Origin of the sequence: Modestobacter sp. NPDC049651 (genome assembly GCF_040659695.1) — a bacterium.
Lineage (GTDB): Bacteria > Actinomycetota > Actinomycetes > Mycobacteriales > Geodermatophilaceae > Modestobacter.
The window spans coordinates 222,913-278,043 of sequence record NZ_JBFAOG010000001.1 but is presented as its reverse complement, the minus strand read 5'-3'; the positions used below and the strand labels follow the sequence as shown (position 1 = coordinate 278,043).

General features: G+C 74.7%; 55 protein-coding genes and 1 tRNA gene (2 of these 56 cut by a window edge). 27 read left to right on the top strand and 29 right to left on the bottom strand.

Annotation, left to right across the window (positions count from 1 at the left end; translation table 11 throughout):
• Both AB0J00_RS01435 and AB0J00_RS01430 read right to left on the bottom strand, forming a co-directional pair.
• Positions 1-737 carry the 5' portion of a ribokinase gene (locus AB0J00_RS01435; RefSeq protein ID WP_357739061.1) on the bottom strand. Its footprint begins 184 nt before the window's first position, so only the first 737 of its 921 coding nucleotides appear in the window; the start codon lies at positions 735-737; its stop codon lies beyond the left edge, outside the window.
• Positions 738-760: 23 nt separating this feature from the next.
• Entirely contained in the window at positions 761-1,264 is a 504-nt protein-coding gene (locus tag AB0J00_RS01430; RefSeq protein ID WP_357739058.1) for a DUF6328 family protein, read from the bottom strand.
• Between the two features lie 49 nt (positions 1,265-1,313).
• Here AB0J00_RS01430 and AB0J00_RS01425 point away from each other — a divergent pair, with 49 nt between their 5' ends.
• From AB0J00_RS01425 to AB0J00_RS01415, 3 genes are all read left to right on the top strand, one after another.
• Complete coding sequence (locus tag AB0J00_RS01425) at positions 1,314-1,652, top strand: DUF3140 domain-containing protein (protein ID WP_357739056.1); 339 nt, start codon at positions 1,314-1,316, stop codon at positions 1,650-1,652.
• Positions 1,649-2,347 carry a methyltransferase domain-containing protein gene (locus AB0J00_RS01420; RefSeq protein ID WP_357739053.1) on the top strand — a complete coding sequence of 233 codons (699 nt, stop codon included), beginning with the start codon at positions 1,649-1,651 and terminating at the stop codon, positions 2,345-2,347. Before AB0J00_RS01425 ends, AB0J00_RS01420 begins: the two co-directional genes overlap by 4 nt.
• Positions 2,348-2,417: 70 nt before the next feature.
• On the top strand, positions 2,418-3,446 hold the full coding sequence (locus tag AB0J00_RS01415) for a 3-oxoacyl-[acyl-carrier-protein] synthase III C-terminal domain-containing protein (protein WP_357739050.1): 1,029 nt from the start codon (positions 2,418-2,420) through the stop codon (positions 3,444-3,446).
• 1,208 nt (positions 3,447-4,654) lie between these two features.
• On the opposite strand, the gene dhaM is transcribed toward AB0J00_RS01415, so the two are convergent.
• The 4 genes from dhaM to AB0J00_RS01395 are packed head-to-tail and all read right to left on the bottom strand — an operon-like array spanning position 4,655 to position 7,658.
• Positions 4,655-5,065: a dihydroxyacetone kinase phosphoryl donor subunit DhaM gene (gene dhaM, locus AB0J00_RS01410; protein WP_357739047.1), complete on the bottom strand. Its 411-nt coding sequence runs from the start codon at positions 5,063-5,065 to the stop codon at positions 4,655-4,657.
• Positions 5,066-5,080: 15 nt separating this feature from the next.
• Complete coding sequence (gene dhaL, locus AB0J00_RS01405) at positions 5,081-5,713, bottom strand: dihydroxyacetone kinase subunit DhaL (protein WP_357740118.1); 633 nt, start codon at positions 5,711-5,713, stop codon at positions 5,081-5,083.
• Between the two features lie 2 nt (positions 5,714-5,715).
• On the bottom strand, positions 5,716-6,717 hold the full coding sequence (gene dhaK / locus AB0J00_RS01400) for a dihydroxyacetone kinase subunit DhaK (protein ID WP_357739044.1): 1,002 nt from the start codon (positions 6,715-6,717) through the stop codon (positions 5,716-5,718).
• Between the two features lie 2 nt (positions 6,718-6,719).
• Positions 6,720-7,658: an MIP/aquaporin family protein gene (locus tag AB0J00_RS01395; protein ID WP_357739041.1), complete on the bottom strand. Its 939-nt coding sequence runs from the start codon at positions 7,656-7,658 to the stop codon at positions 6,720-6,722.
• A 168-nt stretch (positions 7,659-7,826) separates the two neighbouring features.
• Between AB0J00_RS01395 and fdhA the strand changes: the two genes are divergently transcribed.
• Positions 7,827-9,056 (top strand): formaldehyde dehydrogenase, glutathione-independent, encoded by a 1,230-nt coding sequence (gene fdhA / locus AB0J00_RS01390; RefSeq protein ID WP_357739038.1) that lies wholly within the window; start codon positions 7,827-7,829, stop codon positions 9,054-9,056.
• A gap of 12 nt (positions 9,057-9,068) precedes the next feature.
• Here the strand turns inward: fdhA and AB0J00_RS01385 are convergent, their stop codons facing one another.
• From AB0J00_RS01385 to AB0J00_RS01365, 5 genes are all read right to left on the bottom strand, one after another.
• Positions 9,069-9,602 carry a GNAT family N-acetyltransferase gene (locus tag AB0J00_RS01385; protein WP_357739035.1) on the bottom strand — a complete coding sequence of 178 codons (534 nt, stop codon included), beginning with the start codon at positions 9,600-9,602 and terminating at the stop codon, positions 9,069-9,071.
• A gap of 139 nt (positions 9,603-9,741) precedes the next feature.
• A tRNA-Gly gene (locus tag AB0J00_RS01380) sits at positions 9,742-9,812 on the bottom strand.
• A 112-nt stretch (positions 9,813-9,924) separates the two neighbouring features.
• On the bottom strand, positions 9,925-12,759 hold the full coding sequence (locus AB0J00_RS01375) for a S8 family serine peptidase (RefSeq protein WP_357739032.1): 2,835 nt from the start codon (positions 12,757-12,759) through the stop codon (positions 9,925-9,927).
• A gap of 109 nt (positions 12,760-12,868) precedes the next feature.
• Positions 12,869-13,828, bottom strand: coding sequence for a methyl-accepting chemotaxis protein (locus tag AB0J00_RS01370; RefSeq protein WP_357739029.1), 960 nt, complete (start codon positions 13,826-13,828; stop codon positions 12,869-12,871).
• A complete protein-coding gene (locus AB0J00_RS01365) occupies positions 13,825-14,397 on the bottom strand; it encodes a PAS domain-containing protein (protein WP_357740115.1) in 573 nt (190 codons plus the stop codon). Before AB0J00_RS01365 ends, AB0J00_RS01370 begins: the two co-directional genes overlap by 4 nt.
• Before the next feature lie 132 nt (positions 14,398-14,529).
• Between AB0J00_RS01365 and dcd the strand changes: the two genes are divergently transcribed.
• Both dcd and AB0J00_RS01355 read left to right on the top strand, forming a co-directional pair.
• A complete protein-coding gene (gene dcd / locus AB0J00_RS01360) occupies positions 14,530-15,135 on the top strand; it encodes a dCTP deaminase (RefSeq protein ID WP_357739026.1) in 606 nt (201 codons plus the stop codon).
• 83 nt (positions 15,136-15,218) lie between these two features.
• Positions 15,219-16,001: a methyltransferase gene (locus AB0J00_RS01355; RefSeq protein ID WP_357739023.1), complete on the top strand. Its 783-nt coding sequence runs from the start codon at positions 15,219-15,221 to the stop codon at positions 15,999-16,001.
• Between the two features lie 12 nt (positions 16,002-16,013).
• Here the strand turns inward: AB0J00_RS01355 and AB0J00_RS01350 are convergent, their stop codons facing one another.
• The 4 genes from AB0J00_RS01350 to AB0J00_RS01335 all read right to left on the bottom strand — a co-directional run bounded on the left by AB0J00_RS01350 (position 16,014) and on the right by AB0J00_RS01335 (position 21,329).
• Positions 16,014-17,315 (bottom strand): MFS transporter, encoded by a 1,302-nt coding sequence (locus AB0J00_RS01350; protein WP_357739021.1) that lies wholly within the window; start codon positions 17,313-17,315, stop codon positions 16,014-16,016.
• A 48-nt stretch (positions 17,316-17,363) separates the two neighbouring features.
• The gene (locus AB0J00_RS01345; protein ID WP_357739019.1) at positions 17,364-18,329 is read right to left on the bottom strand and encodes a DUF389 domain-containing protein; all 966 of its coding nucleotides are present in this window, start codon (positions 18,327-18,329) and stop codon (positions 17,364-17,366) included.
• Positions 18,330-18,361: 32 nt separating this feature from the next.
• On the bottom strand, positions 18,362-18,922 hold the full coding sequence (locus tag AB0J00_RS01340; protein WP_357739017.1) for a hypothetical protein: 561 nt from the start codon (positions 18,920-18,922) through the stop codon (positions 18,362-18,364).
• 118 nt (positions 18,923-19,040) lie between these two features.
• Positions 19,041-21,329 carry a (Fe-S)-binding protein gene (locus tag AB0J00_RS01335; RefSeq protein ID WP_357739016.1) on the bottom strand — a complete coding sequence of 763 codons (2,289 nt, stop codon included), beginning with the start codon at positions 21,327-21,329 and terminating at the stop codon, positions 19,041-19,043.
• Between the two features lie 265 nt (positions 21,330-21,594).
• Here AB0J00_RS01335 and dnaK point away from each other — a divergent pair, with 265 nt between their 5' ends.
• From dnaK to AB0J00_RS01310, 5 genes are all read left to right on the top strand, one after another.
• Complete coding sequence (gene dnaK / locus AB0J00_RS01330; protein ID WP_357739014.1) at positions 21,595-23,460, top strand: molecular chaperone DnaK; 1,866 nt, start codon at positions 21,595-21,597, stop codon at positions 23,458-23,460.
• A gap of 68 nt (positions 23,461-23,528) precedes the next feature.
• The gene (gene grpE / locus AB0J00_RS01325; protein ID WP_357739012.1) at positions 23,529-24,221 is read left to right on the top strand and encodes a nucleotide exchange factor GrpE; all 693 of its coding nucleotides are present in this window, start codon (positions 23,529-23,531) and stop codon (positions 24,219-24,221) included.
• Positions 24,222-24,311: 90 nt separating this feature from the next.
• Positions 24,312-25,541 (top strand): molecular chaperone DnaJ, encoded by a 1,230-nt coding sequence (dnaJ, locus tag AB0J00_RS01320; protein ID WP_357739010.1) that lies wholly within the window; start codon positions 24,312-24,314, stop codon positions 25,539-25,541.
• Positions 25,538-25,969 (top strand): helix-turn-helix transcriptional regulator, encoded by a 432-nt coding sequence (locus tag AB0J00_RS01315; protein WP_357739009.1) that lies wholly within the window; start codon positions 25,538-25,540, stop codon positions 25,967-25,969. The genes dnaJ and AB0J00_RS01315 overlap by 4 nt, the downstream gene beginning before the upstream one ends.
• Before the next feature lie 74 nt (positions 25,970-26,043).
• Complete coding sequence (locus AB0J00_RS01310) at positions 26,044-26,523, top strand: MarR family transcriptional regulator (RefSeq protein ID WP_357739007.1); 480 nt, start codon at positions 26,044-26,046, stop codon at positions 26,521-26,523.
• Between the two features lie 63 nt (positions 26,524-26,586).
• Here the strand turns inward: AB0J00_RS01310 and AB0J00_RS01305 are convergent, their stop codons facing one another.
• Both AB0J00_RS01305 and AB0J00_RS01300 read right to left on the bottom strand, forming a co-directional pair.
• Positions 26,587-27,024, bottom strand: a complete 438-nt coding sequence (locus AB0J00_RS01305; RefSeq protein WP_357739004.1) for an OsmC family protein — start codon at positions 27,022-27,024, stop codon at positions 26,587-26,589.
• 137 nt (positions 27,025-27,161) lie between these two features.
• The gene (locus AB0J00_RS01300) at positions 27,162-27,617 is read right to left on the bottom strand and encodes a MarR family transcriptional regulator (RefSeq protein ID WP_357739001.1); all 456 of its coding nucleotides are present in this window, start codon (positions 27,615-27,617) and stop codon (positions 27,162-27,164) included.
• 155 nt (positions 27,618-27,772) lie between these two features.
• On the opposite strand from AB0J00_RS01300, the gene clpB reads away from it, so the two are divergent.
• Both clpB and AB0J00_RS01290 read left to right on the top strand, forming a co-directional pair.
• The gene (gene clpB, locus AB0J00_RS01295; RefSeq protein WP_357738999.1) at positions 27,773-30,352 is read left to right on the top strand and encodes an ATP-dependent chaperone ClpB; all 2,580 of its coding nucleotides are present in this window, start codon (positions 27,773-27,775) and stop codon (positions 30,350-30,352) included.
• Between the two features lie 101 nt (positions 30,353-30,453).
• Complete coding sequence (locus AB0J00_RS01290; protein WP_357738996.1) at positions 30,454-31,029, top strand: hypothetical protein; 576 nt, start codon at positions 30,454-30,456, stop codon at positions 31,027-31,029.
• A gap of 6 nt (positions 31,030-31,035) precedes the next feature.
• Here the strand turns inward: AB0J00_RS01290 and AB0J00_RS01285 are convergent, their stop codons facing one another.
• The gene (locus AB0J00_RS01285) at positions 31,036-31,773 is read right to left on the bottom strand and encodes a DUF4190 domain-containing protein (RefSeq protein ID WP_357738994.1); all 738 of its coding nucleotides are present in this window, start codon (positions 31,771-31,773) and stop codon (positions 31,036-31,038) included.
• A 186-nt stretch (positions 31,774-31,959) separates the two neighbouring features.
• Here AB0J00_RS01285 and AB0J00_RS01280 point away from each other — a divergent pair, with 186 nt between their 5' ends.
• Together AB0J00_RS01280 and pyrE are read left to right on the top strand one after the other, a co-directional pair.
• Entirely contained in the window at positions 31,960-32,625 is a 666-nt protein-coding gene (locus tag AB0J00_RS01280) for a fasciclin domain-containing protein (protein WP_357738991.1), read from the top strand.
• A 20-nt stretch (positions 32,626-32,645) separates the two neighbouring features.
• Positions 32,646-33,251 carry an orotate phosphoribosyltransferase gene (pyrE, locus tag AB0J00_RS01275; protein ID WP_357738988.1) on the top strand — a complete coding sequence of 202 codons (606 nt, stop codon included), beginning with the start codon at positions 32,646-32,648 and terminating at the stop codon, positions 33,249-33,251.
• Here the strand turns inward: pyrE and AB0J00_RS01270 are convergent.
• Entirely contained in the window at positions 33,244-33,888 is a 645-nt protein-coding gene (locus tag AB0J00_RS01270; protein WP_357738985.1) for a VTT domain-containing protein, read from the bottom strand. The two genes, pyrE and AB0J00_RS01270, sit on opposite strands and share 8 nt — an antisense overlap.
• A gap of 80 nt (positions 33,889-33,968) precedes the next feature.
• Here AB0J00_RS01270 and AB0J00_RS01265 point away from each other — a divergent pair, with 80 nt between their 5' ends.
• The 4 genes from AB0J00_RS01265 (at position 33,969) to AB0J00_RS01250 (ending at position 37,100) form a co-directional block, all read left to right on the top strand.
• Positions 33,969-35,318 (top strand): FAD-dependent oxidoreductase, encoded by a 1,350-nt coding sequence (locus tag AB0J00_RS01265; RefSeq protein ID WP_357738982.1) that lies wholly within the window; start codon positions 33,969-33,971, stop codon positions 35,316-35,318.
• 108 nt (positions 35,319-35,426) lie between these two features.
• Positions 35,427-36,455, top strand: a complete 1,029-nt coding sequence (fbaA, locus tag AB0J00_RS01260) for a class II fructose-bisphosphate aldolase (RefSeq protein WP_357738979.1) — start codon at positions 35,427-35,429, stop codon at positions 36,453-36,455.
• A 2-nt stretch (positions 36,456-36,457) separates the two neighbouring features.
• The gene (locus tag AB0J00_RS01255) at positions 36,458-36,862 is read left to right on the top strand and encodes a DUF3151 domain-containing protein (RefSeq protein ID WP_357738977.1); all 405 of its coding nucleotides are present in this window, start codon (positions 36,458-36,460) and stop codon (positions 36,860-36,862) included.
• Positions 36,863-36,956: 94 nt separating this feature from the next.
• Positions 36,957-37,100, top strand: a complete 144-nt coding sequence (locus AB0J00_RS01250) for a GPGG-motif small membrane protein (RefSeq protein ID WP_357738974.1) — start codon at positions 36,957-36,959, stop codon at positions 37,098-37,100.
• A gap of 52 nt (positions 37,101-37,152) precedes the next feature.
• On the opposite strand, the gene AB0J00_RS01245 is transcribed toward AB0J00_RS01250, so the two are convergent.
• From AB0J00_RS01245 to AB0J00_RS01235, 3 genes are read right to left on the bottom strand one after another with little or no spacing between them, the layout of a single operon-like run.
• Positions 37,153-38,181 carry an NAD(P)-dependent alcohol dehydrogenase gene (locus AB0J00_RS01245; RefSeq protein ID WP_357738972.1) on the bottom strand — a complete coding sequence of 343 codons (1,029 nt, stop codon included), beginning with the start codon at positions 38,179-38,181 and terminating at the stop codon, positions 37,153-37,155.
• Complete coding sequence (locus AB0J00_RS01240; protein WP_357738970.1) at positions 38,178-38,966, bottom strand: iron-sulfur cluster assembly protein; 789 nt, start codon at positions 38,964-38,966, stop codon at positions 38,178-38,180. Before AB0J00_RS01240 ends, AB0J00_RS01245 begins: the two co-directional genes overlap by 4 nt.
• Positions 38,966-40,009 (bottom strand): amidohydrolase family protein, encoded by a 1,044-nt coding sequence (locus AB0J00_RS01235; RefSeq protein WP_357738968.1) that lies wholly within the window; start codon positions 40,007-40,009, stop codon positions 38,966-38,968. Before AB0J00_RS01235 ends, AB0J00_RS01240 begins: the two co-directional genes overlap by 1 nt.
• A 210-nt stretch (positions 40,010-40,219) precedes the next feature.
• Here AB0J00_RS01235 and AB0J00_RS01230 point away from each other — a divergent pair, with 210 nt between their 5' ends.
• Complete coding sequence (locus AB0J00_RS01230; protein ID WP_357738965.1) at positions 40,220-41,686, top strand: helix-turn-helix domain-containing protein; 1,467 nt, start codon at positions 40,220-40,222, stop codon at positions 41,684-41,686.
• 16 nt (positions 41,687-41,702) lie between these two features.
• On the opposite strand, the gene AB0J00_RS01225 is transcribed toward AB0J00_RS01230, so the two are convergent.
• From AB0J00_RS01225 to AB0J00_RS01215, 3 genes are all read right to left on the bottom strand, one after another.
• Positions 41,703-42,482, bottom strand: coding sequence for an ATP-binding cassette domain-containing protein (locus tag AB0J00_RS01225; RefSeq protein ID WP_357738962.1), 780 nt, complete (start codon positions 42,480-42,482; stop codon positions 41,703-41,705).
• On the bottom strand, positions 42,479-43,540 hold the full coding sequence (locus AB0J00_RS01220; protein ID WP_357738959.1) for an ABC transporter permease: 1,062 nt from the start codon (positions 43,538-43,540) through the stop codon (positions 42,479-42,481). The genes AB0J00_RS01225 and AB0J00_RS01220 overlap by 4 nt, the downstream gene beginning before the upstream one ends.
• 121 nt (positions 43,541-43,661) lie before the next feature.
• On the bottom strand, positions 43,662-44,264 hold the full coding sequence (locus AB0J00_RS01215; RefSeq protein ID WP_357738956.1) for a hypothetical protein: 603 nt from the start codon (positions 44,262-44,264) through the stop codon (positions 43,662-43,664).
• Between the two features lie 66 nt (positions 44,265-44,330).
• Between AB0J00_RS01215 and AB0J00_RS01210 the strand changes: the two genes are divergently transcribed.
• Positions 44,331-45,620 carry an adenylosuccinate synthase gene (locus AB0J00_RS01210; RefSeq protein WP_357738953.1) on the top strand — a complete coding sequence of 430 codons (1,290 nt, stop codon included), beginning with the start codon at positions 44,331-44,333 and terminating at the stop codon, positions 45,618-45,620.
• Between the two features lie 43 nt (positions 45,621-45,663).
• Here the strand turns inward: AB0J00_RS01210 and AB0J00_RS01205 are convergent, their stop codons facing one another.
• Positions 45,664-46,710, bottom strand: a complete 1,047-nt coding sequence (locus tag AB0J00_RS01205; protein WP_357738950.1) for a glycerophosphodiester phosphodiesterase family protein — start codon at positions 46,708-46,710, stop codon at positions 45,664-45,666.
• A 128-nt stretch (positions 46,711-46,838) separates the two neighbouring features.
• Here AB0J00_RS01205 and rsgA point away from each other — a divergent pair, with 128 nt between their 5' ends.
• On the top strand, positions 46,839-47,849 hold the full coding sequence (gene rsgA / locus AB0J00_RS01200) for a ribosome small subunit-dependent GTPase A (protein ID WP_357738947.1): 1,011 nt from the start codon (positions 46,839-46,841) through the stop codon (positions 47,847-47,849).
• Between the two features lie 13 nt (positions 47,850-47,862).
• Entirely contained in the window at positions 47,863-49,134 is a 1,272-nt protein-coding gene (gene purD / locus AB0J00_RS01195; protein ID WP_357738944.1) for a phosphoribosylamine--glycine ligase, read from the top strand.
• 28 nt (positions 49,135-49,162) lie between these two features.
• Here the strand turns inward: purD and AB0J00_RS01190 are convergent, their stop codons facing one another.
• Entirely contained in the window at positions 49,163-49,729 is a 567-nt protein-coding gene (locus AB0J00_RS01190) for a TetR family transcriptional regulator (RefSeq protein WP_357738941.1), read from the bottom strand.
• Positions 49,730-49,809: 80 nt separating this feature from the next.
• Here AB0J00_RS01190 and AB0J00_RS01185 point away from each other — a divergent pair, with 80 nt between their 5' ends.
• The gene (locus AB0J00_RS01185) at positions 49,810-50,709 is read left to right on the top strand and encodes an SDR family oxidoreductase (protein ID WP_357738938.1); all 900 of its coding nucleotides are present in this window, start codon (positions 49,810-49,812) and stop codon (positions 50,707-50,709) included.
• 53 nt (positions 50,710-50,762) lie between these two features.
• Here AB0J00_RS01185 and AB0J00_RS01180 read toward each other — a convergent pair whose 3' ends face one another.
• Positions 50,763-52,229 (bottom strand): AI-2E family transporter, encoded by a 1,467-nt coding sequence (locus AB0J00_RS01180; protein WP_357738935.1) that lies wholly within the window; start codon positions 52,227-52,229, stop codon positions 50,763-50,765.
• Between the two features lie 106 nt (positions 52,230-52,335).
• Between AB0J00_RS01180 and purB the strand changes: the two genes are divergently transcribed.
• A complete protein-coding gene (purB, locus tag AB0J00_RS01175; RefSeq protein ID WP_357738932.1) occupies positions 52,336-53,643 on the top strand; it encodes an adenylosuccinate lyase in 1,308 nt (435 codons plus the stop codon).
• Positions 53,643-54,509 carry a phosphoribosylaminoimidazolesuccinocarboxamide synthase gene (locus tag AB0J00_RS01170; RefSeq protein ID WP_357738929.1) on the top strand — a complete coding sequence of 289 codons (867 nt, stop codon included), beginning with the start codon at positions 53,643-53,645 and terminating at the stop codon, positions 54,507-54,509. The genes purB and AB0J00_RS01170 overlap by 1 nt, the downstream gene beginning before the upstream one ends.
• Before the next feature lie 80 nt (positions 54,510-54,589).
• Here the strand turns inward: AB0J00_RS01170 and AB0J00_RS01165 are convergent, their stop codons facing one another.
• A complete protein-coding gene (locus tag AB0J00_RS01165; RefSeq protein ID WP_357740112.1) occupies positions 54,590-54,964 on the bottom strand; it encodes a PilZ domain-containing protein in 375 nt (124 codons plus the stop codon).
• Between the two features lie 92 nt (positions 54,965-55,056).
• Between AB0J00_RS01165 and purS the strand changes: the two genes are divergently transcribed.
• Positions 55,057-55,131 carry the start of a phosphoribosylformylglycinamidine synthase subunit PurS gene (purS, locus tag AB0J00_RS01160; protein ID WP_357738926.1) on the top strand. 165 nt of this gene lie beyond the right edge of the window, so only the first 75 of its 240 coding nucleotides appear in the window; the start codon lies at positions 55,057-55,059; the stop codon falls past the right edge of the window.

Here is a 55,131-nt window from a genome sequence, read left to right as displayed (position 1 = left end):
TCGCCGGCGCCGGTGGTGTCGACCGGCTCGACCGGCGGCGGGGGCTGCAGCAGCGCCGCGCCGTCGGCCGGCACCACCAGCGCGCCGCGCGCGCCGAGGGTGACCACCACCGCGCGAGCCAGGCCGCGGGCGAGGTCGGCGAGCTCCGCGGGGGACCGGTCCGTCGCGGGCGCGCCGGCCAGCCGGGCCAGCTCGTGCTCGTTGGGCACCAGCACGTCCACCTGCGCGAGCAGCTCCGCCGGCAGCGGCTGCGGCGGTGCGGGGTTCAGGACGACGGTGCCCCGGGTCGCCGCCGCGGCCGCCCGCACCGTGGCCAGCGGGGTCTCCAGCTGCAGCAGCAGGACCCCGGCCCGGTGCACCGACTCGACGTCGACGTCGTCCGGGGTCAGCGCCGCGTTGGCACCGGGCACCACCACGATCAGGTTCTCGCCGCCGTCGGCCTCGACCGGGATCGTCGCCGTCCCGGTGGGCGTGCCCGCGGTGCGCTGCACCCGGCCCACGTTCACCCGCGAGTCGGCGAGCGCGGCCAGCTGCCGGCCGGCGGCCGGGTCGTCGCCCACCCGGCCGACCATGTGCACACCGGTGCCCAGCCGGCCCGCGGCAGCGGCCTGGTTGGCGCCCTTGCCGCCGGGCAGCACGGCCACCGCGCTCGCGATCACGGTCTCCCCGCGGCCGGGGAGCCGGTCGACGGTGGCGATCACGTCCTCGTTCAGGCTGCCCACGACGGTCACGCTCATGCCGCCGAGCCTAGAGACCGCGCTCAGTCGTCCCGGCGGGAGCGCAGCCGGTGGCCGGCCGGCAGCAGGAACCAGATGAGCAGCCCGGCCGCGCCGATCGCCGCGCAGGCGGTGACCGCCGCGGCCCGGCCCAGCACCACGTCGAGCACGAGCAGCACCGCGCTGGCGATGCCGACCAGCACCAGCGCCAGGCCGATGATCAGGCACCGGTCGGCGAAGGCGACCACGGCGCGCTTCTCGTGCTGCCGGAACAGCACGCGGTGGAAGGCCACCGGGGCGAGCAGCACCAGCGCGGCCAGGGCCGTGCTCAGCAGGCTGACCGTGTAGACCGTCGTCCCGAAGCGGCGCAGCTCGCCGAACCGCTGGGTGAACGGCAGGGTCAGCTCGAAGGCGAACAGGAACTGCACGCCCGCGGTGGCCACCCGGGTCTCCTGCAGCAGCTCGGCGACGTTGCGGTCGAGCACCTCGTCGGTGCTCTCGCCGCGGTCGCGCGCCGATCCCTGCGCGTCCGACCGTTTCCTCCCCACCGCCCGGCGGTACCGCACCAGGAGCCGATCGACACACCTGGGAGAGGTCATGGCCGAGCAGGACGCCGACACCACCCGCCGCGAGTTCGGCGAGGCGGTGAACATGACCGCCGGCGAGCTGGAGAAGTGGCTGCAGTCCGAGGAGTCGCAGTCGGTGGGGCAGAAGAGCGGGGCCGGCGACGAGTCGACCGGCCACGAGTCCGGACGCCGCATCGTCGAGCTGCTGCACACCAAGAAGGCCGACCTGACCGACGACGACCTGGCGCACATGCGCAAGGTGCACGGCTACGTGGCCCGGCACCTCGCACAGCGGCCCGAGCACGAGGAGATCCGGACGTCGAAGTGGCGGTACAGCCTGATGAACTGGGGGCACGATCCCCTGAAGTGACCCTGCAGCGGAACGACCCGGCGCAGTACGACCAGCTGGCCGACCAGTGGTGGGAGCCGGCCGGTGGCTTCGCCATGCTCCACTGGCTGGCCGCCTCCCGCGCCGAGCACCTGCCGCCGGCCGCCCGGCCCGGCGCGCTGCTGGTCGACCTCGCCTGCGGCGGCGGGCTGATGGCGCCGCACGCGGCCCGGCTCGGGTACCGGCACGTGGGTGTGGACCTGGGGCTCACCGGGCTGCGGCTGGCCCGCACGCACGGCGTGCTGCCGGTGCGCGGTTCCGTGCTGGCGGTGCCGCTCGCCGACGGGTGCGCGGACGTCGTGGTGGCCGGCGAGGTGCTCGAGCACGTGGCCGACGACCAGGCGGTGATCGCCGAGTGCGCGCGGCTGCTGCGCCCCGGCGGCACCCTGGTGGTCGACGCGATCGCGCGCACCCGGGCCGCGGACCTGGTCGCCGTGCGGATCGGGGAGCGGGTCCCCGGTGGCCCGCCGCCGGGGATCCACGACCCGGCGCTGTTCGTCGACCGCGCCGGTCTGGCCGCGGCCGCCGACCGCGCGGGGCTGGACCTGCGGCTCGTGGGGCTGCGGCCCTCGGTGCGCGACGTGGTCGCCTGGCGGCTCGGCCGCCGGGCCGGGGTGCGCATGCGGCCGATGCGCTGGACCGGCGTGCTGTTCGCCGGTTACGGCACGAAGCGCTGATCGGTGGGGGAGCGTTGACGATCACCGGCACGTACCGTCGCCCCATGGGCCGAAGCCGTCGGATCAGCTCGTGACCAGCGCCGTCGTCACCGGATCCGGTCGGGCGCTGCCGGCCACCTACGAGCAGGCCGCCGTCTGGCGCGACTACTTCGCGCCCCGGTACGCGGGCGTGCGGGCCGCCGAGCGGGTGTTCATGGCCGCCGGCGTGACCACCCGGCACGCGGTGGTCTACCCCGGCGACGAGGACCTCGCCGCGGCCGGCACCGAGGCCCGGATGCGGCGGTACGTCGCCGAGGCGATGCCGCTGGGCAAGCAGGCGGTGGCCGACGCGCTGGACGCCGCCGGCCTGGCGCCCGGCGACGTCGGGCTGTTCGCCGTCGCCTCGTGCACCGGGTACGTCACCCCCGGCCTGGACATCCGGCTGGCCAGCGACCTGGGCATGCCGCCGGGGCTGCAGCGGCTGATGGTCGGCCACATGGGCTGCTACGCCGCGCTGCCCGGCCTCGGCGCGGTGAGCGACTTCGTGACCGCGCGCGCCAAACCGGCCGTGCTGCTCTGCCTGGAGCTGACCAGCCTGCACGTGCAGCCGGCCGTGCCCGAGCTCGAGCAGGTCGTCAACCACTCGCTGTTCAGCGACGCCGCGGCGGCCGTGGTGGTCGAGCCCGCGGCCCGGCGCGGCCGGCGGGTGGCCGCCACCATCGCCCGCACCGATCCGTCGACGGCCGACCACATGACCTGGGACGTCACCGACCTGGGCTTCCGGATGGGGCTCTCGCCGCGGGTGCCGGGCGTGCTGGGCCGGCACGTCGGCGGGGTCGTCGACGAGCTGCTCACCGGCGCCGGGCTGCGCATCGAGGACGTCGCCGGCTGGGCGGTGCACCCCGGCGGCCCGCGGATCCTGGACGTCGTCCGCGACCAGCTCGGGCTCACCGAGGAGCAGATGAGCGCCTCGCGCCGGGTGCTCGCCGAGCACGGCAACTGCTCGTCGGCGACCGTGCTGCTGGTGCTCGACGAGCTGCGGGACGTCGACGGCCCGGTGGTCGCGATGGCGTTCGGCCCCGGCCTGACCCTCTACGCCACCCTGCTGCTCCCGGCCTGAGCGCCGGCCGTCCCCGGGTCGACCCGCCCCAGGAGGGCCTGAGCCGCGTGCGCACGCGGCTCGACCCCGCCTCGTCCGGGTCGACCCGGACGAGCTGACGTCGAGCCACGCCCAACGGGTGACCACACGGGGTCGGCACTGGACCGGCGGCGGGGGTCACGCGACGATCATGCGGTGCCGATCAGGCTGCGCCGACGTCCGCGCGGGAGAGGGCGAGCGACGTGGGTCGCCGGCGCGCTCGTCGTCCCGCTGGCCATGCTCATGGCCTACGGCGCCCTCTCGGTGCTCGTCGGGATGTCGCCGTCGGACCCGTGTGCGGTCGAGGGGTTGTGTGGTCCGGAGCCCGATGGGCTGGTCCGCGCGGGGCTCCTCATCGGTGGCCCCGCCACGGTGGCGCTGCTGGTCGTCGTCTGGCGGTGGCGGCGTTCGGTTCGCACAGAGCGCTTCCTCCCGGCCCCCGGCTGGCCGCCGCTGCCCACCGGGGCGTCGGTGACGCCCGCCGGCGCCGATCGACCGGACCGACCGCCCGCCCCTGGCCGAGGCGACGTGGGTCGACCCGGCTGACCTGACGTCGAGCCGCGTCACGGCACGGCTCGACGCCAGGTGAGCCGGCTCGACCCGGGCGCCCGGGATGGTCACGATCTGGTCGACGCTGGTCGGGGCGGGCACCCGGGCGTCGGTGGCGGGGCATCCTCGCCCCGTGAGCGTGGTGCCGAGGTCTGCCGGTGGCGCAACGGTGCCCTCACCCCGGGACCGCACGGCGACGCTGGTCGCCGTCCTGGCCACGGTGCTCGCCACCCCGTTCGCCGCCTTCGGGGGCATGTCCGTGCTGGTCGGCAGCGCGCCGTCCGACCCCTGCGGGACCGAGGCATCGACCTGCGGCCCCGAGCCGTACGTGTTCCTGCTCCAGGGCCTGGCGCTGGCCGTGCCGGCGACGGTGGTCCTGGCCGGTGCCTGGACGTGGCGAGCCCGCCGACTGCGCCGCAGGGTGTTCACGGCGCCGCCGGGGTGGCCACCGGCTCCACCGGGCTGGCGGCCGCCGCACGGTTGGCAGGCCCCGCCCGGTTGGCCGGCTCCTCCGGTCGGATGGGACTTCTGGCCGGCACCCTCGGATTCCTCGTCCGGGTCGACCCGGACGAGCTGACGTCGAGCCACGTCACGGCACGGCTCAGCGTCAGGTGGCGCGGCTCGACCCGGACGGCGGGCGGTCAGGCGAGGTGGGCCTGCTTGGGGGCCAGGCCGCGCAGCGCCTCCGCGGCCACGGCGTCCCGGCTGCCGCCGCCGGCCGCGACCACGGCCGCCCCGATCAGCCCCTCGACCAGCGGGGCGGGGCTGAGCACCACCCGCTCGCGCAGGTCGTCGGCGAGCAGCTCCAGCGACGTCTCGGCCGAGAGCACCGCACTGCCGAGGTCCATGAGCACGACCACGCCGTCGCCGGAGTCGGCTGCGGTGACCGCCTCGGAGATGGCCACCGCGTCGGTGCCCAGGCCGCCGTCGTCCGTGCCGGCGGCGACCTCGATCGGGACGTCGCTGCTGGTCAGCATCTGCCGGGCCAGCGCCACGGCGGCCTCGGCCAGCGGCCGGCTGTGCGAGACGACGACGATCCCGGTGCGTGCCACCCGGTCAGCCTGCCATCAGCCGCGCAGCAGCGCGGACGCCGCCGTCTCGACGAGCATCGCCGCCGAGGTCGCGCCCGGGTCCTGGTGGCCGATGCTGCGCTCGCCCAGGTAGCTGGCCCGGCCCTTGCGGGCGAGCATCGGCGTGGTGGCGTCGCGGCCCTCGGCAGCGGCGTCCGCGGCCGCGCGCAGCGCCTCGGCCAGCGGCTTGCCGGCCTGCACCGACTCCTCCAGCGCCGTGACGGCCGGCAGCAGGGCGTCGACCATCGTCTTGTCGCCGGGCTCGGTCTTCCCGCGGGCCACGACGCCGTCGACCCCGGCGCGGAAGGAGGCGGCGAACGCGGCGGGCGAGCCGTCGCCGAACGCGCCGGACATCCGCAGGAAGAACGTCCCGTACAGCGGCCCGCTGGTGCCGCCGACCTTGCTGATCATCGCCATCGCCACGGCCTTGAGCAGCGCCGCGGCGTCCGCCGGCGGGGTGGCGGCCAGGCCCTCGAGCGCAGCGGTGAGGCCGCGGTCGAGGTTGGCGCCGTGGTCGGCGTCGCCGATGGGGGAGTCGAGCTCGGTGAGCTCGTCGCGGTGGTCGTGCACCACCGCGGCGAACTCCCGCACCCAGCGGTCGACGGCGGTCAGGTCGAGCGTGTCCGGCATGCTCACGTCCCCCACCGCAGCGCGGGGGTGCGCACGGGCGCGTCCCACAGCCGCAGCAGGTCCTCGTCGACCTTGAGCAGCGTGACCGAGCAGCCGGCCATGTCCAGGCTGGTGATGTAGTTGCCCACCAGCGAGCGGGCCACGGTCACCCCGGCCTTCTCCAGCACCGCCGCGATCTCGCCGTACATCAGGTACAGCTCGAGCAGCGGGGTGGCGCCCATGCCGTTGACGAAGGCCAGCACGCCGTCGCCGCCGGTGAAGTCCAGGTCGGCGAGCACCGGCTCGACCAGCATCTCGGCCACCTCGCGGGCCGGGGCCAGCGGCACCCGACGCCGGCCGGGTTCGCCGTGGATGCCGATGCCGACCTCCATCTGGTCCTCGGGCAGGTCGAACGTCGGCTTGCCGGCGGCGGGCACGGTGCCGGAGGTCAGCGCGATGCCCATGCTGCGGCCCCAGCCGTTCGCCTTGCGGGCCACGTCGGCCACCTCGGCGAGCGGGCGGCCCTGCTCGGCGGCGGCGCCGGCCAGCTTCTCCACCAGCACGGTCACCCCGACGCCGCGCCGTCCGGCGGTGTAGAGGCTGTCCTGGACGGCGACGTCGTCGTCGGTGACCACCGAGACGACCTCGGTGCCGGACTCGGCGGCGACCAGCTCCGCCGCCATCTCGAAGTTCATGACGTCGCCGGTGTAGTTCTTCACGATGTGGAGCACGCCGGCGCCGCCGTCGACGCCCCGGGTGGCGGCGGCCATCTGGTCGGGCACCGGGGAGGTGAAGACCTCCCCGGCGCAGGCCGCGTCGAGCATGCCGAGCCCGACGAACCCGCCGTGCAGCGGCTCGTGACCCGAGCCGCCGCCGGAGACCAGCCCGACCTTGCCCTGCCGGGGCGCGTCGCCGCGGAAGACGACGCGGTTCTCCAGGTCCACCCGCAGCTCGGGGTGGGCCAGCGCCATCCCGCGCAGCGCCTCGGGGACGACGTCGGACGGTTGGTTGATGAGCTTCTTCATCGTCACTCCTGCGCAGACGGACGGACCGACTCCCGGCGGGCCTGCGACCCGTCGGAACCGTAGTCCTCCCCGCGTGCGCCGTCGGGGCGGGCCGCGCGGTGGTCCTCGTGGTCCTCGGGGTCGCTGGGCGTGCGACCGGGTTCGGCGTCCGCGTCGGCGATCGGGAGGAAGCGGCCGACGAGCAGGTCGTAGAGCCCGGCCCCGATGAGCCCGCCGACGATCGGGCCGAGGATCGGCACCCAGAAGTAGAAGTCGCCGTTCTGGTCGCGCCACGCGCCGCCGTAGCCGGTGAAGAAGGACGCCAGGCGCGGCCCGAAGTCGCGGGCGGGGTTGATGGCGTAGCCGGCGTTCGTGCCCCACGCCATGCCGATCGCGACCACGATCAGGCCGATGATGAACGGCGCGAGGTTGGCGCCGGGTGAGGTGTTGCGCAGGTCGGTGACCGCGAGGATCAGGAACAGCAGGATCGCGGTGCCGATGATCTGGTCGCGGAACGCCCCCCAGGTGCCGACGTCGAGCGCCCCGTTGCCCGGCAGGGTGGAGAAGACGCCCTGCGACTTGATCGTGTGGCCGGGGTCGAAGCTGGCGAGCACCTCGCTGTAGTTCCAGCGCACGAGCAGGGCCGCGACGAACGCGCCCGCCGTCTGCGCCAGCGAGTAGGGCAGCACCTTGCGCCAGGAGAACCCGCGGAAGGCGGCCAGGGCGACGGTCACCGCCGGGTTGAGGTGCGCCCCGCTGATCCGGGCAGCGGTGTAGACGCCGAGCACGACGCCCAGGCCCCAGGCCCAGGTGATGCTGTCATGGTCGCCGATCTCCGCGGCGACCACCTGGGCGACGACGCCCACGCCGAAGAGGATGAGGATCAGCGTCCCGGCGAACTCGGCGGCGAGCTCGCCGGCCAGCGTGTGCGGCTTGATGCGCTCGCGGAATGAGGCGGCCACGGTGCCCTCCCTGGACGGCGGTGCGCGGTGTGCGCCCCGGGCGAGCGACACAGTAGGTGTGACGCAGCTCTCACGACAATGGGTCCTGGCGCACGGGACCGGCCCGCTCGGGTGTGATCGGGAGCACACTCGCGGAACCCGTAGTCGAACACCCGAGGAGCGGTTGGGATGGCAGGCAACAGAGGCGTTGCGTACATCGAGCCCGGCAAGGTCGAGGTGCACGCGATCGACTACCCGAAGCTGGAGCTGCTGGACGGTCCCGGCGTCAACCCCGCGAACGTGGGGCGCAAGCTCAACCACGGCGTGATCCTCAAGGTGGTCACGACCAACATCTGCGGCAGCGACCAGCACATGGTCCGCGGCCGGACGACGGCGCCGCCGAACCTGGTGCTGGGTCACGAGATCCTCGGCGAGGTGGCGGAGACCGGCCCGGACGTGGAGTTCATCCAGGTCGGCGACCTGGTCTCGGTGCCGTTCAACATCGCCTGCGGGCGGTGCCGGAACTGCAAGGAGGGCAAGACCGGGATCTGCCTGAACGTGAACCCGGCCCGCCCGGGCGCCGCCTACGGCTACGTCGACATGGGCGGCTGGGTCGGTGGGCAGGCGGAGTACGTCACCGTGCCCTACGCCGACTGGAACCTGCTCCGGTTCCCCGACCGCGACCAGGCGATGGAGAAGATCCTCGACCTGGCCATGCTGTCGGACATCTTCCCGACCGGTTTCCACGGCGCGGTCACCGCCGGCGTGAAGCCCGGGTCGACCGTCTACATCGCCGGGGCCGGCCCGGTCGGGCTGGCGGCCGCCGTCGGCGCCCAGCTGCTGGGCGCGGCCGTGGTCATCGTCGCCGACCTCAACGAGGACCGGCTGGCGCAGGCGCGCAGCTTCGGCTGCGAGACCGTCGACGTCAGCAAGGGCGAGCCCAAGGAGCAGATCGAGCAGATCCTGGGCGTGCCCGAGGTGGACGCCGGCGTCGACGCGGTCGGCTTCGAGGCGCGCGGCCACGGCGAGGGCGCGGCCAAGGAGGCACCCGCCACGGTGCTGAACTCGCTGATGGAGGTCACCGCGGCCGGCGGGTCGATCGGCATCCCCGGCCTGTACGTGACCGGTGACCCCGGCGGCATCGACGAGGCCGCGAAGGTCGGCTCGCTGTCGCTGTCGCTGGGCACCGGCTGGGCCAAGTCGATCGCCTTCACCACCGGCCAGTGCCCGGTGATGCGCTACAACCGGCAGCTGATGATGGCGATCCTGCACGACAAGGTGCAGGTGGCGAAGGCGGTCAACGCCACGGTCATCTCCCTGGACGAGGCCCCGAAGGGGTACCAGGAGTTCGACTCCGGCGCGGCCCGCAAGTACGTGATCGACCCGAACGGCATGGTGGGCAACCGCACGGCCGCCTGAGCCGCGCGCCCGTCACCACAGGTCGCCCCGGCGCCAGTCGCACACCAGCCGCCCGGCGGTGTGCAGCGGTGCCGGGGTGGCCGGGGTGGGCAGCACGAACACGCTCTCGTCGGGCGTCTCGCGGACGCCGTCCGGGGTGAGCGCTGCGGTGGCTCCGCGCCAGGGGGTCCAGCCGCGGGCGGTGTACAGCCGGGCGCCCTCCGCGCTGGCCGCCAGGGCGCCCAGCTCGAAGCCGCCGGTGACCAGCCGCTCGACCTCGGCCATCACCGCCGTCCCGACGCCCCGGCGCCGGTGGGCGGCCGCGGTGGCGACCGCCTCGACGTAACCGGTGCGCAACGTCCGGCCGTCGGCGATCAGCTGCCGGACGACGACCGCCGCGTGGCCGGCCGGCTCGCCGTCGACGGTGGCCAGCACGTGCACCCCGCCGAGCGCGTGCGACCAGTCGTCGTCGGCGAAGTCCCCGAACGCCGCGTCGAGGAAGGCGCGCAGCGCGGGCAGCTCCCCGGCCAGGTCGGCGGTGGGGGCGGTGCGCAGGCGCAGGCTCACCCGGCGGCTCGCGGTCCGGGCGTGCGGGCGGTCGACACCCCGGGGGAGTGGCCCCCGCGGTGGGCGGCGAAACGCAGCACGGGGCGGGGACGACGAAGGCCCAGGTCGGCGAGTCGCTGACCTGGGCCTTCGGGTGCTGAGCGGGTGACGAGAATCGAACTCGCACTGTCAGCTTGGGAAGCTGATGTTCTACCATTGAACTACACCCGCAGAGGCTCGAGCAGGAGCTCGCCTCGGCGATGAGAGTACCAAGTTCCCCGCACCGCCCGGACACCGCCCGGCCGGGCACCCCTCCGCGCGGAGGAGTGCCCGGCCGCGCCGCTCAGAGGGACGTGCCGCCGCAGCCGCCCGCGCAGCCCGCCGTCCAGAAGGACGTCGACAGCTTCGCGAACTTGCCGGTGCGGACCAGCCGCTCGCCGTGCGGACCGGTCGCCGGGCTGGCCACCGCGGGAGTGGTGGTCCCGGCGCCGCCGCCCGACCCGGAGCCCGAGCCGCCCGTGCCAGAGCCCGAGCCGCCCGTGCCGGAGCCCGAGCCGCCCGTGCCGGAGCCCGAGCCGCCTGGGCCGGAGCCCGAGCCGCCCGTGCCGCCCGAGCCGGCCGGCGGCGTGCTGCCGCCCGCCGACGCGTCGGCCACGTACGTCAGCCCGCCCGGGAGCACCGAGGACCGGGTGCCGGTGGCGTCGAAGACGGTCACGTCGTAGCTGCCGGCGACCAGCGCCGGGGCCAGGAAGCTGACCGACGTCGGGCCGGTGGCGACGACGGTCGCCGTCCGGGTGGCGCCGATCCGGATCCGCGGCCCGGTGGGCAGCGCGTTCCCGGTCACGGTGACGACCGTGCCGCCCGCCGTCCCGACACGGGACGGCGAGATGCTGGTCAGCCCGAAGGCGCCGACGGCCGGGTAGCGGACGACGTCCGGGCTGCCCGTGCCCGGGTCGGCCGGGCCGGACGACCCGGAGCCCGAGCCGCCGGAGCCCGAGCCGCCGGACCCGCCGGCCGCCGGGGAACCGGTCGAGGGCTGGCCGGGGGACGGCGAGCCGGTGCCCGGGGTGCCGCTGCCGGAGCCGGTCGGCGGCTGACCGGTGGACGGCGAGCCCGGGGAGGGCTGGCCGCTGGACGGCGAGCCGGTGCCCGGGGTGCCGCTGCCCGACCCGGTCGACGGCGGGGTGGCACCGGTCGACGGGCGGGTGCCCCCACCGGTCGCCCCCGGACCCGAGCCAGAGCCCGACCCGGTGCCGGAGCCGGCGGGCCCGGAGCCGGCGGAGCCCGACGAGCCGGAGCCGGAGCCCGAGCCGCTGGGACCCGAGGCGTCGGAGCCCGAGGGGCCCGAGCCCGAGGGGCCCGAGGCGCCCGAGCCCGAGGAGCCGCCGGAGCCGGACGAGCCGGAGCCGGACGAGCCGGAGCCGGACGAGCCGGAGCCGGACGAGCCCGACCCGACGGCGGCCACGCGCAGCGGTGCCGCCACCGGACCGCCGACCGCGGCGCCGTTGCGGGTCAGCTGCACGGTGAGGGCGTACTCGCCCTCGCCGAGGGACAGCGTCGGGCTGAGCACCTGACCGTCGACGGTCGGCAGCGAGCCGAGCGGGAAGGTCACCTCACCGGCGTCGTCCGTCGTCCCGGTGCGGCCGGCGAGCTGCACCGGGACGTCGGCGACGGCCCACACCTCACCGTTCCACCGCATGCCCAGGCCCAGCGTGACCGACCAGTCCCCGGCCGCGGCCGGGGCGCTGACCTGCACCTGCGGGGTCTGCGTGCCGGCGGTGCCGGTCATGCCGCTGAACCGGTAGGAGAGCTCGCGGGCGCCACCGGTCCTCGACACGTTCAGCCGGGCGCCGCTGACCGACCGGCCGCGGAAGGCGGCGACCGGGTCGGCGTCGGCGAGCACGGCGGCCCGCAGGTCGAGGGCGGACGCCGCCGGCCGGGCCGCGCGGTACAGCGCGACCGCCGCGGCGACCTGCGGTGCGGCGATCGAGGTGCCCGACACCAGGCGGTACCCGCCGTCGTTCCAGGTGGTGAACACCAGCGTGCCGGGGGCGAACAGGTCGACCGAGGTCGCGCCCCAGGCGGAGAAGTCGCTGACCGTGTCCTGCGCGGTGGAGGAGCCCACGGTGAGCACGTTGGCCTCGGTCAGGTCGGCCGGGTACATCAGCGAGGTGTCCCGGTCGACCGCGTCGTTGCCGGCCGCGGCGACCACGAGCACGCCCTTGGACGCCGCGTAGGCGACCGCCGAGCGCAGGTTGGCCAGCTGGGTGCCGCCGCTCGGGCCGCCCCACGACGCGTTGACCACGGTCGCGCCGTGGTCGGCGGCGTACCGGATGGCCTGCGCCCCGAGGTTGGGGTCGACGGTCTCGCCGCTGCCGATGACCAGCGGCATGATCGTCACGTTCGGCGCGACGCCGGTCCCGCCGGCGCCGTTGTCCTTGCGGGCCGCGATGACCCCGGAGACGGTCGTGCCGTGGCTGCCGCCGGCGCCGTTGTCGACGTCGGGCGAGTTCGTCGTGAAGTTCCAGCCGTGGCAGTCGCCGGTTAGGCCGTTGCCGTCGGTGTCGGTCGCGCCGCAGGGCTGTACCGGGTTGGTCCACAGCGCACCGACGAGGTCCGGGTGGTCGGAGTCGTAGCCGGTGTCGACGACGGCGACCACGACGCCGCGGCCGGTCGTGGTGTCCCAGGCGGCCGAGCCGTCGATGTCGGCGTCCGCCGTCGCGGCCTGCTGGTAGGCGTTGGACCCGGTGTTCTCCAGGTGCCAGCCGTACCCGGCGTAGTACGGGTCGGTCGCGGTGCCGAGCACCGGCACCGGCGTCGAGACCTCGACGGTGCGCACGCCCGCGACGTCCCGCAGCGCCTGCGGCACCAGCCCGTCGGTGGCCACCAGCGCCGACCCGTCGAACAGCCGCTGCGCGTTGGTGACCCCGGGCTGCTGCTCCAGGGTGGCCAGGAAGCCGGGGGTGGCGTCGCCGGCGTCCGCGGTGACGACGTAGCGGGTCAGCCCGTCGCCCGCGCCGTAGCCGTCGGCCACCGCGACCGGGGGGTCGGCGAGGGCGTCGACGGCGGCCGCCCCGCCGAAGCCGGTGAGCGCCGCGGCGCCGGCCGCGATCAGCCGGAGGCGGCGGCGCCGCGTCCCGCCGGTGCTGCGGGGCTGCCGCCCAGCAGTGGTCGCCATGGGTCCTCCTCCGCGCGCCGCCGGGTGCGGGCACGCTCCGGGGGACAACGGCAGCCCGGACGGCGGCCTGGAGCGCATCCGGGCAGATCGACCCGGTCGGGTGAACCGGTCAGCCGCGCATGACCTGCAGGAAGCCGGTCATCTCCGACCGCAGCTGCTCGGCCATCCGCGACAACCCGGTGGCGTCGGAACCGGCCGGCCCGAGCGACGACGACCCGTCGACGGCCGCGACGATGCCGTCGACCAGGCCGGTCATCTCCTCGACGGTCGACCCGACGTTGGTCATCACCGTCGAGACGTCACCGCAGGCAGCGCGCACCGACTCCACCTGAGCGGTCACCCGCTCGGTGGCCCGTGCGGTCTGGTCCGCGAGGTCCTTCACCTCGCTGGCCACGACGGCGAAGCCCTTCCCGCTCTCGCCGGCGCGGGCCGCCTCGATCGTGGCGTTGAGCGCGAGCAGCCGGGTCTGGTCGGCGACGGTCTCGATCATCGCGATGACCTGCTGGATCTCCGTCGACGACCGGTCGAGCGAGGCGATCGTCGCGCGGGCGCGGCTGACCTCCGCGCCGGCCGCGGTGGCGGCGCCGGTCAGCCCGGCCGCGCTGGCGCTCAGCTCGGTGGCGGCGGTGGCCACACCCTCGCTGGTCGCCAGCACCACCGACTCGAACTCGTCGGCCAGCCGGAACCGGCTGTCCCGGGCCTCCGTCACCCGGTCCTGCGTCCGGCGCATCGCGTCCCGGGCGTCGTTGATGTCCGCGGCGCCGTGCCGGTAGGCACCCGGGAGCCCGGTCAGCAGCACCTGCCGGTGGAAGCGGCCCTCCGCCGCGGAGGTCAGCGCCGCGCTGGACTCGCGGACGTACGCGTCGGACACGTCGAGCGCGCGGTTGACGCTGTTCTGCAGGGCGACGAGCTGCGGGACGTCGTCCGAGCCGGGCACCGGCCGGGCTCGGGACTCCAGGTCGCCGTGCGCCGCGGCGTCGCAGGACTCGGTCAGCGCTTGGACGAAGGCCCGGTAGACCGCCAGCTCGGCGGCCTCGCCGCCGCGGTCGGTGCGTCGTCCCACGGTCACGCGCCCTTCTCTGAGATGACCGACCAGATGAGGTCCTCGTAGCTGGACGCCCGCTCGGCGACCAGGCGCCGGAACAGTGCGGAGGACGCCTCGACCGCGGCCCGGCCGCCGGCGTGGCGCCGTTCCTCGGCCAGCAGCTGCTCGTAGAGCGGGCGGACTGCGGCGATCGCCGCCGGTGCCGGGCACCGGCGGTTGGAGTGGTAGCCGACGATCCGGCCGGCCGCGTCCCGCGAGGGGGTCACGTGGGCCAGCACCCAGTAGTGGGCCCCGTCCGCAGCCAGGTTGACGATGTAGGCGAACAGCTCCTGGCCGGCCGCAAGGGTCTCCCAGAGCAGCCCGAACACCGCTCTGGGCATGTCGGGGTGGCGGATCAGGTTGTGCGGCTGCCCGACGACCTCGTCGAGCGCGTAGGCGCCGACCCGCAGGAACACGTCGTTGGCGTAGGTGATCACGCCCCGGGTGTCGGTCTTCGAGACGATCAGCTCGTCGGGGGAGAACGTGCGCTCGACCCCGGTCGGGGTGGGCGTCCTCCGCCCGCTGCGCGGGCGCGCCGGCGCCGGCCGGGTCATCGTCACGGGTTCCACTTCCTGCCGACCGGGTTCCGGCACGATGCCGTACCTCGTGTCTCGGCAGCCCGCGCCCGGTCTGCACCCGAACCTCCGCAGCAGGGACCAAGGGCCCTGCTGCCTAGACTCCGCGCCATGCTGCTGTCCGACCGCGACATCCGTGCCGCCCTCGACGCCGGCCGGCTCGGCATCTCCCCGTTCGACGAGGCGATGGTCCAGCCCTCGAGCCTCGACGTCCGGCTGGACAGGTTCTTCCGGGTGTTCAACAACGCCCGGTACACCCACATCGACCCGGCGCAGCAGCAGGACGACCTGACCACGCTGGTGGAGCCGGCCGGCGACGACCCGTTCGTGCTGCACCCCGGCGAGTTCGTGCTCGGCTCGACGCTGGAGGTCGTCTCGGTCCCCGACGACCTGGCCGCGCGGCTGGAGGGCAAGTCGTCGCTGGGCCGGCTGGGCCTGCTCACCCACTCGACCGCCGGCTTCGTCGACCCCGGGTTCTCCGGGCACATCACGCTCGAGCTGTCGAACGTGGCCAACCTGCCGATCACGCTGTGGCCGGGCATGAAGATCGGCCAGCTCTGCCTGTTCCAGCTCAGCTCGCCCGCCGAGCACCCCTACGGCTCGGCGGTCTACGGCTCCCGCTACCAGGACCAGCGCGGGCCCACGCCGTCCCGCTCGTTCCGCAACTTCTCCGTCGCCGACACCCGGCGCCCCGACCCCGCCAGCCCGCTGTCCTGACCTCCGCCGCCGGGGGACCACCGGTCGGGTGAACAGTCGTGCACGACCTGGTTCCGGACGGCGATCGCGGGTAGGCCGCTGACATGGACCCCCGGGACACCGCCGTTCTGCTGCCGCCGTCGTCCGCCGATGCCGGCGACGGGGTCGACGACGGCTTCTTCGACTGCGCCGAGGAGTCGGCGCACTACGCGTTCGGGGTCCAGCTGCTGCTGACCTCCTACTCCGCGGTCGTGCCCTGGCAGCGCGAGGGCGTCGCGGAGCTCGGCAGCGGCGACGCGCGGGCGATCGCGCACGTGGTGGGCGCCCTGCCGCAGCTGCGGGTGCGCGGCACCGACATCAGCGCCAGCTCGGTGGAGCGGGCACGCGAGACCATCGCCGGGATCGGCGTCGCCGACCGGTACACCGTGCACCACGGCGACTTCTTCGACTGGGCCGAGCACACCGGCCCCGACCGGCTGTCGACGGTGATCGCGAACCCGCCGTACATCCCCGCCCCCGACGGCGACATCCGGATGCCCGAGCTGTGGGGCGGCTGGTACGGCAACGACCTCTCGCTGCGGCTCGTCGACGCCGGCTTCGACCACGTGCTGATCGCGCTGCCCAGCTACTCCGACCCGGCCGCCACCGTGGCCGCGGCCCAGCAGAAGGGCTACCGGACGGCGAACTTCCTGGCGATGGGCCTGGAGTTCGGTGCCTACAGCCGGGAGCCGAAGGTGCGCGAGCACATCGCCCGGCTGCGCGAGGAGGGCCGCGGCTGGGCCGGTGACGACGAGTACGTGGTGGCCGTCGCCCTGCTGACCCGCTCGCCGCTGGTCACCCGCGACCGCTCCGCCGAGCTGCTGCGGGCCCTCCAGCTCACCGTCTGACGCGCCGCCGGCTCAGGACCGCGGCGGCACGCTGACCGGCGGCTCCGCGCCGGCCACCTCCACCTCGGGCCCGCCGTCCGCCGCCGGGGCGGCCGGCAGCCCGCGCACCTCGTCGTCGACGAACCGCGGCCGGCAGACGTACCAGCCGACGACGGCGAGCAGTGCCACGCCGGCGTACACCAGCACGAACATGCCGGTGTACCCGCCGGTGGCGCCGCGGAGCAGGCCCACCAGCAGCGGGCCGACGCCGGCGAGCGCGTAGCCCCAGCCCTGGGAGAACGTCGACAGCGCGCCGACGGAGTCCGGCGTCCGCCCGCGCAGGCCGATCAGCGCCAGGATCATCGGGAAGGTCCCCATGCCGACCGCGAGCAGGCTCAGCCACAGCCAGGCGGCGCCCAGCGGCCACAGCAGCAGGCCGGTCCAGCCCGCCAGGTAGCAGGCGATGAAGCCGACGAGCATCGGCCGCTGCCAGTGCTGGCGCACCGTGCCGCTGGGCACCAGCGCGCCCAGCGGGATGCCGATCAGGCCGTTGACGCCCACCAGCAGCCCCGCCGTGGAGGCGGCCATGCCCTGGTCGCGCAGGTACTGCGCGGTCCAGCCGATCACGATGTAGGCCTGCATCGACTGCAGGCCGAAGAAGGCCGCCATCGCCCAGGCCAGCCGGCTGCGGAACATCGCCCGCACCGGGACGGTCACCCGCCGGCCGGGCACGGCGCCCGGCCGGACCGGGACGACGAGCCACGGCAGGATGCTGACCACGGCGAACACCGACCACAGGCCCAGCCCCCAGCGCCAGCCGTCGTCGCCCACGCGGTCGGCGACCGCGGGGGTGACGATGCTGCTCAGCGCGCTGCCCAGCGACAGCGCCCCGCCGTAGGCGCCCACCACCAGGCCGGTCCGGCCGGGGAACCACTTCTTCACCAGCCCCGGCAGCATGACGTTGCCCAGCGCGCCGCCGACCATCGCCGCCACGGTGCCGACCAGGAACAGCGCCGGCGAGCTCACCACCGCGCGGCCCACCAGGCCGAGGGTCATCGCCAGCAGCGCGGCGGCCAGCACGTGCCCGTCGCGGAACCGGGCGGCCAGCGGCGGGCCGGTGAAGCCGATCAGCGCGAAGCAGATGACCGGCATGCTGGTGATCAGCCCGGCCAGCCCGGAGGAGACGCCCAGCCCCTGCTCGACCTCCTCGAGCACGGGGCCGACGCTGCCGACCGCCGTCCGGAGGTTGAAGCCGGTCAGCACGATGGCGACGGCGACCAGGACCAGCCCGCGGCGGGAGACGGGCGTGCTGGAGGCCGGGGCGCTGCGGGTCACGTGCCCGGATTCTCCACCCCGTGCCCCCGTCGCTGCCGGGCGGGGAGGTCAGGTGGCCCGGCCGCCGACGGCGCGCACCCGCGGCACCGACCCCGGCACCCGCCGCCACACCGCCCGCTGCAGGCCGAGGGTGACCAGCGCCGCGAGCACGATGCCCAGCAGGTTCACCCCGAGCTGGGTGGCCGCCTCCTGCAGCGACGAGCCGCTGCCCAGGGCCAGCGACAGGCCGATGTCGCCGGCGGCCGGCACGGTGGTGACCGAGATGAAGACGCCGACCAGGGCGCCGCTCCGGCCCGCGGTCAGCGACAGCACCCCGGCGATCCCGGCCAGCACCGCGACCACCAACGACCACGTGTCCGGCGAGGTGATGAACGCGGTGTTCGGCCGGTCGCGGGTGAGCAGCGACGGGTCGACCCAGCCCAGCCCGCGGGCGGCCAGCGCCAGCAGGGCGGTCACCGCGATGGCCACGGCGAAGCCGGTGCCCAGGGAGACCAGCGCCGACCGGCCCAGCGACGGCCGGCGGTGCACCAGCGCGAGCGCCAGCGCGGCCAGCGGCCCGAACTCCGGCCCGAGCACCATCGCGCCGACGGTGAGGATGGCGGAGTCGGTGACGATCGCGATCGCGGCCAGCAGCGTGGCGATGGTCAGGAACGACAGGAAGGCCACGCTGAGGGCGGCGTCGGCGGCCGTCGTCCGGACGACCTGCTCCCAGACGACGGCGTCCGCGCCGTCCCCGGGTGCCCGGCGCTCGGCCTCCTCCGCCGGGCGCGACACCGCCGCGTCGACCGACTCCATGGCGATCCCGCCGTCGACGTCGACGTGCAGCCGACGCAGCTCGCGCACCAGCCCGTCGGCGGACTCGCGGGCGACGTCGGCGAGGAACAGGTCGCCGGCCGGGGTCACGGCCGCCCCGGGCAGGACCGCGAGGTGGGCGACGCCCTCGCTGCCCGTGAACAGCTCGCGGACGTCGTCCGACCGGTCGGCGGGCACGACGACCCGCAGGTGGAGCAGCACAGCAGATGTCTACCGCCCGGCGAACGCCGCTGTTACCGGGTGCCCTGGACGGTGACCGTGGTGTCGGCGACCTCGCGGGTGCTGCCGTCGGCCGCGAGCGCCAGCACGGCGAGCCGGTGCGGGCCGTCGCCGGCCGGGGCAGCCACCACCAGCGTCGGCGACAGGCACTGCTGCAGCTGCAGCGCGGGCCCGGCGGGGGTGTCGGTGTAGCTGACCGTGCTGCCGGCGTCGCCGCGCACCGGGGCGCCGTCGACGGTGACCACGTACGAGGCGTCGTCCGGGCCGGTGAGCCGGTAGCGCAGCGGCGTCCCGGCGTCGACGACGCTGTGCTCGACGGCGATCGCCGGGGAGTCGCAGTCGGCGGTCAGCGGCACCGCGTCGCCGCTGCGGCCCTGGGTGAAGCCGAGGACGCCGAGCACCACCACCGCGACGCCCAGCCAGGTCCAGTGCCGGCCGCGGCGGATCGGCGGGCGGTCGTCGGCGAGGGTGCGCTGGTCGTTGATGTCGCGCGCGTAGTGCACGGCGCTGCGGCGGTTGCCGGCCGCGAGCTCCGGGTCCTCGCGGCCCCGGACGCCACCGAAGAGGAAGCTCACGCCGCCAGTGTCCCCTGCGGCGGCGCGGCGCCGTTCCCCTGCACGAACGGCTGTCCGCCCGCACCAACGCTGGTAGAGGGGGACAGCCGGTGATCAGGTCACCTGATCAGTGCTGAGCTCAGTGCTGGGTGGCCGCCGAGCCGGTGCCGGCCGGGTCGTCGGGCTCGGTGCCCACCTCCGGGCCGGACCCGGTGCCCGGCGTGCCCACGGGCGCCATCGAGCGCAGCAGGATCTGGCTGACGTCGAGCACCTCGACGTGCTCCTTGGCCTCGCCGGCCTGCTTCTTGCTGGTCACCGCGTCGCTCAGCATCGTGATGCAGAACGGGCAGGCGGTGGAGATGACGTCGGGGTCGAGCTCGAGCGCCTCCTCGGTGCGCTCGACGTTGATCCGCTTGCCGATCTTCTCCTCCATCCACATCCGCGCGCCGCCGGCGCCGCAGCAGAAGCCGCGGTCCTTGCAGCGGTGCATCTCACTCGTGGACAGGCCCTGCACGGAGTCGAGGATCTCCCGCGGCGGGGTGTAGACCTTGTTGTGCCGGCCCAGGAAGCACGGGTCGTGGTAGGTCACCTTGCGGTCCACCGGCGTGACCGGGGTGAGCCGGCCGTCCTCGACCAGCTGGCCGAGCAGCTGCGTGTGGTGGACGACGTCGAAGTCGCCGCCGAGCTGCGGGTACTCCCGGCCCAGCGAGTTGAAGCAGTGCGGGCAGGTGGCGACGATCTTCCGCCGCCCCTTCTCCCGCCCCTCGAAGACGCCGTTGAGCGTCTCGACGTTCTCCGCCGCCAGCATCTGGAAGACGAACTCGTTGCCCATCCGGCGGGCCGGGTCGCCCGAGCAGGTCTCGCCCGACCCTAGGACGGCGAACTCGACGCCGGCGATGTGCAGCAGCTCCGCGACCGCCTTGGTGACCTTCTTGGCGCGGTCGTCGATGGCGCCGGCGCAGCCGACCCAGAACAGGTACTCGACGTCGTCGTCGATCGCGCCGTCGACCTGCTTCACCTCGAAGTCGAGGTCCTTCATCCAGTCGTCGCGGACGCTGGGCTGCACGCCCCACGGGTTGCCGCGGTTCTCCAGGTTGCGCAGCATCACGCCGGCCTCGGACGGGAAGCTGGACTCGATGAGCACCTGGTAGCGGCGCATGTCCATGATGTGGTCGACGTGCTCGATGTCGACCGGGCACTGCTCGACGCAGGCGCCGCAGCTGGTGCAGCTCCACAGCACGTCGGGGTCGATGACCCCGCCCTCCTCGAGCGTGCCGACCAGCGGCCGGTGCGCCTGGGCGTCGTTGGTGCCCGGGATGCGGGCGAACCCGGACGCCCAGACCTGCTCGTCGCTGGGCTGCAGGACGCTGTAGTCGGCGAAGTCGGGGGCGTCGTCGGAGGCCTTCTGCACGCCGGTCAGGTACGGGGCCTTGGCGTACAGGTGGTCCCGCAGGTCCATCACGACCATCTTGGGCGACAACGGCTTGCCGGTGTTCCAGGCCGGGCACTGGCTCTGGCACCGCCCGCACTCGGTGCAGGTGGTGAAGTCCAGCATCCCCTTCCAGGTGAAGTCCTCGATCTTGCCGCGCCCGAAGACGTCGTCCTCGCCCGGGTCCTCGAAGTCGATGGGCTGCCCGTTGCTCATCATCGGCTGCAGCGGGCCGAGCGCCGGCGCGCCGTCGGCCTCGCGCTTCAGGTAGATGTTGAAGAACGCGCTGAACCGGTGCCACGCGACGCCCATGTTCAGCACCCGGGAGATGGTGATCAGCCAGACGAGGCTCACCACGACCTTCACGAACGCGACCACGCTCAGCAGGTCCGGGTTCGCCGGCACCAGGTGCGACAGCGCGCCGGAGACCGGGTGCGACCAGGACGGCGCGTCGGTGAGGCCGGCGGCGACCTTGATCGCCCGGATGGCCAGGATGCAGATGCCGATGACCAGGACGACGGCCTCGACGAAGTAGCCGCGGCCCTCGTTCGACCCGGCGAACCGGCTGCCCCGGCCCTGGCGGCGCGGGTGGTCGTACTGGCGCCGCACGATCAGGTACAGGATGCCCAGCGTCGTCCCGGTGCCGATGACGTCGACGAACAGGTTCCACAGGCTCCACTCGCCGATCAGCGGCAGGTGGAACGCCGGGTCCCAGACCTCGCCGAAGGCCTCGACCAGGGTGAGGAACAGCCCGTAGAAGCCGACGAAGACGAACCAGTGGGCGACGCCGATCGCCGACCACTTGAGCATCCGGGTGTGGCCCAGCGACTCGACGACCAGCGTCCTGACCCGGGAGCCGACCGGGCCGGTGCGCCCGGGGGCCGGCTGACCGGTCCGGAGGATGCGCAGGATCGCGCGGACGGCCTTGGTCGCGTACACCACCGACACGGCCAGCAGGAGCACGGCGAGCGTGCCGAGGACGATCTGCAGCGGGCCCATGGGCTCCCTCTCGTGCGCGTGCGCGGGCGTCGTCGCCCTGCCCGGCTGCGGACACTAGCCGGGCCGCCACAGGCTACTCGTCGGTAACCGGTGCGCCGGTGCGCGTCGGGGAATTCGCGGGCCCCGGGAACACCCGACGCCGACGTGCCGTTACCCTGGGCAGGAAAGTTGAGCGGACCACGCGCAAGGCGGTTCGACCGCTGCCGAGGTCCCTCGACCACCGGACCAGCAAGAGACCCACCCCGCAACCACAGGAGAGCCATCCATGGCACGAGCGGTCGGCATCGACCTCGGCACCACCAACTCCGTCGTCGCGGTCCTGGAGGGCGGTGAGCCCACGGTCATCGCGAACTCCGAGGGCGCCCGGACCACCCCGTCGGTCGTCGCCTTCGCCAAGAACGGCGAGGTCCTCGTCGGTCAGTCGGCGAAGAACCAGGCGGTCACCAACGTCGACCGGACGATCCGCAGCGTCAAGCGCGAGATCGGCACCACCTGGAAGACCGGCGACATCGACGGCAAGCAGTACACGCCGCAGGAGATCAGCGCCCGCGTGCTGCAGAAGCTGAAGCGGGACGCCGAGACCTACCTGGGCGAGCCGGTCACCGACGCGGTCATCACCGTGCCGGCGTACTTCGAGGACGCGCAGCGCCAGGCCACCAAGGAGGCCGGTGAGATCGCGGGCCTCAACGTCCTGCGCATCGTCAACGAGCCGACCGCCGCCGCGCTGGCCTACGGGCTGGACAAGGGCGAGACCGAGCAGACGATCCTCGTCTTCGACCTCGGTGGTGGCACGTTCGACGTGTCGCTGCTGGAGATCGGCGACGGCGTCATCGAGGTCAAGGCCACCGCCGGTGACAACCACCTCGGCGGCGACGACTGGGACCAGAAGGTCGTCGACCACCTGGTCAAGACCTTCAACGTGTCCAACGGCATCGACCTGTCCAAGGACAAGCTGGCCATGCAGCGGCTCCGCGAGGCCGCCGAGCGCGCCAAGATCGAGCTGTCCGGCGCGCAGTCGACCAACGTGAACCTGCCGTACATCACGGCCGGCGCCGAGGGCCCGCTGCACCTGGACGTCACCATCACCCGCGCCGAGTTCCAGCGGATGACCCAGGACCTGCTCGAGCGCACCCGCGCGCCGTTCAACCAGGTCGTCCGGGACGCCGGCATCTCCGTGGGCGACATCGACCACGTCGTCCTCGTCGGTGGCTCGACCCGCATGCCGGCCGTCACCGACCTGGTGCGCGAGCTGACCGGGGGCAAGGAGCCCAACAAGGGCGTCAACCCCGACGAGGTCGTCGCCGTGGGCGCGGCCCTGCAGGCCGGTGTCCTCCGCGGCGAGGTCAAGGACGTCCTGCTGCTCGACGTCACCCCGCTGTCCCTGGGCATCGAGACCAAGGGCGGGATCATGACCAAGCTCATCGAGCGCAACACCACGATCCCGACCAAGCGCTCGGAGATCTTCACGACGGCCGACGACAACCAGCCGTCCGTGCAGATCCAGGTCTTCCAGGGCGAGCGCGAGATGGCCGCCTACAACAAGAAGCTCGGCATGTTCGAGCTGACCGGTCTGCCCCCGGCGCCCCGCGGCGTCCCGCAGATCGAGGTGGCCTTCGACATCGACGCCAACGGCATCGTGCACGTCACCGCCAAGGACCTCGGGACGGGCAAGGAGCAGTCGATGACGATCACCGGCGGCTCGGCCCTGCCCAAGGACGACATCGAGCGGATGATGAAGGACGCCGAGGCGCACGCCGAGGAGGACAAGCGCCGCCGCGACGAGGCGGAGACCCGCAACCTCGCCGAGTCGCTGCAGTACCAGACCGAGAAGTTCCTGGCCGAGAACGGGGACAAGATCCCCGAGGACAAGAAGTCCGAGCTCGGCGAGGCCCTCGGTGAGCTGCGCGGCGCCCTCGGTGGCTCCGACATCGCGGCCATCAAGGCCGCACAGGAGAAGGTCGCCCGCATCTCCCAGGAGGTCGGTGGCGCGCTGTACGCCCAGGCGCAGGAGACCCCCGGTGCCGAGGGGGCCGGCGCGGCTGGTGCCACCGGTGCCGAGAACGCCTCCGCGGCGGCCGACGACGACGTCGTCGACGCCGAGATCGTCGACGAGGACACCGACAAGCGCTGACACCGCGCACCCGGTCCGGCGGGCCGCCTCTCGGGGTGGTCCGCCGGCCGGGTCACGGGGGGAGACCGATGAGCCAGCAGGACGAGCAGGCGCCGCGGGTGGTCATCCAGGACTTGCGGCGCATCGACCCGACCAGTGGCGCGGTCCGCGAGCAGGCCGGCGGGCAGCCGGCCGGCGCGGCGCCGGCGCGAGGAGAGCAGATGAGCGAGAACGAGACGGCAACCGGTCCCGTGGTGGACGGCGGCCCCGAGCAGCCGGCCGCCCCGGTCGACGCGGGCAACGACGACGCCGCCCGCCAGCTGGCCGAGCGCACCGAGGACCTGCAGCGGGTCACCGCCGAGTACGCCAACTACCGGCGCCGGGTGGACCGGGACCGGGTCGCGGTCGTCGACCAGGCGGCGGAGCGGTTCGCCGCCCAGCTGTTCCCGGTCGTCGACGACATCGAGCGGGCCCGGGACCACGGTGACCTCACCGGCGCGTTCAAGGTGGTCGCCGACCGGGTGCTCGGGCTGCTCGACGGCCTGGGCGTCGAGTCGTTCGGGCAGGCCGGCGACCCGTTCGACCCCTCGCTGCACGAGGCGGTGCTGCACGACACCTCCCCGGAGGTGACCGTGCCGACCGCCACCACCGTGCTGCGGCCGGGCTACCGCCGCGGCGACAAGGTGCTGCGCACAGCGATGGTCGGGGTCAGCGACCCCGAGTCGCCCGCCCCGGCCGACGCCGGGCAGGCGCAGCCGGCCGACGGCCCCGCCGCGGGCTGACACCACCGGCGTGCCCGGCCCGTGTCCTGACCGGGACGCGGGCCGGGCACGCCGCACACCCGGAACCACCAGCAGAGAGGGGGACGCCCGATGAGCAGCACCCGGGACTTCGTCGAGAAGGACTACTACGCGGCCCTGGGCGTCGCCAAGGACGCCGACGCCGCGGCGATCAAGAAGGCCTACCGCCAGCTCGCCCGCGAGCTGCACCCGGACAAGAACCCCGGCAACACCCAGGCCGAGACCCGCTTCAAGGAGGTCTCCGAGGCCTACGACGTGCTGTCGGACCCGAAGCGCCGCGCCGAGTACGACGAGGCCCGCCGGCTGTTCGCCGGTGGCGGCTTCCGGCCCGGCGCGAGCGGCCCCGGTGGCTTCCCGGGCGGCTTCCCCGGCGGCACCGGCCAGCCCTTCGACTTCGGCGACATCTTCGGCGGCGCGAGCACCGGCACCGCGGGCGGTCGCGCGGGCGGCCTCGGCGACCTGTTCGGCGGCCTGTTCGGCGGTGGCGCCGCCGGCGCCCCGGGCACCGCGCGCGGGCGCCAGCAGGCGGCGTCCGGCCCGGCCCGCGGCCAGGACGTCGAAACCGAGGCGACGCTGTCGTTCGACGAGGCCGTGCTGGGCGTGACCGTCCCGCTGCGGATGCAGAGCCCGGGCACCTGCGGCACCTGCCACGGCAACGGCGCGAAGCCCGGCACCAGCCCGCACACCTGCCCGGTGTGCAACGGCGCCGGGGTCACCAGCCGCAGCCAGGGCGCGTTCGCCTTCTCCGAGCCCTGCAAGGAGTGCCGCGGCACCGGCTCGGTCGTCGACGACCCGTGCCCGGAGTGCAAGGGCAGCGGCGTGACCAGCCAGGTCCGCACCATCACCGTGCGCATCCCGGCCGGCGTCAAGGACGGGCAGCGCATCCGGCTGGCCGGCAAGGGCGCCCCGGGCCGGCGCGGCGGGCAGGCCGGCGACCTCTTCGTGGTCGTCCACGTGGCGGCGTCCGAGCTGTTCGGCCGGAGCGGCAACGACCTGACGATCACCGTCCCGGTCTCCTTCGCCGAGGCCTCGCTCGGCACCACCCTCACCGTGCCGACCCTCGACGGGTCGGTGTCGTTGAAGGTCCCGGCCGGCACCAGCAGCGGGCGGACCTTCCGGGTGCGCGGGCGCGGGGTGCCCGGCAAGGGCGCCACCGGCGACCTGCTGGTCACCGTGGAGGTCGCGGTGCCCCAGCGCCTCACCCCGGCGGCCCGCGAGGCCATCGAGAAGCTGGCCGCCGAGCTGCCCGACGACCCGCGGCCGGAGATCACGGCCGCGCTCGCGAACGGAGGTGCCCGGTGACCGCGCCCGAGCCGCGTCGCGGTGTCGCCGACGACGCGCCGGTGTTCGTGATCTCGGTGGCCGCAGAGCTGGCCGGCATGCACGCCCAGACGCTGCGCCAGTACGACCGGCTCGGGCTGGTCAGCCCGGGCCGGACCGCGGGCGGCGGCCGCCGGTACAGCCCGCGCGACGTGGAGCTGCTGCGTGAGGTGCAGCGGCTGAGCCAGGAGGACGGCGTCAACCTGGCCGGGATCAAGCGGATCATCGACCTGGAGAGCCGGGTCGAGGCGCTGCAGGCCCGGGTCCAGGAGCTGCTGGCCGAGCTGGAGGTCGCCGAGACCCGGCGGATCGCCGCGGAGTCCGCCGTCCACGCCGGGTACCGGCACGACCTCATGCCCCGCTCGCAGCCCGGCGCCGCCCTCGTCGTGTGGCGACCCAGCGGGAAGTGACCGGTTCCGGGAACGCCGTGTCCCGGAACACCGTGTCCCGGGAACACCCGGCCCCGCTCGCACGTCGGACCGGCATGACGGTTTCACTGGGCATCGACAGCCGCGAGGCCTACGTGCGCCTGGAGCGCGAGGTCGCCCTCCTGCTGCGGCGGTCCCGCGCGATCCAGGGCCGGCTGGCGGGCAAGTTGCACACCGGCCTGGACGGCGCCGCGTACGGCCTGCTCGTCCTGCTCGACGACGCCGGCCCCCTCCGGGCCTCCGACGTCGTCGTCAAGCTCGGGCTGGACAAGAGCACCGTGAGCCGCCAGGTCGCCTCCCTGGTCGACCTGGGGCTCGTCGACCGGGCCGCCGACCCGGACGACGGCCGGGCGCAGGTCCTCTCCATCTCCGCCGACGGCCACCGGCGGCTCAGCGAGCTCCGGGACGCCCGGCGGGCCCGCTGGGAGGCCGACCTGGCCGACTGGGACACCACCGACGTCGCCACGCTCGGCGAGCTGCTCGGCCGGCTGAACCGGATCGGCGAGGCCCGCGAGGCCGAGGTCGCCCGCGGCTGAGGTCCCCGCGCACGCTGCCGCCCCGCCTCCCGGACGGGGGGCGGGGCGGCAGCCGGGGCCGGCCTACGACTCCAGGGACGCGTCCAGGCTGATGTCGACGGCGGACAGCGCCTTGCTCACCGGGCAGCCGACCTTGGCCGCCTGCGCCGCCTGCTGGAAGCCGTCGGCGTCCAGTCCGTCGACCTCCCCGCGGACGGTGAGCTTGATCGTGGTGATCGTCGGCGCGCCGTCCTGCTGGCCCAGGGTCACGTCGGCCCGGACCTCCAGCGACTGCGGGGTGCCGCCGGCCTTGCCGATCTCGCTGGACAGCGCCATCGCGTAGCACGACGAGTGCGCTGCCGCGATCAGCTCCTCGGGGCTGGTGGTGCCCCCGGCCTCGTCGGCGGTCCGCTTCGGGAAGCTGACCTCGTAGGTGCCGACCTTCGAGCTGCTCAGCTCGACCTGGCCGGACCCCTCCTGCAGCGTGCCGTTCCACGCGGTGCGGGCTGTGCGGGTGGGCATGGGACCTCCTCGCTCGGGGTGGTGGCCGGGGTCGGCCCCGGGCAGCACCCTCGCCTGTCGTGCACGACGGTTCCGCGGGTCGTGGCGGAGCCACGACCCCCGGCGCGTCCTACCCGATCGGGCGCGCCCAAACGCCCTCAGGCCGTGGCGCGCGGCGCGGCGACCCGGGTGGTGATCTCCCGCAGCTGGTCCTTGAGCCCGTCGAACTGCTGCTGGTCGAGCTCCAGCGTGCCGATCATCTCCGCGGAGATCTTGCAGGCGGGTTCCTCGAGCGCCCGGCCGGCCTCGGTCAGCTTGATCGACACCGACCGCTCGTCGTCCGCCCGGCGGTGCCGGGTGACGAGCCCGGCCGCGGTCAGCCGCTTGAGCAGCGGGGACAGCGTCCCGGAGTCGAGTGCGAGACGGGCGCCGAGCTCGCCGACGGTCTGCCCGTCGCGCTCCCAGAGCAGCATGAGCACGAGGTACTGGGGGTAGGTCACCCCGAGCTCGTCCAGCATGGGCCGGTAGCGGGCGGTCACGGCGCGGCTGGCCGCGTAGAGGGCGAAGCAGAGCTGGTCGTCGAGAGCGACGCTCGGCGACGGCATGTCCGTCATGCCCCCAGCGTAGGGCGCGACTGTGTGTTGCTACGCGCAACCTCGTGGTGTTTCTGCTCTGATCGTCCGAGGTTGAGCGGAACAGACTCAACTTCCCCGTCGTTGGACCCGTCGACAGCCGCCGTCCCCGCAGGAGAGGACCGATCCCCCCGATCATGGAGAGCAAGCTCACCACCCGTTCGCAGGAGGCCATCGCCGCCGCCCAGCGGCTGGCGGTCGACCGTGGCCAGGCCGCGCTGGAGCCCCTGCACCTGCTGATCGCCCTGCTCGAGCAGACCGACGGGATCGCCGGACCGCTGCTGCAGGCGGCCGGAGCCGACCCCGCCGACGTCCGCGGCAAGGCGGACGCCGCGGTGCGCCGGCTGCCCAGCGTCAGCGGCGCCACCGTGCCGGCGCCCTCGCCGTCCCGCGACCTGCTGCGCGCCATCAACGCCGCCGGCGAGCAGGCGACCGCGCTGGGCGACCAGTACATCTCCACCGAGCACCTGCTGGTGGGGCTGGCCACCACCGAGGGCGAGGCGGCCAGCGTGCTGGCCTCCGCCGGTGCGACCCGCGACGCCCTGCTGGCGGCCTTCCGCACCGTCCGGGGCAACCGCACGGTCACCAGCCCGGATCCCGAGAGCACCTTCCAGGCGCTCGCGAAGTACGCCGTCGACCTCACCGAGCGGGCCCGCGAGGGCAAGATCGACCCGGTCATCGGCCGGGACACCGAGATCCGCCGGGTCGTGCAGGTGCTGTCCCGGCGCACCAAGAACAACCCGGTGCTGATCGGTGAGCCGGGCGTCGGCAAGACCGCGATCGTCGAGGGCCTGGCGCAGCGGATCGTGGCCGGCGACGTCCCGGAGAGCCTCAAGGGCAAGCGCCTGATGAGCCTCGACCTGGGCGCGATGGTCGCCGGCGCGAAGTACCGCGGCGAGTTCGAGGAGCGGCTGAAGGCCGTGCTCCAGGAGATCGCCGAGGCCGAGGGGCAGGTCGTCACCTTCATCGACGAGCTGCACACCATCGTCGGCGCGGGCGCCACCGGCGACTCCGCGATGGACGCCGGCAACATGATCAAGCCGATGCTCGCCCGCGGTGAGCTGCGGATGGTCGGCGCCACCACGCTCGACGAGTACCGCGAGCACATCGAGAAGGACCCCGCGCTCGAGCGCCGGTTCCAGCAGGTGTTCGTGGGCGAGCCCTCGGTCGAGGACACGATCGGCATCCTGCGCGGGCTCAAGGAGCGCTACGAGGTCCACCACGGGGTGCGGATCACCGACGCCGCGCTGGTGGCCGCCGCGACCTTGTCCGACCGTTACGTCACCGCGCGTTTCCTGCCCGACAAGGCCATCGACCTGGTCGACGAGGCCGCCAGCCGGCTGCGGATGGAGATCGACAGCCGGCCGGTCGAGGTCGACGAGGTCGAGCGGATCGTCCGGCGGCTGGAGATCGAGGAGATGGCGCTGGCCAAGGAGGACGACGCGGCGTCGATGGACCGCCTCGCCGTCCTCCGGGCCGAGCTGGCCGACCGCCGCCAGGAGCTCGACGAGCTGACCGCCCGCTGGCAGCAGGACAAGACCGCGATCGACCGGATCCAGCGCACCAAGGAGGAGCTGGAGGCGGTCCGCCAGGAGGCCGAGCGCGCCGAGCGCGACGGCGACCTGGCCCACGTCGCCGAGCTGCGCTACGGCCGGATGCCCGCCCTCGAGCGGGCGCTGTCCGAGGCCGAGGAGCGCGCCGCCGCGCGGGAGTCGATGCTCAAGGAGGAGGTCGGCCCCGACGACATCGCCGAGGTCGTCCAGGCCTGGACCGGCATCCCCGCCGGCCGGCTGCTCGAGGGCGAGACGCAGAAGCTGCTGCGGATGGAGGACGAGCTCGGCCGGCGGGTCGTCGGCCAGCCGGACGCCGTCCGCGCGGTCGCCGACGCGGTCCGCCGGGCCCGCTCCGGCGTCGCCGACCCCGACCGCCCGACCGGGTCGTTCCTCTTCCTCGGCCCGACCGGCGTCGGCAAGACCGAGCTGGCCAAGGCGCTGGCGGAGTTCCTGTTCGACGACGAGCGGGCGATGGTCCGCATCGACATGAGCGAGTACTCCGAGAAGCACTCGGTCGCGCGGCTCGTGGGCGCCCCGCCCGGCTACGTCGGCTACGAGGCCGGCGGCCAGCTGACCGAGGCGGTGCGCCGCCGGCCGTACACGGTGGTGCTGCTCGACGAGGTCGAGAAGGCCCACCCCGACGTCTTCGACGTGCTGCTGCAGGTGCTCGACGACGGCCGGCTCACCGACGGGCAGGGCCGCACGGTCGACTTCCGGAACACGATCCTGATCCTCACCTCCAACCTCGGCTCCCAGGTCATCGCCGACCAGTCGATCCCCGAGGAGGCCCGCCGGTCGGCGGTGCAGGACGTCGTCCGGGCCCACTTCAAGCCGGAGTTCCTCAACCGGCTGGACGACGTGGTCGTCTTCCGGGCGCTGGGCACCGAGGAGCTCACCGGCATCGTCGACATCCAGGTCGCGGTGCTGGCCCGGCGGCTGGCCGCCCGGCGGCTCACCCTCACCGTCACCGACGCCGCCCGCGAGTGGCTGGCGCTCAACGGGTTCGACCCGGTGTACGGCGCCCGTCCGCTGCGGCGGCTGGTGCAGTCGGCGATCGGCGACCAGCTCGCCCGGGCCCTGCTGTCCGGTGAGGTCCGCGACGGTGACGAGGTGCGCGTCGACTGGCCCGACGGTGCCGACGGCCTGACGGTCGCCCGCGCCTGACCGACGGCCCGGAGCCCGCCGCCCGCCCCCGCGGACGGCGGGCTCCGGTGGTCCCCGGGCGGGCCGTGGCCGATGATCACGCTGACGACCGAGGAGGCGACGTGACGTCAGGTGGCTGGGCTCCTCCCGGCTGGACCCCGCCCGGCTGGACCCCGCCCGGCTGGACACCGCCGGGCTGGACCCCGCCCGGCTGGGGGCCGCCCGCTCCCGAGCCGGCCGGACCGCGGCCGCGGGTGGTCGCGGCCGCGGTCGCGCTGTGGGCCGGCGCCCTCGTCTGCTCGCTGGCCAGCACGCTCTGGACGCTCACCCACCTCGACGACGAGCTCGCCCGGGTGCGCGGTCAGGTGCGCGGCGCCGACCCGGCGTCCGGCGTCGACGGCTTCGTGCACGCGGTGACGGTGGCCGGCGTCTTCGCGCTGGGCTGGCTCGCCGCCCAGGCGGTGCTCCTGGTGTGCGCCTGGCAGGGGCGCAACTGGGCCCGGGTGGTCCTGTGGGTGCTCGGCGGGCTGGCGGTGTTCGGCGCCGCCGGGTTCGTCGGTGCCCCGCCGGGCCGCGCGGCGCTGCTGGCCGTGCAGCTCGCGCTGACGCTGACCGCGGTCGTGCTGCTGGCGCTGCCGCGGGCCAACGGGTGGTACCGCCGGCGGGGTGTCGAGCTGGTCGCGTCCCGCCGGCGGTGACCGGGCTCAGTCGATGCTGTTGTCCAGGCAGTCCTGGTACTGCTGGAAGTCGTTGTCCGAGCGGTACTGCTCGATGCAGTCGCCGGCCGTCCGGAACACGAAGATGAAGGCGATGAGCATCACGATGCTCAGCAGCAGGCCGATGATCCCGGTGACCAGCCCGGCGATCGCCATCCCGCGGTTGTCGGCCCGGCCGGCCCGCACCCGGCGCAGGCCCAGCACGGCGAAGACCAGCGCCAGGACGGCCAGCACGATGCCCGGGACGCCGAACGCGAAGGCCGCCGGCAGGGACAGGATGCCCAGCACCAGCGCGGCGATCCCGAAGCCGTTGGCCCGCTGCGGCGGCTGCTGCTGCTGGCCGTACCCGTAGCCCGCCGGCGCGTTCTGCCAGCCCTGCTGGCCGGGGCCGGCGGGGTAGGGCTGCTGCGCGCCGTACTGCCCGTACTGCCCGTACTGCCCGGTCCCGTACTGGGCAGCGCCGTACTGCTGGCCGTACCCGTACGGCTGCTGCGCGCCGGGCTGCTGGCCCGAGCCGTGCTGCTGGCCGGACCCGTACTGCTGGCCCTGCTGCTGGTCCGGGTCCGGCTGACCGGACGACGACGGGCCGCTCGGCCACGCCGGGAAGCCCGAGGAGCCGGCGCCCGAGGAGCCGGACCCGCTCGACGACGGGTCGGACGGCGAGCCGGAGGACCGGCCCTCGTCGTCGGAGGAACCGCCCGGCCACGAACCCGATGGGGTGCTCACGGGCCGCAGCGTAGGGCCCCCGCCGCCCGGGTGTCCGGGTCCCCGGGTCCCGCGGAGCGTCGGACCACCCGTCCGGGAACCCGCCCGCGTCGTCCGCATCACCGGTGTCGTGCCCGGAGAACCGGCCCGCGGCGGGCAGACTGCCCGGGACGCCGCCCGCGCCGGACCACCCGAGGAGCACCGCCGATGAGCACCGCCCGACCCGCCCGGACCACCCTGCTCGCCGCGGTCACGGTGCTCGCCGGCCTGCTGGCGACGGGCACCGGCTGCAGCTCCGGCAGCGACGACCGGGCCGCGGCGGCGACGGCTCCGACGGCTCCGACGGGTGCGGACCGCAGCGCGCCGGCCACCCCTCCGGCGCCCTCCGGCCCGGCCTGCTCGGGGCTCCCGGCCGCGGGGCCCGGCAGCCCGGCGGCGCTGGCCGGCACCCCGCTCGGCGGCGCCGTCGCCACCAGCCCGCTGCTGGGCACGCTGGCCGGTGCGGTGCGGAGCGCGAACCTCGTCGACGCGCTCAACAGCGCCTCCGACGTCACCCTGCTCGCCCCCGCGAACACCGCCTTCGACGCGGTCGGGCAGGCGGCGCTGGGTCCGCTGCTGAGCGACACCCCGCGGCTGACCCGGCTGCTCACCCACCACGTGCTGCAGGGCCGGCTCACCCCGGCGCAGCTCGCCGGGGAGCACACCACGCTGGCCGGCGACCGGGTCACCGTCACCGGGTCGGGGGAGCAGCTCGCGGTGAGCGCCGACCAGACCCTCGCCGGGGCCGGACCGGCGTCGGTGGTCTGCGGGCCGCTGCAGGCCGGCAACGCGACGGTCTACCTGGTCGACCAGGTGCTGCAGCCCGCCGGCTGAGGATCGCTACTGTCGGGAGCATGGAGAAGGACCCCGTTCCCCCCCACTCCTCGTCCCTCGGCGCGGGCCCCTGGAACGGGGCCGCAACCCATCCCGACCGCGACCGGCTGCTCGAGCTGGTCACCGAGCTGGCCGTGGTCCACGGCCGGGTCACGCTGTCGTCCGGCCGCGAGGCCGACTGGTACGTCGACCTGCGCCGGGTCACGCTGCACCACGAGGCCGCCCCGCTGGTCGGCCGGGTGATGCGCCAGCTCACCGGCGACCTGGCCTACGACGCGGTCGGCGGGCTGACGCTGGGCGCCGACCCGGTCGCCACCGCGATGCTGCACGCCGCGGCCGAGGGCGCGGGTTTCCTGGACGCGTTCGTCGTCCGCAAGCAGGGCAAGGCGCACGGCCTGCAGCGGCGCATCGAGGGCCCGGACGTCGCCGGGCGGGCGGTGCTCGCCGTCGAGGACACCTCGACCACGGGCGCCAGCGTGCTGCAGGCGGTCGAGGCGCTGCAGGAGGCCGGCGCCGAGGTCGTCGCGGTCGCCGTGCTGGTCGACCGCGGTGCCCGCGCGGCCGTGGAGGCCGCGGGGCTCGAGTACCGGGCCGCCTACGAGCTCGGCGACCTCGGCCTCAGCTAGCGGCGGAGCTGCCCTTGTGGCGGCGGGCCTTGAGGAACTCCAACGCCACCGGGATCAGCGAGACGACGACCACGAGGACCGCGAACAGCTCGATGTTGTCGCGGATCACCGCGACGTTGCCCAGCCAGTGGCCCAGCAGGGTCACGCCGCCGGCCCACAGGATGCCGCCGATCACCGAGTACACGACGTAGAGCCGGAAGTTCATCCGCGAGGCGCCGGCCATGACCGTGGCGAAGGTGCGCACGATCGGCACGAAGCGGGCGAGCAGGATGGTGCGGGCGCCGTTGCGCTCGAAGAACGCGTGCGCCTGGTCGACGTACTGCCGCTTGAAGAAGCGGGACTCCTCGCGGTTGAACACCGCCGGCCCCGCCCGGTGGCCGATCCAGTAGCCGACCAGGTTGCCGGCGATCGCCACCAGCGGCAGCACGATGAGCAGCACCCACAGCGGGGCGAGCGTGACGCCCGCGATGCCGCCGGCCGAGACCATCCCGGCGGTGAACAGCAGCGAGTCGCCGGGCAGGAAGAACCCGACGAGCAGCCCCGTCTCCGCGAAGATGATCACGATCAGCCCGATCAGGCCGAACGTGTTCAGCAGGTGCTGGGTGTCCAGGAACGCAGGTGCCGCTTCGATCGCCATCGCAGGGCACGGTACGTGCTGGAGCTGTCGAGGCGGCGGTGCGCGGCCGTCCGGGCGCCCCGGGTGGCAGGCTGCGCCCCATGCGCACCACGAGGCAACGGCTGGTCGTCGTGGGCGGGGACGCCGCCGGGATGTCCGCGGCCGCGCAGGCGCGCCGCCTACGCTCCGCCGGCGAGCTGGAGGTCGTCGTCCTCGAGCAGGGGCCGGACGTCTCGTACTCCGCGTGCGGCATCCCCTACTGGGTGGGCGGGCTGGTGGACGGGCGCGACGACCTCGTCGTCCGGACGCCGGCGGAGTTCGCCGACCGGGACATCACCGTGCACACCGGGACCCGGGCCACCGGGATCGACCTGGCGGCCGGCGCGGTGACCACCGCCGACGGCCGCCGGTTCGGCTACGACCAGCTGCTGGTGGCCACCGGCGGGCGGCCGGTGCGCCCGCCCGTGCCCGGGCTGGACGCCCCGGGGGTGTTCGGCGTGCACCGGCTGGACGACGGCGCCGCGGTCCGGGCCGCGGTCGAGGCGGGCGCCCGGTCGGCGGTGGTGCTCGGCGGCGGCTACATCGGGCTGGAGATGGCCGAGGCGCTGCAGCGCCAGGGCCTCGAGGTGACGGTGGTGTTCGCCGACCCGCTGCCCATGCAGCTGCTGGACGACGACATGGGGGAGCGGGTCTGCGCCGCGATGGGCCGGATGGGCTTCGCCGTCCACCCCGACCAGGCGGTCCGCGAGGTGCTCGTCGACGCCGCCGGCCGGGCCCGCGGGGTGCGCACCGACGCGGGGGAGCACGCCGGCGACCTCGTCGTCCTCGGCCTGGGCATGGGCCCGGAGGTGCGGCTGGCCGACGACGCCGGGCTCGCCCTCGGCCCGACCGGCGCGATCGACGTCGACCACGCCCAGCGGTGCCGGGACCACCCGGAGGTGCTCGCGGCCGGCGACTGCGCGCAGACCACCTCGCGGATCACCGGCGAACCCGTGCACGTGCCGTTGGGCACCCACGCGAACGCGCAGGGCCGGGTCGCCGGGTCGGTCGCGGCCGGCCACCCGGCCCGGTTCCCCGGCGTGCTGGGGACGGCGCTGACCCGGGTCGGCGAGCTGGAGGTGGCCCGCACCGGTCTGTGCACCAGCGAGGCGGAGCGCGCCGGCTTCGCGTTCCGCGCCGACACGATCGAGTCGACGACCCGGGCCGGGTACCTGCCCGGTGCCGCGGAGATCGCGGTCAAGGTGGTCAGCGAGCAGCGCACCGGGCGGCTGCTCGGCGCCCAGGTGGTCGGTGGCCCCGGTGCCGGGAAGCGCATCGACGTCCTGGCCACCGCGATCTGGGCGGGGCTGACGGCCGACGAGCTGGCCGGGGCCGACCTGTCCTACGCACCGCCGTTCGGGCCCACCCGGGACCCGGTCGCGGTGGCCGCGCGGGTGGCCGCCCGCGGCTGAGCGGGGTGCCGGGGGCCGGTTCCGCGCCCCTGGCACGCCACCCGTGATCACCGGGCGCGATACTGACGGCCAGCAGAGCAGCTCACCCCGACGGCAGGAGTGCCCCGCATGCCCATCGCGACCCCCGAGGTCTACGCCGACATGATCACCCGGGCCAAGGAGGGCGGTTTCGCCTACCCGGCGATCAACTGCACGTCCTCGGAGACCATCAACGCCGCGCTGCGGGGCTTCGCGGACGCCGGCAGCGACGGCATCATCCAGTTCTCCACCGGTGGCGCCGAGTTCGGCTCCGGCACCCGGGTCAAGGACATGGTCACCGGCGCGGTGGCGCTGGCCGAGTTCGCCCACGTGGTCGCCGAGCGCTACCCGGTGAACGTCGCCCTGCACACCGACCACTGCCCCAAGGACAAGCTGGACACCTACGTCCGGCCCCTGCTGGCGATCTCCCAGGACCGGGTGGACGCCGGTCAGGCGCCGCTGTTCCAGTCGCACATGTGGGACGGCTCGGCGATCGAGCTGACCGAGAACCTGCAGATCGCCGAGGAGCTGCTGGCCAAGGCCGCGGCCGCCAGGATCATCCTCGAGCTGGAGATCGGTGTCGTCGGCGGCGAGGAGGACGGCGTCGCCCACGAGATCAACGAGAAGCTGTACACCGCCGACGGCGACTTCGTGCACACCGCGGAGGCGCTGGGCCTGGGCGAGAAGGGCGAGTACCTGCTCGCCGCGACCTTCGGCAACGTGCACGGTGTCTACAAGCCGGGCAACGTGAAGCTGCGCCCCGACGTGCTCAAGCGCGGCCAGGAGGTCGTCGCCCAGCAGTTCGGCACCGCGGACAAGCCGTTCAACCTGGTCTTCCACGGTGGCTCCGGCTCCGACCTGTCCGACATCCGCGAGGCCATCTCCTATGGCGTCGTGAAGATGAACGTCGACACCGACACCCAGTACGCGCTGACCCGCACGATCGCCGGGCACATGTTCAGCAACTACGACGGCGTGCTGAAGATCGACGGCGAGGTCGGCGTGAAGAAGCAGTACGACCCGCGCACCTACATGAAGCTGGCCGAGGCGAGCATGGCCGAGCGGGTCGTGCAGGCCTGCGAGGACCTGCTGTCGGCCGGTCAGTCGCAGGGGGCCTGACGGTGACGCACGCGCACGGCAACCTGCTCGGCGAGCCGCCGGCCACCCTGCTGCCCGAGGACCCGGGCACCGCGGGGCTGGCCGCCGGCAGCACGCCGGCCGAGGTCGCGGCCGCGCACCCGACCTCCCGGGCGGCCTGGGCAGCGCTGGCCGAGGAGGCGCTGGCCGGTGGCCGGACCATCGAGGCCTACGCCTACGCCCGCACCGGCTACCACCGCGGGCTGGACGCGCTGCGCCGCAACGGCTGGAAGGGCTACGGCCCGGTGCCGTGGTCGCACGAGCCCAACCAGGGCTTCCTGCGCTGCCTCACGGTGCTGGCCAAGGCCGCCGAGGCGATCGGCGAGACCGACGAGCAGGTGCGCTGCACCGAGCTGCTCACCGAGTGTGACCCCTCGCTGTCCGCCTGACCTGCGGCTTCGAGATGCGGCCCGGCGGACCGTCGCCTAGCGTGAGCGGTCCGCTGACGCCGTCCGGGCGTCACATCGGGAAGTGGGGTGCAGCGTGGTCACGCTCCTCTGGATCCTGGCCGTCATCCTGGTGGTCTCCGGGATCGTCGCCATCGTCCGCAAGCAGCTGCTCTGGGGCATCGTGCTGATCATCGTCGGGCTGCTGGTCGGCCCGGGCGGGGTGAGCATCTTCAACTGACCGGGCCCGGTGGCCACCCGGGGAGCTCCCCGGGTGGCCACCGGGCTGCCGGTCACGGCACCAGGATCGCCCGGGTGCCGGGCAGCCGGCCGCCGTCCAGGTCGTCGAGCGCCTCCAGCGCCGAGGTCAGCGGGTAGGTCCTCGTCGACAGCGTGACCAGCCCCCGGGCGGCGAGCGCCATCAGCTCGCGCAGGTCGGTGTACGAGCCGACCTTGTTCCCGATGACGTTGATCTCCCGGTTGATGATCTCCAGCGTCGGCACGTTGACCGCACCGCCGTAGCCGATCACGAAGTACGACCCGGTGTCCCGGGTGAGCGCGATCCCCTCGGCCTCCGTGCCGTGCTCGCCGACGAAGTCGAACACCACCTCCGCGCCGGTCCCGCCCAGCGCGTCCAGCACCTCGGCCACCGTTCCGTCGCCTGCCTGCACCGTCCGGTGCGCGCCCAGGCTCGCGGCCTTGGCGAGCGCGTCGGCGGACCGGTCGACCACGGTCACCTCGGCCGGGGTCATCGCCAGCAGGCACTGCAGGCCGATGTGCCCCAGCCCGCCGGCGCCGATGACCACCGCGCGGGCGGTCGCGGGCAGCAGTGGCACGGCCTTGCGGACGGCGTGCTGCGCGGTGAGCCCCGCGTCGGCCAGCGCGGCGACGTCCACCGGCTGCAGCCCCTCGGCGAGCTTCACCACCGACCGCGCGTTGGTGCGCAGGTACTCCGCCATCCCGCCGTCCCGGCTGATCCCGGGGAACTCACCGTTCTCGCAGTGCACGTCGTCGCCGCGGCGGCACGGCGGGCAGAGCCCGCAGGTCACCAGCGGGTGCAGGATGACCTTGTCGCCGATGGCGACGTTGCGCACCGCCTCCCCGACCTCCACCACCGTGCCGGCGTTCTCGTGGCCGATGACGTAGGGCAGCCCGACGCCGCTGGCCTCGGCCCACTGGCCCTCGATGATGTGCAGGTCGGTGCGGCAGACCCCGGCGGCGTCCACGTGCACGAGCACGTCGAGCGGGCCCTGCAGGGTCGGCTCGGGGACGTCGTCGATCGACGGGGGCTTGCCGTACCCGTGGACGCGGACTGCCTTCATGCGAGGACCTCCAGGGGGAGCACGGGGCGGGTCGGGCCGGGCGAGGGGATGTCGTCGACGGACGGGCGGGGGGTCTGGTCGGCCTCCGCGCCGGGGTAGCGGGTGCCGAGCAGCCCGCGGCAGAAGTGCGCGTTGCCGTCGACGGAGATGCGCACCGACCGGGCCCGGCGCAGGAACAGCGGTGCCTGCTCCGGTGCCGGGCGGCTGCCGTCGGCGGCCACCAGGACGGGCGCGGCGTCGTCCACCGGCAGGCCGAGGGTGGCCCGCCGGCGCAGCAGCGCGGTGGTGGTCGGCTCCCCGGCCGGCAGGTCGCCGAGGGTGAGCCGGTGCACGTCGGCCTCGGTGCGGGACCGGTCCGCCCGCAGCAGCGCGGTGAGCGCCCGCTCCATCGCCGCGGTGTGCGCCTTGCGGTGGAAGGTGGCGCGCAGCTCGTCGAGCGACTCCTCCGCCTCGTGCCCGAACGTGCCGCGGTAGCCCGCCGCCGCGGCGAGCCCGCGGTTGATCAGGTCGGAGTCGTGGTGGTCGTCGAGCTCGACCACCACCCGCGCGACCCCGGGGACGGCCGCGACCGCGTCGTGCGCGTCCGAGCACATCAGCCAGGCGAAGTTGGGCGCGCAGAACGAGGTCGGCAGCCGCAGGTGCACCTCGACCGTGCCGCCCGTGACGGTCACCGACCGGACGAAGCCCAGGTCGGTGACCGGCTCGTCGAGCTCCGGGTCGACGACGGTGCCCAGCGCCTCGTGCACCCTCGCCGCGGTGACCTCCGGGAGCAGCGTCGCGGTCATCAGCTCATCGCCAGGTCGGCGGCCTCGGGCTGGCGGGGGCCGGTGGCCGGCTCGGCGGCGTCGGGCAGCCGCAGCTGCTGGGGCACGTCGAGGTCGTAGAGCTTCGCCGCGTTGAGGCCGAGCACCTTCTTCTTCACCGCGGTGGTCAGCGGCGCGTACTCGGCCATGTCCTCCGGGATCTGGAAGTCCACGAACCGCTCGACCAGCCACTTCGGCGTCCAGAGCGCGTAGTCGCTGGAGAAGAGGATGCGGTCCTCGCCCAGCCAGTAGACGAGCTCGCCCATGATCTGCGCGAAGTACCGCGGCCGGGTGTGGATGAACGGGATGGCCACCGCCAGGCCCGCGTACACGTTGGGCTCCTGGGTGCCGATCCAGCAGAAGTCCTCCAGGCGCGGCAGCCCGCAGTGCTCGACGATGAAGTTCAGGTCGGTGAAGTCGGTCGCGGCGTGGTCGACGTCGGCGACGTCGAAGGCGTCCCGGTCCAGCGGCCGGATCGTCGGGCCCTTGTGGACGTGGATGTTCCTGATGCCCAGCTCCCGGCACAGCTCGAAGTACCGGTAGGCCATCGGGTCGGTGAGCTTCCAGCCGCGGCTCTCGCCGTGCCAGTCGGCGGTGTAGAGCTTCACGCCCTTGAGTCCGAACCGCTCGGCGTCGGCACGCAGCTGGTCCAGCCCGTTCTCGCCGTCCCGCGGGTCCCACCAGTGGTTGTAGGTGAGCTTGTCCGGGTGCTCCTGGGCCAGCGCGAACGCCTCGTCGGTCTGGCCGAAGCCCCGGTGGTAGAACTCCGCCAGCCGGGCGGGCTGGAAGATCGCGTGGTCGACGATGCCGTCGGCGAAGACGTCGCGCATCAGCCGGTCGCCGCCCTGGTAGAGGTACTCCTCGTAGCCCCAGGTCTCGGACTCCGGGCTGAGGTTGCGGTGGTAGTCGTAGAAGCAGTCGATGAACTGCTTGCCGTGCTCGTTGCGCTGGTTCTCCGGCCGTGCGTCCCACAGCGCGATGTGCGCGTCGACCACGAAGTAGTCCTCGCCGTCCTTGCTGTACATGGGGGCCTCCTCGCCACCGTGCGCCCGCCTCTGGTGCGAGCTGGGTCACACTGCTGCCGACGCTAGGCAGGCCGTCCGGCGCGGGGCAGGGGGCGGGTGTCTCACTTTGAGACACCCCGCCACCCGCGGCGGCCGACGAGCGGATCGTGGCCCCGGTCACAGGACGGGCCTACATTCGCGGGACGCACCGTCGCGTCCCGGGAGGCCGCCGTGCCCGAACGACCCGCCGTCCCCGCGCCGTCCGCGCTGCCCGGAGCCCTCGTCGCACCCCGCAGCCCCGTACGGGTGCGCGCCTCGTGGCAGCGCAGCGAGCGCTACGGCGTGACGCCGGAGGAGGTGCTGGCCGTCCACGTCGACGGCCTGCCGACCGACTCGCTGTTCTACGAGTGCGGCGCGGAGGTGCTGCGCGGGCTGTCCGGGACGCTGGGCGGCGAGCCGGTCGGGCTGCTGCTCACCGATCCGCAGGGGCTGGTGCTGGCCCGCTGGTGCGAGGACACCGCGATCGTCCGCACGCTGGACCGGGTGCACCTGGCGCCGGGCTTCTACTTCGGCGAGGAGACCGCCGGCACCAACGGCCTGGCGCTGGCGCTGGCCGACCGGGTGCCGACCCTGGTCAGCGGCGCCGAGCACTACGTCGCACCGCTGCGGCGCTACACCTGCGCGGCGGTCCCGGTGCGCGACCCGCGGGACGGCGGGCTGGTCGGCAGCATCAACCTGACCACCTGGTCGGACACCTCGTCGGACCTGCTGCTGGCCCTCGCCCAGGCCGCGGCCGGCAACACCGCCGCGCTCATGCAGGTGCGCGGCGGTGGCGGGCAGCCCCGGCCGGCGCCCCGCGGGGAGGTGTTCCACGTGCTCACCGGCCAGCTGCCCGGCGAGGCCGACCCGTGCGTGTCGACCGGCTGGCGGACGGCGGTCGCCGCGGTCGGCGCCGCCGTCACCGCCGGCCGGGTGGTCGCGGTGGTCGGCGAACCCGGGGCCGGCCGCGCCACGGCCGCCTCGCTGGCCCGGCGGGCGGCGGGCCTGCGGGAGCGGCTGCTGGTGGCCCGCCCGCCGGACCCGGCCGACGTCGACGGCTGGCTGGAGCTCTGGTCGCCGGAGCTGCGCACCCCGGACACCGGCGTGGTGCTCGCCGACGCCGACACGCTGCCCACCTGGGCCGCCGAGCGGCTCGCCGCTGGCGCGGCCGGGGCCCGGCGGCCGGCCGGCGCACCGCAGCCGCTGGTGCTCACCGCGTCGTCGTTCACCGCGCTGCCGGCGCCGCTGGCCGCGCTCGCCGACGCGGTGGTGGAGGTGCCCCCGCTGCGCGACCGGCCCGCGGACGTCGAGCCGCTGGCCCGCGCCTTCGCCCGGCAGCTGCGGCACCGGGACGTCGCGTTCACCGACCGCGCCGTCCGGGCGCTGGGCCGGCACGGCTGGCCGGGCAACGTGCGCGAGCTGCGGACGGCGGTGCGGGAGGCCGCCGCCCGCACCGACCTGGTCGACGTCGGGCACCTGCCCGCCGGGGTGGTCAGCGCCAGCAGCCGCCCGCTGGCCCGGCTGGAGCAGCTGGAGCGCGACGAGATCGTGCGCTGCCTGAGCCGCCCGGGGGTCACCGTGGCCGCGGCCGCGGCCGAGCTCGGCGTCTCCCGGGCGACCCTCTACCGGAAGATCGGCCAGTACAAGATCAACGTCTGACCAGCGACGGGCGTGCTCAGCCCCGGCGCCAGGAGTCGGTGAGCCGGACGAGCTCCTCGCCGCCGGCGACCAGCCGGGTGAGGTCGTCGACGGTCACGTCCTCGCGGGTCAGGTTGCCGGCGAGCTGGCCGCGGGCCAGCAGCACGATGCGGTCACCGACCAGGTGCGCGTACTGCGGGCTGTGGGTCACCAGCACCACGGCCAGCCCCTGCTCCCGGGCGGCGGCGACCGAGGCCAGCACCAGCGAGCGCTGGGCGACGGTCATCGGCGCGGTGGGCTCGTCGAGCACCAGCACCCGGGCGCCGAAGTGGAGTGCGCGGGCGATCGCCAGGCTCTGCCGCTCGCCGGCCTGCAGCAGGCTGGCCGGCTGGTCGGGGTCCAGCCCGGTCACCCCGACCCGCTCCATGGCCCGGCGGGTGACCTCCTCGGCCCGGCCGACGTCCAGCCGGCGCAGCGGCCACGCGCCGCGGGTGGGCTCGGCGCCGAGGAAGAAGTTCCGCCACACCGACATCAGCGGCGCGATCGCCAGGTCCTGCCACACGGTCGCGATGCCGGCGGCGCGGGCCTGCTTCGGGGAGCGGAAGAGCACCGGCCGGCCGTCGAGGGCGAGCGTGCCCTCGGTGGGCCGCTGCAGCCCGGCCAGGACGGCGACCAGCGTCGACTTGCCCGAGCCGTTCTCACCCAGCACGCAGCTCACCTCGCCGGCGCGCAGCGGCAGCGACAGCCGGGACAGCGCCGGCACGCTGCCGAACCGCACGGTCAGCTCGCGCAGCTCCAGGACGGTCTGCCCGCTCACGACCGGGGCACCGCCCGCAGCCGCCGCCGGACGACCCCGTTGAGCAGCAGCGCGACCAGCAGCAGCAGGCCGAGGAACACCTGGAACCAGCGGGCGTCCCAGCCGGCGCGCGGGATGCCGATCTGCGCGACGCCGTAGAGCAGCGCGCCGACGCTCGCGCCGACCGTCGAGCCGTACCCGCCCGACAGCAGGCAGCCGCCGATCACCGCGACGATGACGAAGGTGACCTGCTCGTCGAGCCGGGGGGCGACGTGCACGCCGCCGGTGCGCAGCAGGCTCAGGGTGCCCACCAGCCAGCCGGCCGCGGCGGTGCCGAGGTAGAGCAGCACCGTCGTCCGGGCGACCGGCACGCCCAGCTCGCGGGCGGCCCGCCGCGCGCCGCCGGTGCCGAACAGCCCGTTGCCGAACCGGGTGCGCCAGAGCACCCAGGAGGTGAGCAGGGTCAGCCCGGCCCACCACAGCAGCGAGACGTGGAACCGGCCGGCGCCGATCTCGGTGCTGGAGCCGAACAGCCGCCCGGCGGTCTCCCAGCCGGGCGCGCCGGGCAGGCCGGTGATCCGCTCGGAGTGGGTGACGGAGCTGGCCAGGCCGAGGGCGCCGCCCTGCAGCACCAGGAAGGTGGCCAGCGTGACCAGGAAGCTGGGCAGCCCGGTCGCGACCACCAGCAGCCCGTTCACCGCGCCCACGGCGAGCGCCGCCAGCAGCGAGAGCAGCAGCGCCGGCCAGGTGTTGAGCCCGGCGTGCGCGACCAGCAGCGCCGTCACCAGGCTGCTGCCGACCGCGACCACCCCGATCGACAGGTCGAACTGCCCGGCCACCAGCAGCAGCGCCACCGCGACCCCGCCGATGCCCAGGGGTGCGGCGATGTCCAGCACGGTCGCCACCCCCGCCGAGCCGAGCAGCCCGGGGGCCTGCAGCCCGAAGAAGACGGTGACGACGACCAGCCCCAGCAGGGCGCCCGCGCTGGGCCGGGCGAGCAGCCGGTCCAGCAGCCGGCGGCCGGGGGAGCGTCGCTGGGCCGTGCCGGGGAGGCCGAAGGCCGGCAGGTGCTCGGTCACCGGCGGGGACCCCACGGGGTTCCGGCGCGACAGGACGACAGTGCGACCTCCTCCGGCTGCGGGCGGTCTCCCCAGTGTCCACGACGGGCGCGGTGTCGCAGCGCCCAGGGGGACGCCGCGGCTAGGGCCGCAGCCGCCAGCGCACCCGGTCGTCGGCGTACCAGGTCCACTTCGTGACCTCGCGGTCGAACGGCACCCCGTCGCGCACGACCCGGGCCGGCGCGCAGGCCACCTGCAGCGCCCGGCCGGTGGTGCGCCGCGGGAGCCGGAGCAGGCCGGCGCGCACGGTGACCGCGAGCGTGTCGGCCGCCGTCCAGACCGGGCGGGCCTCGATCGACCGCACCAGGCCGTCGCTGACCTTCGCGTCGTCGTGGTAAGCCTGCGCGCCCAGCCGGCGCTCGTCGGTGCCGGGCAACACCCGCCCCGTGGTGAGCAGCACGCCGCCGTGGTCGTCGCGCACCAGCGGCAGCTCCCGCTCGGTGCCGCTGCCCACCCCCAGCGCCTTCGCCAGCGCACGGGACGCGGGGTCGTCGGCGGGGGTCCAGTGCACCGGGACGGCGGGCAGCCGCTCCTTCCGCCACAGCCGGGCCAGCACGGTGGCCAGACCCGGCACCGGGCCCAGCACGTGCACCGCCTCGGCGTCGTCCACCACCGACGCGACGTGCCGCCGCGACGGCGGCTGCGCAGGTGCCAGGCCGCGCAGGTCGAGCTGGGTGACGGGCATGCGGATACCCTGCCACCTGGCGATCCGGGACCGACCGGTGTCGACGTTGACGAGGAGATCCACCCGATGCCGGCAGTCGTGCTGATCGGTGCCCAGTGGGGCGACGAGGGCAAGGGCAAGGCCACCGACCTGCTCGGCGGCCGCGTGCCGTACGTCGTCCGCTACCAGGGCGGCAACAACGCCGGGCACACCGTGATCACGCCCGACGGGGAGAAGTACGCGCTGCACCTGATCCCGAGCGGGATCCTGACGCCGGGCTGCACGCCGGTGATCGGCAACGGCGTGGTCATCGACCCGGAGGTGCTGATCGGGGAGCTGGCCGGGCTCGAGGAGCGCGGCGTCGACACCTCGCGGCTGGTGATCTCCGCCGACGCGCACCTGATCATGCCGCACCACCGGGCGCTGGACCGGGTCACCGAGCGGTTCCTCGGCAAGCGCAAGATCGGCACCACCGGCCGCGGCATCGGTCCCGCGTACGGCGACAAGGTCGCCCGCAACGGCATCCGGGTCGCGGACCTGCTCGACCTGTCGATCCTGCGGCAGAAGCTCGAGGGCACGCTGGTGGAGAAGAACCAGGTGCTGGTCAAGGTCTACAACCGCAAGGCCATCGACGTCGACGAGGTCGTCGAGGAGTACGCCGGCTACGCCGAGGCGCTCAAGCACCGCATCGTCGACACCCGCCTGCTGCTGGGCAACGCCCTCGACGCGGGGGAGTGGGTGCTGCTGGAGGGCTCCCAGGGCACCCTGCTGGACGTCGACCACGGCACCTATCCGTTCGTGACGTCGTCCAACCCGACCGCGGGCGGCGCGGCCGTCGGCGCCGGCGTCGGTCCGACCCGGATCGAGCGGGTCGTGGGCATCCTCAAGGCCTACACGACCCGCGTGGGCTCCGGGCCGTTCCCGACCGAGCTGCACGACCAGTGGGGCGAGTACCTGCGCAAGCACGGCGGGGAGGTCGGCGTCACCACCGGCCGCGACCGCCGCTGCGGCTGGTTCGACGCCGTCGTGGCCCGCTACGCCAGCCGGGTCAACGGGATCACCGACTACTTCCTCACCAAGCTCGACGTCCTCTCCGGCCTGGAGACGGTGCCGATCTGCGTGGCCTACGACATCGACGGCGTGCGGCACGACGAGATGCCGATGACGCAGACCGACTTCCACCACGCCACGCCGGTCTACGAGGAGATGCCCGGCTGGTTCGAGGACATCACCGGCTGCCGCACCTTCGACGAGCTGCCCGCCAACGCGCAGGCCTACGTGCGCCGCCTCGAGGAGCTGTCCGGCGCCCGGGTGAGCGTCATCGGCGTGGGGCCGGGCCGCGACGAGAACGTCGTCGTCCACGACCTGATCGACTGAGGCGGAGTGGATCCGTGCAGCTCAGCTGCACGGATCCACTCCGCTACCGGCGGGGGCGGACGGGGGCGAGGGCCTCGGCGGAGAGGTCGGCGCGGGCGCGGTAGGCGGTCTCGGGCGCGTCGGTGATCACGCCGTCGCAGCCGAGCGCGAACAGCAGCCGGGCCTCGGTCTGCACGTCGCCCAGGCCGTTCGGGTCGCTGCCCGAGCGCAGGTGCCGCGGCAGGAAGAGGTTCTCCGGCCGCAGCGTCCAGGGCGTGATCGTCAGCCCGGCCCGGTGCGCCTGGCTGACCAGGTCGGAGACGCCGTTGAGCGAGCCGTCGGCGCCGTGCAGCAGGACCCGGCCCTTGTGCGGGGCGATCCCCTCGGCGTAGGTGGAGATCTCCCGCAGCCCGGCCGGGGTGACCAGGGCGTCCTGGACACCCTCCTCGTCGACGAGCTGCACCAGCGGCGTGCCGCTGCTGCCGAGGTCGGCGCGCAGCTCGCGCAGCGCCGCGGGCTCGAACGCCATCACGACCACGCTGCCGTCGCGGCGCGCGGCGTCCAGCCGGCGCAGCTCGGCGGCGACCAGCTCGGTCATCGGCAGGCCCTGGGTGGTGAACCAGGCGGGGTGCTTGAGCTCGGCCTGCACGATGACCGGGCGGGACGGGGTCGACCGCCGGCGGGCGATCTCGACCACGTCGGCGAGGGTGAGCAGGCCGAAGCGACCGTCGTAGGCGGTGTTCAGCCGCCGGACGGCGGGCAGCCGCTCGACGGCGCGGAGGGTGCGCAGCTCGGCCAGGGTGAAGTCCTGCACGAACCAGCCGGTCAGCTCCTCGCCGTCGACCTCGTCGGTGCGGCGGCGGTCGGCGAACTCGGGGCGGTCGGCGACGTCGGTGGAGCGGGACAGCTCGGCGTCGTGCCGGGCGATGAGGACGCCGTCGCGGGAGACGACGAGGTCCGGCTCGATGCGGTCCGCGCCGAGGTCGATCGCCAGCTCGTAGCTCGCCGCGGTGTGCTCGGGGCGGTAGCTGGGGGCGCCACGGTGGCCGATGACCACGGGGGAGGAGGCCCGTCGGGACGAGGGAGCGGCCCGCAGGCCGGTCTCGGACATGCCTCCAGGGAAGCCCAACCCGTCGTCCGGTGGGTGAACACGCGCCGACTCCATGGGGACAAATCGGAGGACAGCGCGCTCACCTGCAGACCAGCATGACCCGTGTGAGTGATGTCTCAGTTCCGGGTGTGTCGTGTGCGACCGGGTTGACGGTCCCCGATGGGTGCCGGGCGGTCCGCGTCGCCCGGGTCGACCGCGGCCTGCTGACGGTGCTCGCCGCGGACGGCGAGCAGCGGGTGCGGACCGGCGGCGGCCTGCGCGGCGACGCCGCCCCCGCCGTCGGCGACTGGGTGGCGGTGCGGGGGCAGCTGGCGGTGGAGGTGCTGCCCCGGCGGACGGCGTTCGTGCGCACCGCCGCCGGCCGCGGCTCGGGGCCGCAGGTGGTGGCGGCCAACGTCGACCTCGTGCTCGTCGTCGACTCGCTCACCGGCGCGGCCCGGGTGCGGCGGGTCGAGCGCTACCTCGCCGTGGCCTGGGGCAGCGGGGCCACGCCGGTCGTCGTGCTGACCAAGGCCGACCTGTGCCCGGACGTGCCCGCCGCCGTCGCCCGGGTGGCCGAGGACGCGCTCGGGGTCGACGTGCTGCCGGTCAGCTCGGTCACCGGCGAGGGGCTGGACGCCGTCCGGGCGCTGCTGGCACCGGGCTGCACCGCGGCCATGGTCGGCCCCTCCGGGGTCGGGAAGTCCAGCCTGGCCAACGCGCTGGCCGGGCGCCCGGTCGCGGCGACCGCCGGCATCCGGCCCGACGGCCGGGGCCGGCACACCACCACCGCCCGGGAGCTGCACGTGCTGCCCGGCGGCGCGCTGCTGGTCGACACCCCCGGCATGCGGGAGCTCGCGCTGGCCGGCGAGCAGGGGCTGGACGACGCGTACGCCGACGTCGCCGAGCTCGCGCTGGGCTGCCGGTTCCGCGACTGCGCGCACCGCACCGAGCCCGGCTGCGCGGTCGCCGCCGCGATCGACCGGGCCGAGCTGGACCCGGCCCGGCTCACCGCGTGGCGCAAGCTGCAGGCCGAGGCCCACCGGCAGGAGCTGCGCGCCGACGCGCGGGCCCGGGCGCAGGAGCACGCGCGGGTGCGCAGCCTGCACCGGTCGATGCGCGACCAGCCGAACCGACCGCGCTGGGAGGGCGGCCGGTAGGTAGGTTCGCCCTGTGCGCGTGCTCGTCATCGGATCCGGTGCCCGGGAGCACGCCCTGTGCGTGGCTCTGACCAACGACCCCGCCGTCAGCGCGCTGGCGTGCGCGCCCGGCAACGCGGGCACGGCGGCGGTCGCCGAGCCGCTGGCGGTCGACGTCGCCGACCCGGTCGCGATCGCCGCCCTGGCCACCGGCTGGCAGGCGGAGCTGGTCGTCATCGGCCCGGAGGTGCCGCTGGTCGCGGGTGCCGCCGACGCCGTCCGGGACGCCGGGATCGCCTGCTTCGGCCCGTCCGAGCAGGCCGCCCAGATCGAGGGATCGAAGGCGTTCGCCAAGCACGTGATGACCGCTGCCGGCGTGCCGACCGCGCGGTCCTGGGCGGTCAGCGGGCCGGCCGAGCTCGCGACCGTGCTCGACGAGGTCGCCGCGATCGGCGAGGGCGCCCCGTTCGTGGTGAAGGACGACGGGCTGGCCGCCGGCAAGGGCGTTCTGGTCACCCCCGACCGGGACGCCGCGCACGCGCACGGCACGGCGGTGCTCGACGCCGGCCACGCGCTGCTGGTCGAGGAGTACCTCGACGGGCCGGAGGTCTCGCTGTTCGCCGTCACCGACGGGACGACGGTGCTGCCGCTGCTGCCCGCGCAGGACGCCAAGCGCCGGGACGACGGCGACGCGGGCCCCAACACCGGCGGCATGGGCGCGTACGCGCCGCTGCCCTGGGCGCCGGCCGGCCTGGTCGACGAGGTGCTGGCCGGCGTGCTGCAGCCGACCGTCGACGAGATGCGCCGCCGCGGCGAGCCGTTCAGCGGGCTGCTCTACGCCGGGCTGGCGCTGACCTCCGGCGGGGTCAAGGTGGTGGAGTTCAACGCCCGGTTCGGCGACCCGGAGACCGAGGTCGTGCTGCCGCTGCTGGAGACACCGCTGGCCGGGCTGCTGATGGCCGCCGCCACCGGCACGCTGGCCGACCACCCGCCGCTGCGCTGGCGGGACGGCGCGGCGGTCACCGTGGTCGTCGCGGCGTCCGGCTACCCGGAGCGGCCCCGGATCGGCGACCCGATCACCGGCGCGGACGCCGAGGGCGTGCTGCACGCCGGCACCAGCGTGGGCCCGGACGGGACCGTGCACTCCGCCGGCGGCCGGGTGCTCGCCGTCACCGCGACCGGCCCGGACCTCGCCGCGGCCCGGCAGACCGCCTACGAGCGGGTGGCCGGGGTGCGGCTGGCCGACGCCCACTGGCGGACCGACATCGCGCTGGCCGCCGTCGAGGGCCGCATCGCCGTCGGCTGACCCCCGGCCCGCCGCGCGGGCGCGGCGGTCAGCGGCGGCCGACCAGGGAGTGCAGCTCGGCGAGCACGCCGGCCTGCACCTCGCCGAACGGGCGCTCCTCGCCGTCGGCGATCCAGGCGGCGAACGCCGTCCGGAAGACGGTCACGGCGCTCTCCGCCGCCAGCGCCGCAGGTACCGGCCCGACCCCCCGCTCGGTGAGTGCGCGGGTGAGCGCCGCGGCCAGCGCCGAGAGCTTGAGCAGTTCCCGCTCCCGCAGCGCCGGGTGCGCGTCGACCACCCGCTGCCGGGCCCGGGACCAGGGGCGACGCTCGGCCGGGAGGAACGCCGCGCCACCGGCCAGGGCGGCGGTGGCGATCGTCATCGGGTCGCCGTCCGGTGCCCCGGCCAGGGCGGTCAGGAACTGCCGCTCGAAGTCGTCCTGGCCGGCGAACAGCACCTCGCGCTTGTCGGCGAAGTAGCGGAAGAAGGTCCGTTCGGTGAGCCCGGCGGCTGCGGCGATCTCGGCCACCGTCACGCCGTCGAACCCCCGGGTCTCGAACAGCTCGAGGGCGGCCTGCTGCAACCGCTCGCGTGAGCCGGACTCCCAGCGGGGCATGCGGCCAGCATAGGGATGACAGTCACTGACATCGCGGCCTAGGCTGATGTCAGCAACTGTCATCGAGTGGGGAGTGCGTCATGCGGGTGTTCATCACGGGTGCGAGCGGCTGGATCGGGTCGGCCACCGTCGACGAGCTGCTGGAGGCGGGGCACGAGGTGGTCGGCCTGGCGCGGTCCGAGGCCGCCGTCGAGGTGCTGCAGGCGAAGGGGGCCAAGGCACTGCGCGGGGACCTGGACGACCTCGACGCCCTCCGGCGCGGCGCGGACGACGCCGACGGGGTCGTCCACCTGGCCAACAAGCACGACTGGTCCGACCCGGCGGAGTCCAACCGGGCCGAGCGGGCCGCGGTGGAGGCGCTGGCCGAGGTGCTGGTCGGCTCCGGCCGCCCGCTGGTGCTCGCGGCCGGCGTCGCCGGGCTGGTGCAGGGCCGGCCGGCCACCGAGTCCGACCCGTCGACCTGGGTGGGCGCCGATGCGCCTCGCGGGGGCAGTGAACACCTCGCCCTCGAGTTCGTCGACCGCGGCGTGCGCACCGTCGTGGCCCGGTTCGCCCCGACCGTGCACGGCACGGGTGACCACGGCTTCGTCGCGTACCTGGTCGCCGCGGCCCGTCGGCACGGCACCTCGGCCTACGTCGGCGACGGGGCCCACGCGTGGGCCGCCGTCCACCGCTCCGACGCCGCCCGGCTGGTCCGGCTCGGGCTGGAGCAGGGTCCCGCGGGCACGCTGCTGCACGCCGTGGCGGAGGAGGGGGTGCCCACCCGGGAGATCGCCGAGGCGATCGGCCGGGCGCTGGGCCTGCCGGCGACCTCGATCGACCCGGCGGAGGCGGTCGAGCGCATCGGCGGCTTCGTCGGCGGGTTCTTCGGCATGGACCTGCGCGCCTCCAGCGCCCGCACCCGGGAGCTGCTCGGCTGGACGCCGACCGGGCCCACGCTGCTCGAGGACATCGCGGCGGGGGCCTACGCGCAGGCCTGACCGGCGCTCGTGCCCTGCTGCCCAGCAGGCAGCAGGGCACGAGCGGGCCCGACCTACCGGGTGCGCACCATCCGGCGCGCCCGGCGGGTGTCCGGCGTCGGCGGCCGCGGCCCCTCGTGCCGGCGGGAGAGGTACGTGCCGGCCACGTTGCCGCAGGCGATGATCGGCACCGCGATCAGCGCGCCGAAGATGCCGCCGATCAGCAGCCCGGCGGCGATGCCGAGCACCACCCCCAGCGGGTGCACCGACACCGCCCGGCCCAGCAGGAGCGGCTGCATGACGTGCCCCTCCAGCTGCATGACGAACACGATGATCGCCAGCGCGATCAGCGCCCGCACCGGGCCGACCGCCACCAGCGTGACCAGCACCGACACGGTGCCGGCCAGGAACGACCCGATGATCGGGATGAACGCACCGAGGAACACCAGCGCCGCCAGCGGCACCACCAGCGGGGTGCCCAGCAGGGTGAGGCCGACCCCGATGAAGATCGCGTCGAACGCGGCGACGATGACAGTGGCCCGCACGTAGGAGATCAGCGTCCGCCACGACCGCCGGGCGGCCTCGTCCAGGTAGGCCTGCGAGTTCAGCGGCGCCAGGCCGACCAGCCACAGCCAGATCTGCCGGCCGTCCATCAGGAAGAAGAACAGCGTGAACAGGGTGAGCAGGATGCCGGTGGCGGTGTCGCTCACCCGCCCGGCGGTGTCCAGCGCGCCGTTGGTGAGCAGCGAGCGGTTGTGCACGATGGCGTCCTGCGCGCTGGTGACGGCGTCGTTGAGCTGGTTGCTGGTCACCGGGAACGTCGAGGTGATCCAGTCCTGCACCTGGGTGAGGCCCTGGGAGACCCGCTCGGCGAGGTCGTCGTAGCCGGAGACGAACTGCTCGACGACCAGCGTGATGATCCCGGCGACCACCGCGACGCCGACGAACAGCATCGCCAGCGCCGAGAGCGCCCGCGGCCAGCCGTGCCGGCGCAGGAACGCGGCGCCCGGCTGGAGGAGGGCGGCCAGCAGCAGGCCCACGACCACCGGCACGAAGACGACGGTCACCTTGCTCAGGCCGATCAGCGCCAGGTACAGCGCGGCGCCGACCAGGATCAGCCGCCACGACCACGCGGCCGCGATGCGCAGCCCGTTGGGGACCTCCTGCTCGGGTGACCGCGGCCGGTCGGGGGCCAGCAGGCTGCCCCGGCTGCGGTCCCGGCCGGCGGTCGGCGGTGGGCCGCCGGGGGTGGGCGGGCCGCTGACCGGGTCGGCGTTGTCGACGTCGGGAGCGCCCGGCGCCGGTGCGCCCACGGCGCCGTCGTCCGGCGGCTGCACCTTGGCCAGCGGGGCAGCCGCGTCGTCGTCCGCGGCGGCGGGGTCGGGCTCGAGGTGGCCGTGGGTCTCGTCGTCCATGACGAGCACGACCCGGGTGTCGGGCCAGTTCGCCGCCCAGGTGTGCGGGTCCTGCTCGGCGGCGGCGATCCGCGCCCGGGCCAGCTGGACCAGGCGCTGCCCGCGCTGCCTGGCGCGCTGCAGCATCGGCGTCCTCCCGGGGTCCGGAGCGAGGGGTGGGCGAGCGCAGCCGCACCGTACGGGAAGATGGGCCCGTGGTGCGACGAGCTGACCAGTCCCTGGTGGTGCCGGCATGATCGACCGGTACACCCTGCCCGAGATGGGCCGCGTCTGGAGCGAGGCGCACAAGTACGAGCTGTGGTGCCGGGTCGAGACCCTCGTGCTGGAGGCGCACGCCGCCGCCGGCCGGGTCCCGGCCGACGCCGTCGAGCCGGTGCGCAACGCCCCGCCGCCGACCCCGGAGCGGGTCGAGGAGATCGAGCGGACGACGCAGCACGACGTCATCGCCTTCCTCACCGCCTGGGCCGACAACACCGAGCCCCGGTCCGCCGCGGCGTACGTGCACCACGGCATGACGTCGTCCGACCTGCTGGACACCGCGCTCGCGGTGCAGCTCACCGAGGCGACCGACATCCTGCTGGCCAAGGCCGACCGGCTGGTCGCCGCGCTGCGCGACCACGGGCTGGCCCACCGGGACACCATCAAGGTCGGCCGCACCCACGGCGTGCACGCCGAGCCCGACGTCTGGGGTCACCGGGTCGCCGACCTGGCCTTCGCCACGGCCCGCTCCCGCGACCGGCTGCGGGCCGCCCGCCAGCGGGTCGGCGTCGTCGCCATCTCCGGCGCCGTCGGCACGTACTCGCTGATCGACCCCTCGGTCGAGGTCGCCGTCGCCGAGGCGCTGGACCTGCGCGCCGCCGACGCCTCCACCCAGGTGGTCATCCGCGACTCCATCAGCGAGTGGGTCGCGGCGCTGGCGGTCATCGCCACCGTCTGCGAGGCCGTCGCGCTCGAGGTGCGGCACGGGCAGCGCACCGAGGTGCGGGAGTTGTCCGAGGCGTTCGGGTCGGGCCAGAAGGGCTCGTCGGCGATGCCGCACAAGAAGAACCCGATCCGCTCCGAGCGCATCGCGGGCCTGGCGCGCGTCGTCCGGGCCGCGGTCGTGCCGGTGATGGAGGGCATCCCGCTGTGGCACGAGCGCGACATCTCGCACTCGTCGACCGAGCGGGTCTTCCTGCCCGACGCCGCGGTCACCACCGACTACCTGCTGGACCTGACCGCGGGCCTGGTCGAGAACCTGGTCGTCGACAAGGCCCGGATGCGGGCCAACCTCGAGTCGACCGGCGGCCTGATCTACACCTCTGCGGTGCTGCTGGAGCTGGTCGAGGGCGGGCAGTCCCGCGAGGGTGCCTACGCGCTGGTGCAGGCCGCGGCGATGGAGACCTGGAACACCGGCACGCCGTTCCGCGAGACGCTGCGCGCCCGGGCGGCCGCCGACGGCGTGACCCTGGACGAGGCCCGGCTGGACGAGATCTGCCGGCCCGAGCAGTACGTGCAGAACCTGGGTCCGCTGTTCGACCGGCTGGCGGCGCTGTCCTGATGGCGCTGGACCTGCCGCTCGTCGCCCGGGGCAAGGTGCGCGAGGTCTACGCGGTCGGCGACGACCGGCTGCTGCTGGTCGCCAGCGACCGGATCTCCGCCTACGACCACGTGCTGCCCACGCCGATCCCGGACAAGGGGAAGGTGCTCACCCAGCTGTCGGTCTGGTGGTTCGAGCAGCTCGCGCCGGTGCTCGCCGCGCACGGCGCGACGTCCCACCTGGTCAGCGCGGACGACGTCCCGGCCGAGGTCGCCGGCCGGGCGATGCTGGTGCGCCGGCTGGAGATGCTGCCGGTCGAGTGCGTGGCCCGCGGCTACCTGTCCGGCTCCGGGACGGTCGAGTACTCCCGGCACGGTGCCATCCGGGACGTCGTCCTGCCGGCCGGCCTGGTCGAGGGCTCGCGGCTGCCGCAGCCGGTGTTCACCCCGTCGACCAAGGCGGAGGTGGGCGAGCACGACGAGGCGATCACCTACGCGCAGGTCGAGGCCGCCGTCGGCACGGAGCAGGCGGCGGCGCTGCGCGACCTGACGCTCGCGCTGTACTCGCGGGCGGCGGAGATCGCCGCGGGCGCCGGGATCGTGCTGGCCGACACCAAGTTCGAGTTCGGCACCCTGCCGTCCTCGCCGGCGCTGGTGCTGGGCGACGAGGTGCTCACCCCCGACTCGTCGCGGTTCTGGCCGGCGGCCACCTGGTCGCCGGGCGCGGCGCAGCCGTCCTACGACAAGCAGTACGTGCGCGACTGGCTGACGTCGTCCGGCTGGGACCGGGTGTCACCGCCGCCGGAGCTCCCCGAGGACGTCGTGGCCGCCACCCGCGAGCGCTACGTCACCGCCTACGAGCAGCTGACCGGCCGTCGGTTCGCCTGACCTCAGGCACCTCTGTGCGCGTACTGCTGCATCCCGGGCGCGGATGCAGCAGTACGCGCACGGAGACGGAAGCGTCGCGATCAGTACAGCTTCGTCAAGCCGCGGGCGCGGGCGTTGCGGAGCGCGGTGAACACGTGCGAGCGGATGAGGTCGGCCGAGGACTCGGGCAGGTCGACGAACTGCAGCGACCACTCGAGCAGCTGGTCCTTGCGGGACACCCGGCGGACGAGCAGGGCGTTGGTCGCCAGCTCGTCGGAGTACAGGTTCAGCCGGACGCTGAGCACCGCGCCCCGCCTGGGGTAGGGGACGCCGACCCCGAGGTCGCCGTTCGGGCGGAAGACGCACATCAGGCCGTTCTCGCTCAGGTCGACGGTGCTGCCCCGCAGCACCGTCTGGTCCCAGGCGACGATGACCTCCAGGCCGATCGGCGCGCGGACGGCGTCCCGGCGCTGCAGCCGGCTCGCCGGACCGGACCCCTGGACAGCCGGTTGTGCGCAACCGATCGGGGGCGACCGGGCGTGTCGGTGGTGCCGGTACCCTCGTGCCCGTGCCAGAGGTGGTCGTCGACGTCGTCCTGAAGCCAGAGATCTCCGACCCGCAGGGGCAGGCCGTGCTCGGCGCC

Bases quoted from the DNA above. Each gene is read 5' to 3' on its own strand.
- AB0J00_RS01270 (WP_357738985.1), bottom strand. From the start codon at position 33,888: ATGGCGATCGAAGCGGCACCTGCGTTCCTGGACACCCAGCACCTGCTG.
- AB0J00_RS01240 (WP_357738970.1), bottom strand. From the start codon at position 38,966: ATGACCGCGACGCTGCTCCCGGAGGTCACCGCGGCGAGGGTGCACGAG.
- AB0J00_RS01365 (WP_357740115.1), bottom strand. From the start codon at position 14,397: ATGACCCGGCCGGCGCCGGCGCGCCCGCGCAGCGGGCGGAGGACGCCC.
- AB0J00_RS01265 (WP_357738982.1), top strand. From the start codon at position 33,969: ATGCGCACCACGAGGCAACGGCTGGTCGTCGTGGGCGGGGACGCCGCC.
- AB0J00_RS01215 (WP_357738956.1), bottom strand. From the start codon at position 44,264: ATGCCCGTCACCCAGCTCGACCTGCGCGGCCTGGCACCTGCGCAGCCG.
- grpE (WP_357739012.1), top strand. From the start codon at position 23,529: ATGAGCCAGCAGGACGAGCAGGCGCCGCGGGTGGTCATCCAGGACTTG.
- AB0J00_RS01280 (WP_357738991.1), top strand. From the start codon at position 31,960: ATGAGCACCGCCCGACCCGCCCGGACCACCCTGCTCGCCGCGGTCACG.
- AB0J00_RS01170 (WP_357738929.1), top strand. From the start codon at position 53,643: ATGGCGCTGGACCTGCCGCTCGTCGCCCGGGGCAAGGTGCGCGAGGTC.
- dnaJ (WP_357739010.1), top strand. From the start codon at position 24,312: ATGAGCAGCACCCGGGACTTCGTCGAGAAGGACTACTACGCGGCCCTG.
- AB0J00_RS01190 (WP_357738941.1), bottom strand. From the start codon at position 49,729: ATGCCCCGCTGGGAGTCCGGCTCACGCGAGCGGTTGCAGCAGGCCGCC.
- dnaK (WP_357739014.1), top strand. From the start codon at position 21,595: ATGGCACGAGCGGTCGGCATCGACCTCGGCACCACCAACTCCGTCGTC.
- AB0J00_RS01180 (WP_357738935.1), bottom strand. From the start codon at position 52,229: ATGCTGCAGCGCGCCAGGCAGCGCGGGCAGCGCCTGGTCCAGCTGGCC.
- dhaK (WP_357739044.1), bottom strand. From the start codon at position 6,717: ATGAAGAAGCTCATCAACCAACCGTCCGACGTCGTCCCCGAGGCGCTG.
- AB0J00_RS01305 (WP_357739004.1), bottom strand. From the start codon at position 27,024: ATGCCCACCCGCACAGCCCGCACCGCGTGGAACGGCACGCTGCAGGAG.
- fbaA (WP_357738979.1), top strand. From the start codon at position 35,427: ATGCCCATCGCGACCCCCGAGGTCTACGCCGACATGATCACCCGGGCC.
- dhaL (WP_357740118.1), bottom strand. From the start codon at position 5,713: ATGCCGGACACGCTCGACCTGACCGCCGTCGACCGCTGGGTGCGGGAG.
- AB0J00_RS01335 (WP_357739016.1), bottom strand. From the start codon at position 21,329: ATGGGCCCGCTGCAGATCGTCCTCGGCACGCTCGCCGTGCTCCTGCTG.
- AB0J00_RS01425 (WP_357739056.1), top strand. From the start codon at position 1,314: ATGGCCGAGCAGGACGCCGACACCACCCGCCGCGAGTTCGGCGAGGCG.
- dcd (WP_357739026.1), top strand. From the start codon at position 14,530: ATGCTGCTGTCCGACCGCGACATCCGTGCCGCCCTCGACGCCGGCCGG.
- AB0J00_RS01375 (WP_357739032.1), bottom strand. From the start codon at position 12,759: ATGGCGACCACTGCTGGGCGGCAGCCCCGCAGCACCGGCGGGACGCGG.
- AB0J00_RS01185 (WP_357738938.1), top strand. From the start codon at position 49,810: ATGCGGGTGTTCATCACGGGTGCGAGCGGCTGGATCGGGTCGGCCACC.
- clpB (WP_357738999.1), top strand. From the start codon at position 27,773: ATGGAGAGCAAGCTCACCACCCGTTCGCAGGAGGCCATCGCCGCCGCC.
- fdhA (WP_357739038.1), top strand. From the start codon at position 7,827: ATGGCAGGCAACAGAGGCGTTGCGTACATCGAGCCCGGCAAGGTCGAG.
- AB0J00_RS01245 (WP_357738972.1), bottom strand. From the start codon at position 38,181: ATGAAGGCAGTCCGCGTCCACGGGTACGGCAAGCCCCCGTCGATCGAC.
- AB0J00_RS01355 (WP_357739023.1), top strand. From the start codon at position 15,219: ATGGACCCCCGGGACACCGCCGTTCTGCTGCCGCCGTCGTCCGCCGAT.
- AB0J00_RS01205 (WP_357738950.1), bottom strand. From the start codon at position 46,710: ATGTCCGAGACCGGCCTGCGGGCCGCTCCCTCGTCCCGACGGGCCTCC.
- AB0J00_RS01210 (WP_357738953.1), top strand. From the start codon at position 44,331: ATGCCGGCAGTCGTGCTGATCGGTGCCCAGTGGGGCGACGAGGGCAAG.
- AB0J00_RS01235 (WP_357738968.1), bottom strand. From the start codon at position 40,009: ATGTACAGCAAGGACGGCGAGGACTACTTCGTGGTCGACGCGCACATC.
- AB0J00_RS01300 (WP_357739001.1), bottom strand. From the start codon at position 27,617: ATGACGGACATGCCGTCGCCGAGCGTCGCTCTCGACGACCAGCTCTGC.
- purB (WP_357738932.1), top strand. From the start codon at position 52,336: ATGATCGACCGGTACACCCTGCCCGAGATGGGCCGCGTCTGGAGCGAG.
- AB0J00_RS01310 (WP_357739007.1), top strand. From the start codon at position 26,044: ATGACGGTTTCACTGGGCATCGACAGCCGCGAGGCCTACGTGCGCCTG.
- pyrE (WP_357738988.1), top strand. From the start codon at position 32,646: ATGGAGAAGGACCCCGTTCCCCCCCACTCCTCGTCCCTCGGCGCGGGC.